Origin of the sequence: Streptomyces sp. NBC_01716, assembly GCF_036248275.1 — a bacterium.
Taxonomy (GTDB): Bacteria; Actinomycetota; Actinomycetes; order Streptomycetales; family Streptomycetaceae; genus Streptomyces.
Window position 1 is genome coordinate 1 of record NZ_CP109181.1, and the last position, 57671, is coordinate 57671.

The following is a 57671-nucleotide window of genomic DNA, read 5'->3' on the forward strand; positions in this document are numbered from 1 at the left end:
CCAACACGCTGCGCGTGTTGAAGTGCAACCGAGCCGCGTTGCGGCTCGGGGCTCGGCAAGCCGAGCCAGTTCTCTCCGCTTCGCTCCAAGAACTTGAGTGAACAGTTCCGCGTTGCGGACTGCCGGCAGTGCAACCGAGCCGCGTTGCGGCTCGGGGCTCGGCAAGCCGAGCCAGTTCTCTCCGCTTCGCTCCAAGAACTTGAGTGAACAGTTCCGCGTTGCGGACTGCCGGCAGTGCAACCGAGCCGCGTTGCGGCTCGGGGCTCGGCAAGCCGAGCCAGTTCTCTCCGCTTCGCTCCAAGAACCAAAAACGGCTGGCTAGAAGCCTCGTTCGGCTGAAGGCGTTACGGCATGCTTCTCTTCATGACTTCATCTGTGAGAACGATCCGCTTACGGTTGGCGGACTTTGCGGTGGACCCGAACGATCCGGATGTCATGCGTCGGGTACTGGAGGTTCAGGCTGATGTGCTGACTTTCGCGGATGGGGAACTGCGGTTGTGGCTTGACGGGACCGAGGTGTACAGCTCTCTTCTGGGTTCGGTGGTGGCGATCGAGTTTCCTCGGGAAACCGTAGCTTCTTCCTCTAAAACCTACTCTGTTGATGAGGTCCGGAGGCGGCACGGGAAGGCATATCAACGATGGACGCCGGAAGATGAGCAGTTGCTGCTGCAGCTTCACGCTGCGGGCGAGGAGGTCGAGGGGCTCGCTCAGCGTTTTGATCGTCAACCTAGCGCCATTCGCGCTCGATTGGTGAGGTTGGGGGCCTTGGCGGAGGGGGGTACGCCGGTGCGACAGGCGGACTCGCCCCCCTTCTAGCAACGGGGCGTGGTGTTCTTGGGGGCGTGGCTATCTGTGCTTCCTTATGAAAAAGTTTTGGTGAATTCGGATCTGGGCGTGTTGCCATCGATCTCTATGTAAGACGCGAATAGTGCCCCGGGAGCTCTCAGCTACACCGGGACAGCCGGTACGGCGTCCTCAGTTGTCCAGTCGCCATCGAAGAGCGTGGCGACCAGGAGAGTGTGGTTGTCCGGGAGTTGGCCCGCGCGATGCTTGGTGCGGGTTTTGGCGAGCCAGGCGCCGATCCTGACCGTGTCGTCGTCGACGCGGATCGTCTCGCGGGCGGCGGGGGCGCGGCCTTCGCGGTGGAGGAAGAGTTCGAGGAGTTGCACGGTCTGTTCGAAGGTGCGGCGGGGGCGGCCAGTAGAGGTGAGGGGGTTGCCGGCCGGGGTGAGGCCGAGGGAGGCCAGCAGGTGTTGCTGGCCGGGGTGGAGGGTGTGCCAGGTGGTGAGCTGGCGGTGCAGCCAGGAGCCGATCTTTACTCCGGCCAGGAGGGTGTCGTGGGTGAGCGTGGCGGGGTCTGTGCCGTTGGTGAGGTGGGTGCGCAGCAGGTGGTATTTGCGGTGCCAGTCCGGGCCGTAGGGCAGGCGCCAGTGGGCATCGAGGGCGGTCAGGTCGTCGGCGCGGGCGGGGTCTAGGGCGTTCTTGGTGGCGAGGTGGCGTTGTTCGGCGAGCCATGCGCCGGTGGGGGTGGTGGCGGGGGCGGCGAGGTGGCCGTGGGTTTGGTGGTAGTCGGCGGCCGCGGTGAGGCGGGCGCGCCAGGCGGCCTGGTGTTTGTCCCAGATCATGCCCAGGGTGTCGAGTTCGGCGGTGAGGTCGGGGTCGAGGCGGCCGGTGTGGTGGGCGTCGCGCATGGTGGTGATGAAGCGGCCGAGTTCGTAGCCGACGGTGTCCACGTGGTCGGTGGGGACGTCGAGATGGCCGTAGTGGTCGTGGAATGCCTGGGCTGCGGTCAGGCCTTCGCGGCGGGAGCGTGAGAGGGGGCCGCGGGGGTTGAAGGAGATGAGGTCCATGGCGCGGGCGATACGTTCGGGGTGGACGGTGAAGTCGAAGTGCCACCGGTGCCCGATGAGCCGGCTGGTTTCCGCAGGCAGGCGGTTGGCTTTGTTCGGGAGGCGTTCGAGGATGCGGTGGTCGTGGCTGGCCAGGGCGGTGGTGATCGCCCATACCGGCTCGTACGCGGTGCCCAGGATGTCTTCGGAGTCCGCGCCTGGGGGGATGTAGACGGGGACGATGAGGCTTGCGGTCTTGCCGGACACGTCCAGGCGTAGTGCCCGGCCCAGGCCCTGGACGCAGCGGATGACGCTGCTGGTGGGGTCGGCGAAGACGACCGCGTCGACGGACGGGATGTCGACGCCTTCGGCGATCACCTTCGCGTTCGTCAGGATCGCGCGGGGTGAGGCGGCGAAGTCGGTGAAGATCTGGGCGCGTTGGTCGGGGGTGTGGTCGCCGTGGACGAAGAACACTGTCGGCTGCAGGCCGGGGAACGCCCGGGGGTCTGCCCGGCGCAGCCGGCGCAGGGTGTGGCCGAGCTCGCGGGTGAACCGTCTCGCGTCTTCGACGAGGTGGAAGAAGACGAGCACGCGGCGCAGTTCGTGGTCGGACATGGCCTTCAGGACGGCCAGGTGCAGGGCGGTCGTCCGCAGCGCGTCGTGGGTATCGGCGATGTCGGTGCTCGTACCGGGGGCGGTGGTGTTGAGGCGGGTGCGCAGCTCGGTGTCGGTGATGGTGGGCACCACGATGCGGTAGTCCGCCGCGACGCCGTCCTCGATCGCCTGGGCGAGGGGGTACTCGAAGATCTTCTTTCCGTAGACGGCCTCGTTGTCCATGGAGTTGAGCGACACGTCCATGCCGGGCTCAAGCGTGCGTCGGCGGGGCCGGGGGCGGCCGGTGTCTGCGGACTCGACAAGGTCCGGTGCGGCGAAACTCCGGGGGGTGGCCGTCATGTAGAGGCGGCGGTCCGCACGGATCCGGGCGGTGTCGTTGACTGCGGCCCATTTCTTGTCCGCCCGGCCGGCGATCCGGTGCGCCTCGTCCATGACCGCGAGGTCGAACGGCGGCACACGGTAGCGGGTGTGCTGGGTGCCCTCGATCTTGTCGAGGGAGTCGTACGTACAGATCACCGTCAACGCGGGCAGTTGGTCCTCCCCCTCCCCCACCACCGACATCAGGGCGGCAAGCGAGCGGGAGTCGCTGGTGGAGCCGACCCGGCGTGCGGCAAGCGCGCCGTGCGCGGAGGCGTCCATCGAGGACACGATCACCATGTGCCCGGTGTGCCCGTCACGCCGCCAGGCGAGCGCGGTCTGCGCGGCCAGATCCAGGGTGGGCACGACGACCAGTACTAGGCGTGCCTGCAGCGCGTCCGCGACGCGGATCGAAACCAGCGTCTTGCCCGTACCCGTCGCGGAAACGAACAGGGCCCGGGTATACGGGCGCCGCAAATGCCGCACTGCCGCTTTCAGTCCACGCTCCTGGCCCGGGCGCAGCTCAGGCTTCCGGAACGGGCGGACAGAGGGGGCGTCGACCGGCGTAACCATGCCGCTCATCATGACGCAGAGGCAGGTGGGATATGTGGGGCTGTGGCGTGGGCTGCGTCTGGTCCCAGGGCGGGTCTGCAGTCCGCTTGCGCTGCCTGGCGTCTTGTTCGGGCGGGTTCGGCAAACCGGCCAGACTGATCACCCTCTGTCGAGCCGTCGAGGCCGTGATCCGTTGGTGGAGGTGGGTCGGCGCCAGCCCGGGCCCGGCGCCGACCGGGCAGGCAGGCAAGGGGCCCGGAAGCAGGTCAAGCCGACACCGGGTGTGGTGTCGGCTTGACGTGTCGGCGGACGCGGTCCAACGCGCCTGCCGGGCATCCTGAAGCGGTGCGGGTTTGCGACCAGTAGCCGTCAGGAGGACACCGGCGGCTCGCCGTCGGTGTCGTGCTGGGACCACCGTCTTCCTGAAGGGGTCCAGGCCGCAAGTCGGCAGGAACAAACGGTGGGCCACCGCGGGCGCGGAAGACGCGGAAGACATCGGTGGCATGCTGGAGTTCGGGGGGTGGCCGGGTGACGGATCCGGTGGCGGGGCGGGGAACACCAACGGGGCCAGAATTTCACATAACAGACAAAAGCCGCACGGGGACGGGGCGGAGGACTGCGGGGCGTGGAAGGGTATGTCGAGCGCAGCCCGCCGTGTGTGGCAGGTCCAACTGCCGTAAGGGCTGCGCGACTTTGCGACCAGTAGCCCTGGGCCCCGGCGCCTCGCCGGCGGCCCCCGTCAGGACGGAGTCCTGCGCACCATGAGCGATCTCTCCTCCCTCCCCGGCCCGGCCGAACCGGCAACGGCCTGCCCCTGTGTCCCCGGCGCCGCCGAACCGGACGGTGACTCAGGGCGGTTCGGGTCCACGCACGCGCTGATCCTGCTGATCGCCGTCCTGGGACTGGGCAGCACCCTGTTCCTCGTCGGCACCCCGTTGGAGACCGTCTTCGCGCTGCTGGGCGGCTGCGGAGCGATCGGCGCCGCCACCCTGGCCGCGGCCCGGGGCGGCCGGCGGCTGGTGACCGTCATCGTCGAGACCGCCGTGCGGTCTTCCACGGCCGCAGGCAAGTAGGCGCCCGCCATGACCCGTTCATCCGCCGTCGGCACCCCGGACCGTTCCTTCGCCGACCTCGCCGAGCACCTGATCGCCCTGCGCCGGGCCGCGCGGTTGCCTCAGCGTGCCCTCGCCGAGGCTGCCAACGTCTCCCGCGGCGCCGTCCAGCGCGCCGAGTCCGGCACCGCGGCGCCCTCCCCGGCCGTCCTCGACGCCTACGTGCGTGCCTGCGCAGGTACCCCGGCCGACCAGGCCCGGGCACGTCTCCTGCGCAACCGTGGCCGCACCGCACAGCGCGGCCGCCTCCGCCACCTCAAGGCGCCGGCCCCCGCCCTCATCCACAACGAGGGCGACCTCGGCGCTGCCCTAGGAGCTGTTCGAAGTTCGGATCTTGCGAGGTTCAATGGTGTGCTGGCCTGGGCTGGTAGAACTCCTGCGTGGCGCGTTTTGATGTGACGGATCCCGAGTGGGAGTTGATCGAGGGACGTCTGCCGGTGGCGGCGACGGGTCCGCTGCCTCGACGGGTGCGGGACCAGTTCAACGGCGTGCTGTGGAGGTTTCGCACCGGCAGCGGCTGGCGTGATGTCCCGGAACGCTACGGGCCCTGGTCCACGGTGTATTCACGGTTCAGAGCCTGGTCGAAGGCCGGGGTGTTCCAAGCGCTGATGGACGGTCTGATCGCCGAGGCTGCTGCACGCGGGCAGGTCGGGCTGGAACTGGTCAGTGTGGATTCCACGGTCGTGCGGGCCCATCACGAATCGGCAGGTCTGGCGATCGCCGGGGAGACCCTGGACGCACTCGAACAGGCACTGACCGAGGAAAAGGGGGTTCCGCTGCCGGAACAGGGACCGGTCCTGCGGGTGATGCGCCACCGCCGGTATCCGGCGCGGGCGACTCGCAGGAGGGCCGGGAGCGGTCCGCGGCACGGCGCCGTCGCCGGGCACGGGCGGAGGCGGCCGGGCTCGGCAGGTCCAGAGGCGGGCTGAGCAGCAAGGTCCACGCCGCGGTCGACGCGGCGGGACTGCCACTGGTGCTCGTGCTGACCCCGGGCCAGGCGGCGGACTGCCCGCAGTTCCAGGTGGTGCTCGGCCGGATCCGCGTCGCAGGCCCCAGGGGCCGCCCGCGCACCCGGCCCGGGGCGGTGGCCGCCGACAAGGCCTACTCGTCCAAGGCCAACCGCGCCTACCTGCGCAGACGCGGGATCACCGCAGTCATCCCGGAAAAGAACGACCAAGCTGCCAACCGCCGGAAGAAGGGCTCGGCCGGCGGCCGGCCCGTCGTCTTCGACGCGCACCGCTACAAGCAGCGCAACACTGTGGAGCGCTGCTTCCAGAAGATCAAGACCTGGCGTGGGCTCGCCACCCGCTATGACAAGTCCCCCGAGAGCTACGAGGCAGGACTTCACCTCCGGGGATCGCTCATGTGGCTGAAGCAGCTCACCTCAACTACATGATCCGAACCCCAAACAGCCCCTAGCAGTCGTGTACGAACGGGCCGGCGCGCCCTCGCCGAGCGACAGCCGCCTCGCCCCCGGTCGGCGGCCGCTGCCGCGCACCACGGCGTGGCGGATCGTGGAGCGCAAGAAACTGCCGCCCACCGCCGAGCAGTTGGTGACGTTCCTGACCCTGTGCGGCATCGGCCCCGACGCACAGCGCCCGTACATCGATGCCTACCACCGCATCACCACCCACCGCACCCGCCCCGAGCCCCCGTCCGCCCGGCGTCCCCCCGACCACCTCGCCCGTCTCGTCCGCCTCGGCCTCGACGAACTAGCGTCGGCCCGGCCCGTCCCCGACCACCTCGTCCGTGACGAACTGCCGCTCGACATCGACACGTTCAACCTTCCCCACCCCTATCCCCGGTTCCTCCAGAAGCTGCCGCGGGACGAGATCACGACCGCCGTCGCCGTCGCTACCGCCTTCCTGGCCTCGAGAGAAGCCCGGCGTAACGGGTCCACCTTCGATCGAGCGCTCCGTGTCGAAAACCCCTCCTCCGGCCCCTCCGAAATCAGCATCATGCCCCTCGCAGGCGGCCGTTCCGCAGGAGAGCTCTACGCAATCAAGTACTCGCCCCTGCCTGACACCTTCCGGGACGACAAGACCGACCTCATCACGCGCAACGCCGACGGCAGCACAACGATCTACGAGGCCAAGAGCCACCACCGTCCCACTCCGCCCCCGCCTCCGGCTCGGGATGCCGGACACGCCGCCTGACCCCCAGAAAAGGTACTGACTCTCGCCCCAAGTGGCCTGCTCAATCTCGACAGCAGAAGCCAACGCTTCTCACACCAGACCCTGACGATGCACGTCAGGGCCTGGGTTCGGCCAGTGTCGTATATACCCACCCGGCCGCTGATGACGGCGCCGTGAGCGCTCCATGGCCTCCCGCACGACGGACGCTCTATGGTCCCGGGCCGCAGTGGCGGTGCCCGCACCTGTCTGGTACCCCAGCAGTGGAACAACCTCGTGTGTCAGTCCGGCCCTCTACGCTGGAACCTGATGCGGGCGGTGTGGGCCAGCAGAACGGTCAGAGGACGGCAGTGACGGAAAACGACAGCAGGGCACACAACTGGCAGAGCATCCGGGAATGGGACGGAAGCCAGCATCGCGCCTTTGAAGAACTGTGCTTCCAGCTCCGCACGCCAGCGCCTCCGGGCTGGGAGACGATCAAGACAGCCGCCCCGGACGGCGGTGTCGAATGGTACGACCAGGCCCCCGACGGCAGTGCCGCGCACGGGTACCAGGTCAAGTTCGTCCACCGCATCGAAGACCTGATCCCCCAGGCGAAGAAGAGCGCCAAGACAGTCGGCGAGAACATCGCCCACCGGAAGATCGTCCGGCTTGAGTTCCTCACGCCCTTCGACCTCTCCGATCCCACTCCTTTCACCCCGAGCGGCACGCCGCGTACCGGCGCACGAAAGCGGTGGAACAACAACGTCGTCAAGTGGAACAATGAACTGCCTGGTCTCGCCGGTGTCGACATCCGCTATGTCGGTGGTGGCGAATTGCTGGAACGCCTGACCCGGCCCGGTAATGAGGGACGCCAATGGTTCTTCTTCGAAAAGCGTGCGCTGGGCACGGAGTGGTTACGGGAACAGGTCACGCTCGCTGAGCGTCTGGCTGATTCGCGGTACACCCCGGAACATCATGTGACGTTGCCGCTGGCCCAGGTGGCGGACGCGTGCGCCCTGCCGCAGGAATTCCTCCGGCAGAGTGTTCAGCGGGCCCGGGACCTGCAGTCCACTTTTGAGACAGCCCTCTCCGAGATGACGTGGTGGCATGACCGCTACCCTGCGCCGGACAGCAGCCCGGCGCACGAAGCGCTGTCGCGGTGGGTGCAGTTGTGGACACGTCCGCTGCGGGAGGGCGCGGACAGCTTGGTCCAAGACCTGACTGCGGCATCCGCGAGCTCCGGTTTCCCCGCCGAGCAGACAGCCGCTGTGGCTGAGGACATGCTTGACCGGCTGGGCGAATTCAGGGGCCTGGCCGACCAGTTCGCCGGAGAACCGACCGAAAGTGGTGATGCTTCGGCGCCGCCTCTCTCGCAGCCGGGCATGGGCCACGCACAGACTGCATCCGAGAGTCTGGAATCTTTACGCGAGGGAGCTCTCGCACGTGCCCGCAACGCCTGCGAGCGGGTGCTGAACCTGATGCAGAGCAGCGCTGCCCGGGCAGCGGAAAAGGGAGCGTGGCTGCTCCTGGGGGAAGCCGGGCAGGGCAAGACACATCTGCTGGTCGATGCCGCACAAAGGGCCGTGGACAAAGACCGGCCGGCGCTGGTCGTGTTCGGGCAAGAGCTGAGCGGCCACAGCCCTTTGAGCGAGATCGCGCGGAGACGCGGACTGGGCCCCCTCCCCGAGCGGGATTTCCTCCAGGCGATGGACGCCGCGGGCGCGGCCAGCGGCAGCCGCTTCCTGCTGATCATCGATGCCCTCAATGACTCCGCCGACGCGGGGCGCTGGAAGAGCGAACTGCTCGCTCTCCAGGGGCATCTGGCCGGATACCGGCACATCGCTCTGGTGGTGTCCTGCCGCTCGACCTTCAGATCTCTGGTGGTACCTGACCGTTTCGACGGGCCTACTTCGGTGCACTCTGGCTTCGCAGGCCGGGAGATGGAAGGCCTCGAGAGTTACCTTCGGGGCAATCAGGCTGCTCTTCCCAACACCCCCCTGCTCGCCTCGGTCTTCACCAGCCCGCTCTTCGTGAAGCTGTACGCGGACAGCCTGAACAAGAGCCGGGACAGGGGATCGGGTGGCCGTCCGCGGGACCGCAGCGCGGTGTTCGACGCCTATGTCGATCACCGGGCGGAGACCATCTGTTCCCGGCTCGGGCTGGACCCCATCGAGCGGCCCGTGCACCGTGCGGTGGACGCCCTTGCCACACGCATGGCCGCCGAACGGCTTTCCGTGCTTCCCCGCGGTGAGGCCCGCGATCTTGCGGACGCCTGCGCGCCTGCAGCCACGACGTGGCCGGACACCATGCTCGGGGAACTCCTCGCTCAGGGCATCGTGTCCCACGAGCGGACCTACAGGGCGGAGGAAGAAGTCGGTATCGGTTTCCCCTATCAGGCGTTCGGCGACGACCGCGTCGTGCGGTCGGTCCTCGCTGCCCACCAGGACGAGATCAAGTCGCTCCGTCAGGGCCAAAACCTGGCCGCCGACTCCTCCTTGCGAAACTGGCTGTGTCAGGCCGCACCCAACTATCAAGAAGCCGCGTCGATTCTCCTGCCCGAGCAGACCGGCACGGAACTCATCGACCTCCTTGCCTCCCCTCCTCGGCCCGCGACGGAGACCACCGAGCCCGACGACCGGGCGGACACGCAGCGCTACCTCCTGGCCCGTAGTTTCCTGGAAACGCTTCCCCTCCGCAGCACACGAAGCGTCACCGAACGCACCATCGCACTCCTCAACGAGTCAGCGGCCCGTCACGGGCGTACCTCCGACGTGCTGGAGGCTGTCCTGGCGGTCGCCGCGGAGCCAGGGCATCTGCTGAACGCCGACCGTCTCCACCAGGTACTGGCGAGAAGAACACGGCCCGAACGCGACGCCTGGTGGGGTGTTGAGACCTACACGATGCTGTGGGACGTCACCGCGCTGCACCGGCTGCTGCGCTGGGCCGAGCAGTACCCCACCCCGCAGGATCTCCACCCCTCGTCCCGTCCGGCCCAGCCCCGGCTCGGGGACCGGACACGCCGGCCCGTGACTGCTCCCGCACCCAGCAACGAGGAAGTCGTCCGGCTGGCGGCCACGACACTGATCTGGACCCTCACGTCCTCCAACCGGTTCCTCCGGGACCGTGCAACCAAAGCCCTCGTGCAACTGCTCCTGGGGCACGGGGACGTGCTGGTGTCCCTCCTGGACAGATTCCTGCACGAGGACGCCGGGAAGGTGGACGATTCCTACCTCTTCGAGCGCCTGGTGTGGGTCGCGTACGGGGTCGTGGCCCGCCGTGGCGAGGGCGAGGGGCGGCGAGGCCTCCTGAAGCAGGTCGCGCAGCGGATCATTGAATATGTCTACGGAGACACCGGTTCGCCAGCGCATGCCTCGAGGAACGCGTTGCTGTGCGATGCGGCTACCCGCATCGTGACCATGGCGCACGGCGCGGGTGCCGTCACCGACGACGAAGCAGGGGTGGTCAGGCACCCGCATCCCTGCCCGGACATCGGGCAGGCCCCGGCGGAAGACGATCTCGACAACCTCTTCCCGCGGCGCGAGCGGGACCAGCCCCAGTGGGGCTCGATTCGCTCCTCCCTGTCAACACTGGGAGACTTCGCGGACTACGAAGTGCGGTCGGCCGTCAACCATTTCAGCATGCTGCCTCTGGCGTCCGGCTATCCCCAGCGGCCATCGTGGCAGCGCCGCGACGATCCTGTCGTGGTGGACACCGCCCGCATCCCCGCCTTCGCAGAGAGCCTCCCCGAGTCGGTCCGGTCTGCCCTGAGTTCACCGGCCGCTGTCACGCAGCTCCTCACCGGGTGGAAGGGGCGGCAGGTCCTCGACCGCGATCAGTACGCGCTGCTGCACGACTGCAGGGCGCCACCCGCCGACGACGAACGCCTCGCCGATACCCGGGTGGACGCAGAGTGGGCCGCGCGGTGGGTTCTCGCCCGCGTCGCCGATCTTGGATGGTCACCGGAGCTCTTCGCCGAGTTCGACACCTTCCGTGGACGCATGCCCAGCTCAAGGCAGTCCCACAAAGGCGAACGGATCGGCAAGAAGTACCAGTGGATGGCCCTCCACGAGCTGGTGGAGAGACTGGCGAACCACCGTCACCCCCACCGGGCCTTCGAAGACGACGACACCGAGTACCCCGGCGCGGCACGGCTGTCCCTGCTCGACATCGATCCCTCTCTTCCGCCGGCCCGGCACCCGTTCGACGCCGACGACGACGCAAGCGACCCCAGAGAAGCGGACAACGCAACCTTTCCGCCCTCCGATCCTTCACACCCTCTCGCTCCGCCCGTCCCGGTACTGCCTGACAACGACGGTATCGACGAGTGGATCATCCGTCCGAACAACCTGCCCGACCTCGGAGAACTGGGCATCCGGGCCGACGATCAGGGCAGGGAGTGGATCGTCCTCCACGAACAGGCCATGGATGATCACGACGGTCGCGGCTGGAACATCACCCGCGGACAGGCAGAGCAGTGGCACCGCATCCACAGCTGGATCGTTGCCGACGGCCAGTCCGCCAGCCTGCTCACATGGCTTAAAGGCCGGTCTCTGATGAACCGGCTGATGCCCGAGGACCCCGAACGCCGCAGCCTCCTCTTCGCCGACTTCCCCACTGTGCCCGGCCCCTGGACCGACCCGGAACCCGACACCTGGCACGTGCGTACATTCCTGTACCCGGACCAGGGACCGAGCCACGACGGCCCGGACAGCGTGGATGGTCCAGACGATGACACCGACCCGGCCACGCCGGAGCCGGCACCCGCACCGGCCGTTGCCTCCGGGCCTATCGATGCCTTCACCATCTGGAGGAACAAGAGAGAGAAGACGCAGTCCGAGTCACTCCTCGACCTCGCGGAGCAATGGGCGGACGGCCCCGTCGACGATGGGGACAGCTGGCTGGAGCGCACCCTCGACGCACAGCCGCAGGCCCGGATCGACCGCGCCACGGACGCCGCCGGACAACCCGTCACAGCTGTCCCGACCGCCCAGACCTACAACTGGGGTGCACAGAGCTCCGACTGCTCCCTCGACGCACCCGTATCCGTGACGCTGCTCAATGACCCGCTCCTGAGAGACAGCGGACTCCAACGGGACCCCGACCGCCCCCGCTGGTACGACACCGACGGGCGGCTCCAGGTGCAGTACCTGTCCTGGGAGCGCCCAACCGGTGCGGCCCACAGTCTCCTTGTCTCCCGGCAGTGGCTGGAGCAGCGGCTCCAACGAAGCGGGCGCTGCCTGGTCCAAGGGGTGCTCGGCGAACGGCAGACCATCACACCCGAACACCCGCGTATCTGGAGAGAGTTCAGCCAGACGGCAGGCCACACGGCAGAAGGGCGACGGGCAGCGGGAACAGTTGTCACCGTGCTCAGGAGGAGCTTCAGATAGCGGGACCAGCACTTAAGCGGGATGTCACTTCCGTCTGCGGCAAGCCCTCCTTGGGCGAAGCGTCATGTTCCGATGCTGTGGCGGATCCCAAGCAGGAGGCCGCCGCAGACCTGACCTAAGGGTTCATCCAGCGGCCGAACGCGTCGACCAGACCGGCGTAGAACTCTTCGCCGGGAACGGATCCCGGGTTTCGGCTCGCATCGTAGAAGGCGACGTTGGTGAACGCAGCCGAGGCGGAGGCGTTCAGGTTCTTGTAGAAGGCGAGTTTGCCACGACCAAACCCGACGAACAGCCAGAAGACCCCAAGGGTGGCGGTGTTCTGCAGAAGGGACCGCACCTGAGCCTTGTCCCATGGTTCGTCACCGACCTGAACGACCACGAAGGCGGGGTCGGAGGCTCCGGACTCCTGGTAGTGGCTGACTGTCCGGCGCATGGCATCGGCCACGTTCCCCCATCCCCAGTCGACTTGCGTGTGGAGCTGCCCGATGCGGCCGCGGTAGTTGTCCAGCCGGATCTCTTCAAGGAACGGCTCCTCACCGCTGGAGAAGATCACTGGGACTGTGCCGTCGTCGTCCAGGTTGGCCGACAGCGCGAGCACCCGCTCCGCGAATGCCTGAACGGCGAACGACTCGTACATCTCCTCCATGTGCCAGTCGTGATCAAGGATCAGATAGACCGCCGCCCGCTTTCCCGTCAGGCCCCTGTGGACCAAGGCCTTCCCGGCCTGCCGGGCCGGCTCCATGAGGGCCGGAGCCTGGCTCTGCACCTTGGACAAATCCACTGCGGCATCCGCAGCGGCGGGCCGGGTCTGGGCAGGAACCGATACCGCGCTCGGCGCGGTACCGGGGTCGTCAATGTCGACGCCGTAGTCGGTGGCCAGCCCTGCGAGCCCGGACGCGTAGCCCTGGCCCACCGCGCGGACTTTCCAGGCGTCGCCTCGTCGATAAAGCTCGGCAAGGACCACTACAGTCTCCCCGGCAGTGAAGTCCGGCGCGCTGAAGTCCCTGCCGGGCAAGCCGGACTGCGTGATGGTCAGACGCGGCGCGGTGGTGAACACCGACGCGGGCTGCTGCGGGTCGGCACTGGCAACCACCACGACCGTGGCCACGCTGGTCGGAAGCCGGTCCAGATCCGCAGTGATGCTGCGCCCCGTCAGGGTCACCCCGTCGTGCGCGGGATGGTTGAAAAAGACCAGGTCATCGTCACTGCGGACCTTGCCCCCTGCGCCCAGAAGCAGAGCTGAGACATCAGCAGCAACCCCTGTAGAAACAACGGTGAAAGTGACCGGTCCTGCTGCCAGCGAAGCGTTCTGGCCCTTGAGCAACGTAGTCACAGACGCTCCATTTGGTCGACGAAGTACATTTGACGATTCTTCCCCTACGCCCCATTCCGCCGCAGCCGAACCCGCAGGTACTCGACATCTGAACAGGTGCGACCGACCAAGCCAGGGCCAGATCTTGATGCGCCTGCTACACACCAGCCCCCTCCCGGAGGACGAAGTCGTCAGGGTGCTGGAGGAGACGCGCGAACTTGCAAAGGCTCTCGCTCTCGCCCCTGGCAACGTTCAGGACCAGGCTCGAAGGCAAGCAGCGGGCCTCCCCCTAGGAGCTGTTCGAAGTTCGGATCTTGCGAGGTTCAATGGTGTGCTGGCCTGGGCTGGTAGAACTCCTGCGTGGCGCGTTTTGATGTGACGGATCCCGAGTGGGAGTTGATCGAGGGACGTCTGCCGGTGGCGGCGACGGGTCCGCTGCCTCGACGGGTGCGGGACCAGTTCAACGGCGTGCTGTGGAGGTTTCGCACCGGCAGCGGCTGGCGTGATGTCCCGGAACGCTACGGGCCCTGGTCCACGGTGTATTCACGGTTCAGAGCCTGGTCGAAGGCCGGGGTGTTCCAAGCGCTGATGGACGGTCTGATCGCCGAGGCTGCTGCACGCGGGCAGGTCGGGCTGGAACTGGTCAGTGTGGATTCCACGGTCGTGCGGGCCCATCACGAATCGGCAGGTCTGGCGATCGCCGGGGAGACCCTGGACGCACTCGAACAGGCACTGACCGAGGAAAAGGGGTTCCGCTGCCGGAACAGGGACCGGTCCTGCGGGTGATGCGCCACCGCCGGTATCCGGCGCGGGCGACTCGCAGGAGGGCCGGGAGCGGTCCGCGGCACGGCGCCGTCGCCGGGCACGGGCGGAGGCGGCCGGGCTCGGCAGGTCCAGAGGCGGGCTGAGCAGCAAGGTCCACGCCGCGGTCGACGCGGCGGGACTGCCACTGGTGCTCGTGCTGACCCCGGGCCAGGCGGCGGACTGCCCGCAGTTCCAGGTGGTGCTCGGCCGGATCCGCGTCGCAGGCCCCAGGGGCCGCCCGCGCACCCGGCCCGGGGCGGTGGCCGCCGACAAGGCCTACTCGTCCAAGGCCAACCGCGCCTACCTGCGCAGACGCGGGATCACCGCAGTCATCCCGGAAAAGAACGACCAAGCTGCCAACCGCCGGAAGAAGGGCTCGGCCGGCGGCCGGCCCGTCGTCTTCGACGCGCACCGCTACAAGCAGCGCAACACTGTGGAGCGCTGCTTCCAGAAGATCAAGACCTGGCGTGGGCTCGCCACCCGCTATGACAAGTCCCCCGAGAGCTACGAGGCAGGACTTCACCTCCGGGGATCGCTCATGTGGCTGAAGCAGCTCACCTCAACTACATGATCCGAACCCCAAACAGCTCCTAGACAGCGCACTCGCCCTGCAGCAGACCTTCACTGGCGCGCGCCGCACTTGGCAATCTCACGAATGACACCTTTGCACGCGCGGTCGACGCGACTCTCACCGATCAGGACAAGTACCTTCGCAACGCTGTCTACATCCATGGTTGGGCGCGCGCTCTCACGGGATCGCGACGCAACTCTGACCAAGCCGCGTCTGGGGACCACTCCCGCACCGTCATCCGGGTTTCTTCGCCCCTCTCATTCCTCTCCCTCGCGAAGAGCGCCCAGACTCTATCTGCCTCTCTGCCGGACATCTGCAGGCTTGTCGGCGCCGTGGAGGCAGCACATCTCCAAGTCGCTGCTCTGACGTTGGCAGCATCGGCACAGCACCCCCTGAACCAACCCGCCCTCGCCGCCTTATACCGGACTGTGGGCGCAGGGCTGAACGTCCTACTCGAACGATCAGACGGCAGAGCCACACCGTCCGAAACGATCGTCCTGGTCCGCTCATAACCTCAAGCTCCTCCGCTGCGGCCTCGTGGCGGGAGACTTCTTCGCCATCTTCTTCGCTGAGCTCTTCTCGCGTGTCGGCAAGGCATGCACCGCCGCGTCTTCACCGTGGAACTGGGAGCCGTCCGGACCGCTCGCTCCTGCGTGGGACATCAGTGACTGAACGCGCCAGGGGAGGGTTCCGGCCATTATTCCCGAAAGGAACAAGATCCTATGGTTTGCGCCCTGGCCGCTGTCGTCACGTGCGGGCAGGATCGCTCTCTCACGTTCTGTTCAGGGTCGGACAGAGCGAGATACCGGGGGCATGAAAGTGGAATCCGTCGATCATCGATCAGTCTTTTCAGTACCGGCCGTCCCTGTGGGAGTCTCGCCTGCCGCTTCGGCGGAGCAGACGGCCTACACCGAGGGAATCACCCGAAAGCTGTGCTCGGCCGCCTATGCCCGCCCCGATCGGCTGGCGGGCCTGCACGCCGGCTGGTCGGCGAAGAAGAAGGCGGTCAAAGCCGCAGTGCGAAGCAAGCTTCGCCTGCGAGGGCCGGAGGCTGGTTCTGGGGGCCCGGCGGGCAGTGACCGGCGGCCGCCTTCGGTGGTGACGGGTGAGGAGTTCGCTCTGTGGGTGCGGCGGCGGATCAAGGGGGCTGCGCGGCCTGGTCCAGTTTTCGGTTTCAACCAGCAGCCGGTTGTGCACGCCTGTGGTGAGGCAGTGCGGCAGTCACGGTGGCGCCGGAGCTGCCTGGTTCTTCTGCTGGTCCTTGCCGGCTGGGCAGGTTGGAGTGGCCTGCTGTCGGCGGCCTGGGCGACAGGCGTGGCGGGGATGGGTGTGTGGCTCATCTGTGCGGTTGACCGTTTGGTTGCGCAGCAGCGGATGAATGCGCTGCTGGCCGGGGATCTGTTGCCTGGTCCGTCGGCTGAGCAGGTTCCGGTGCTGCCTTACATCCGTGAGATGCGTAATACGGGCCCGCGGTATCGCTTCGTGGGAGCGGGCCTGCAGTCATGGCCTGCGGCGGTCATCGGTATCGATGTCGAGCCGGCGCCACCCGGGCAGGATGATCGCGACCAGCCGGCTCCTGCCGGGGTGCCGGGGGTCCCGTCGACAGCCGGGGACATGGCCGCCGCTGTGCTCGCTGCTCTGGGCAAGCACAGCGGACAGGGAGATCCCCGTAAGCCGTTGAAGCATTTCGGGGTTGCTGACCTGCACGCGCATGTCGCGGCGAAACTGAAGGATCCGGCGCCCGCTCACTCCCGCAGCCACCCGGTGCCGCGGACGGAGATTCTGGGCATCGCGGGAGTGGCCGCGAACCGCTGGGACACTCTGGACACAGCGGCCTGGGAAGCAATGCACGCTCTGGCGGCGGGGGACCGCGCCACGACCCGGCTTCCGGGCGCCGACATCGCCCGCCGCTACATCTGGGCCAGAATCACCGGCTGGAGCGGCGAGTTGATCGTGTCCGTCCTGGTGCGCTTCGAATATCAAGGCGGCTTCCTGCGGGTCGTGGTTCTGCCGCACATCATGGCGCCGCTGAACCCAGCAGTCGCAGGGCTTACGGCGGCCGATGTCAGGACTCCGGCCTGGATAGGCAGGACGCTGCTCAACTCTCTCGGAGACATCGCCGCAGGAATCAACCGGATCGTCCGTCGCACACCGCGGCAGGTGCCCGAACTGGACACCGGCAGCGGCCCCGTCAGCCTGCGCGAGGTCTACAGCCTGCGCTGGATCGACGACATGCACATGTACGACGATGCCCGCTACTACGTGCAGATGATGCAGCGCCGCGTCTTCGACTCCACCGAGATCTTCCTGCGCGACCACAACGTCGACATCGCCGCCTACCAGCAACAGGCCTCGGCCATCTACAACTTCGGTGTCATGAACGGCGGCACCATGACCGGCCCCGTCCAGGCCGCCCCGTTCTCCCAAGACCCCACCATGAACTAGGAGAGCCTTCATGAGCCGCCGTACCCCCTCCCCCGATCCCACACCCCCCGGCGTCAACTACGGAGTCATCAACTCCGGAACCATGGGCCCCACCCAGGCCGCGGCCTTCTCCCACAACGCCACCCAGCACAACCACATCCACTCCCCCGCCACAGAGAAAGCCCACGAGAGCATCCAGGACCTGCGCACCACACTGGAACAGCTGCGCGGACAGCACCAGGACGCCGAGCTCGCTCTGCGCATCCTCGACGAGATCAGCCCCCGCCTCGACGCACCTGAGAACGACGCCGGATTCCTCCGCATGATGCTCACCAACCTGCTCGACAAATGCGGAGGCATTCCCGGCGTCCTCGCGTCCGCCCAGCTCGTGCAGTCCACCGTCATGGCCCTCCTGCCCGCCGCGTGAAACGCCCCCGCATGGTCCGCCACCAGCTCGTCAAGGGCGGAGCGTCCCCGGACGACCCCACGCTGACCGGCTACCGGCAGAACCCGCCGCGCGATTACGGGCTGGCGCAGTTGGACGCCCCACTCCCAGTTCGAAGACGCGGTGCGGAGACTGATGCGCCGTGGCTGTTGCCCGAACCCTGTCCTTGGCGGGGGCGGCCGGGATCTGGGCGCCGATATGAAAGCTACCGACCCTTGCGGTCGCGCTGGGTGATCCGGCGCAAACACGGGTGTAACGGCCTCAACGCCAGGAAAGGTGCCCTGCCGGAGATCGCAGCTACCATGACGGGCCGGGAAGATCCGTACAACTGCCTTACTTTGCAAGTGGCTTGATGGAGCAGCAGAGAGGTCGCCGCGTGTACCTGAGTGTCCCCTTCGAAGACGGTGAGGTCTTCGTCGTCGAGTTGTCTGACGAGCAGGGTTCCGGGGTGATCCGGGCGAGTCGCGGTGACGGACTCTTCGAGACGTCCGCCGACACGTTCGAGTCGGGTATGGCCCGGGTGCAGCGGGTGGCCGCGACGATGCTGGAGCGGCTGGCGGATCTCCCGCGCAAACCTGATCACGTCCGTGCGGAGTTCGGACTGCGGGTGACGGCGGAGGCGGGCCTGGTCGTGGCGAAGGGATCCGGGGACGCGCACATCAAGCTGGAGCTGGAGTGGGGCCGCTCCGAGGGCGGCGCGTGACACCGGCAGGCGAGCCGGACTTTGCTTGGGAGCGCGGGACGGCCCGAGTGCTTCATGACGGCCGTCCGGTCGGGGTGGCGTTCCTGATCCCCGACCGGCTGCTGCTTACGTGTGCCCACGTCGTCGCCTCCACCGCAGGTCTCCCGGACGACGAACCGCTGCCGGACCTTCTTCCGGTCACGCTCGACTTCCCGTTGCTGCCCGGGCGTCCCAAGGTCACGGCCTCCGTGCGCTTCAGTGTTCCCGTGGCCGGTGACAGCAGCGGTGATGTCGCCGTCCTGCAGTTGGACGGCGAGCCCCCGCCGGGTTCGGTGCCCCTGCGGATCGTGGAGGCGGAGGACCTGGCGGGGCACCGCTGGCGGGCTTTCGGGTTCCCGAAGTACCCGGGACGAGGTGGCAGCAAGGACGCCGGGATCTGGACCCGTGGCACCGTCGAGGGCCGCGAGGGTACCGGCTGGTGGCAGCTGACCTGCGACGAAGAGGCACCGTTCCCGCTGGCAGGCGGCTTCAGCGGGGCGCCGGTGTGGGACGAGGAATACGGCGGTGTCATCGGTATCGTCGTCGCCGTCGAGGGGGACCAGAGGCGCCGGACCGGCTACGCCCTCACCGTGGAGTCCCTCACCCGGGAGTGGCCCGAACTGCGCAGAAGGCTGCTGGCGGACAGCCCGTACCGCGAACTGCTGCCGTTCACCGAGCACGACCGCGCAGTCTTCCACGGCCGCACGAACGAGACGCAGCACCTGGTCGAACTCCTCGATCAGCAGCAGGTACCTGTCCTTCCTGTGTTCGGATCCTCCGGCGTCGGCAAGTCCTCGCTGGTCGGCGCCGGCCTGCTCGGGCACCTCGACAGCGACCGGTACGTGATCGCCCGCTTGCCCCACGGGCTGCGTCTCACCGCCGAGGAGCTGCTGGCCTGGGCTCTTGCCTCGGCGGGAGATGCGGACACCATGCAGGCGGGCTGGCACGACCGCTGGTTGGCGCTGGCCCGGCAGCTCACCGGCGAGCAGGGCATCCGTACCGCGGTGGAGCAGACACTGGCCCGCCACGGCGGACGGTCCCGGCTGGTGCTGGTGGTCGACCAGTTCGAAACGCTGCTCGCGGACGCGCCCGACACCGCCCGCCGGCTGGACGCCATGCTCGGGGTTCTGACGGCTCGCCGCATGGACGGCAGCCGTCCCGCCCAGGCCGTGGTCGTCACCCGGATCGACTTCCTCCGGCAGATCGAGCAGCTCCCCCACCTCTGTACGGCGTGGGACGCCACCCCGGTGGTGGTACAGCCGATGATGCGGACGCAGCTGCGAGAGGCGATCACCTGCCCGCTGGAGGGGCATGCGGGGGTCCGGTTCGCCGACGGCCTGGTCGAGCAGTTGCTGCGGGACACCCCACCCGGCCCGGCCGCGCTGCCGATGCTGGAGTACGCCCTGAGCCAACTGTGGGAGCGACAGGAACGCGGGTGGCTGACCACCACCGCGTACCAGGAACTCGGTGGCGTGGAGGGGGCCCTGGCGGGAGAAGCGGAACACAGTCTGTGGGACTGGGCGGACGAGGCCGAGCAGCAGGCGCTGGAGCGGATCTTCATCCAACTCGTACGTCCCGGCGAGCAGCTGGACGCCGGAGAGCGCGGCCCGGACACCCGCCGGGTAGCCGCACGTACCCAGTTCTCCGCAGGCGACTGGGCATTGATCCACCGGCTTGCCAGCACGCGGCTGGTCGTGGTGACGCGCCGCCCGACGGGGCGGGACACTGCTGAGCTCGCGCATCAGGCACTGGTGGAGAAGTGGGAGCGGCTGCAACGCTGGGTCGAGGAGAACCGGGAGTTCCGCAGCTGGCAGGAAGGGCTGCGCCGTTCCCTGCGGGCCTGGCAGGAGCAGGGCCGTCCGCAGGAACTGACCCTGGGCAAGGAGCAGATCGCAGAGGCGCGGCGGTGGATCGGCGCACGCGTCACCGAAATACCCGACGAGGAGGCCGAGTTCGTCGAGGCCAGTGCCCAGGTCCAGCAGCGTCTCGCCCGTTGGCGCCGCCGGCGCCGCGCGGGCTTCGCCGTACTCACCGCACTTGTCCTCGTTGCGGCGGGCCTGGCCACCCTCAACGCCCACAGCAGCAACGAGCAGCGGGCCCTGGCCGCCTCTCGGAGCCTGACGGAGCAGAGCCGGCAGCAGGCCAACACCGACCCAGCCCTGGCGGCTCGCCTCGCCCTTGCAGCTCAGCGCGTCTCCCCGACTCCGGAGACTCGCGCCCAGCTCCTGTCCACGGTTTCCTCACCCTTACGGGCCACGCTCATGGGACACACGGCAGAGGTAAGGTCGGTCGCCTTCAGCCCGGACGGCAAGACCCTCGCGACCAGCGGAAACGACGGCACGGCACGACTGTGGGACATGGCAGGGCGCCGGCAGCTGGCTTCACTCGACGGCCACAGCAGCCAGGTGCACACGGCGGCGTTCAGCCCCGACGGCAGGACTCTCGTCACCAGCCACGGCGGGAAGGTGCGGCTGTGGGACGCCCACACGCGAAAGCAGACCGCTGCCTTGACCGGCGTCCGGAGCCCGGCGGTCTTCAGCCCGGACGGAGACACAATCGCCACCAGCGGCCAGAAGGGCAAAGTCCTGCTCTGGGACGCCCGTACCCATCAGAAAATCGACGAACTCCAGGCCCACCGCAACGACGACGGCTGGCCCTCCCTCCTCGCATTCAGCCCCGACGGCAGGACCCTTGCCGTCACCGTTACCGGCTACGGCACCAGCGACAGCGACAAGTCTGCGGTGCAGCTCTGGGACGTACGGGAGAAGCGCCGCACCGCCACGCTGAAGGGCCACACGGGTTTTGTCCAGTCGCTGGCGTTCAGCCAGGACGGCAAAACGCTGGCCACGGGGGCGAGCGACGCCACGACGCGCCTGTGGGACGTGCGCAGCCACCGCCCGCTGGCCACGCTCACCGGACACAGCGGCACCGTGTTCGCCCTGGCCTTCAGCCCGGACGGCCGGACCCTGGCAAGCGGAGGCCAGGACCGCTCCATACGGCTGTGGGACGTGCGGGAGCGCACGGCCGTGACCGTACTGAGCAGCCATACCGGGTCTGTGGACGCACTCGCGTTCAGCCCGGACGGCGCAATGCTGGCCAGCGGGGCCGGGGATGCCACGGTCCGGCTGTGGGACATGGAGGTCGGGCAGCCGCGCGCTACCTTCGCAGGGCCAGGCGGTTCGGGAAGCCCGGCGGCCTACAGCTCGAACGGGAAAGTCCTCGCGACCGGTGACGGCGACGGGAGCGTGGACCTGCACGACGCCCGTACGCGGCGCACGCTGGGCCGCCTGACCGGGCACGTAGGCAAGGTGAGCTCGGTACGGTTCAGCCCGGATGGGCGGTTCGTCGCCGCGAGCAGCCATGACAGTCCGGCGGTCCTGCTGTGGGACGTACGCACCCGCCGCCTGCTCGTTTCTCTAGACGGCCACCGCAGCCCTGTGCAGTCCGTGCGCTTCAGCCCTGATGGCCATACCCTCGCCACCAGCAGTTACATCGACGGGACGACCCGCCTGTGGAGTGTACGGACCCATAGGCAGTTGGCGGCCTTCGCCGGCGGGGCCGGCTGGATGACCTTCAGCCCGGACGGCAGGATCTTCGTGACCGGCGGCTTCCAGTCCTCTTCCGTACAGCTGTGGGACGCACGGACCCACCGTCGCCTCGGCACCCTCGACACGGTCACCAAAATGGTCAGCTCCGTAGCCTTCAGCCCGGACGGCAGCACCCTGGCAACAGCGGGCTGGGACGGCAAACTGCGGCTGTGGGACGTGCAGCACCGCCGCCTCACGGCAACGCTCACGGGCCACACCGACTCCGCGCAGTCGGTGGCCTTCACCCCGGACGGGAAAACCCTCGCCAGCAGCGGCCGGGACGCCACGGCGAGACTGTGGGATGTACGCACCCACCGCCGCCTCGCCACCCTCAGCGGCCACACCGGCACCATCTGGTCGGCCGTCGTCAGCCCGGACGGCAAGACCCTGGCAACTACCGGCGACGACCGGGCAGTACGCCTGTGGGACCTTCGGACCTACAGGCAACTGGCCCTGCTCACCGGCCACACCGGCGTCCTGCGCTCGGCCCTCTTCGCTCCGGACGGGAACACCCTCACCACCAGCAGCGACGACGGGACCGTACGGCTGTGGGACACCGACGCCTTCAATGACCTCGCCACCCTCACCGACAAGGCCTGCGCGATCGCGGGCCGGTCCCTGACCGAACGGGAATGGCACCGCTACATCCCCGACAAGATCGCATACCACCGGATCTGCCCCTGACCCGTGACCGGAGCCATGACAAGGTTCCGCACGATGCCCCGCCCCTGGCCAGAAACGAGTCACTGAACCCGCTCCGGGATCCTCGCCCCCTGGCCCGTCGACGACTACCTCGCCCTGCTCAACGCCTGCCGCCACGATCTCACCGAGCTGCGCCAGGTGTTCGCCGAACTGCACCGGCTGCCGCGGCCGGCCGACGCCCGGTACCGCAGAGAAGATCGTGTACTCCACGACACTTGACTCGGTGTCCACCGCGAGGACCAGGATCGAGCGGACCTTCGACCCCGACGCGATACGCACACTCAACGCCGAGTCCGCGCACGACCTCACCATCGACGGCCCGAACCTCGCCAGGCGATCGCGGCTGGCCTGGTGGACGACTACCACCTGTTCATCGAGCGTGGTCGGCGGCGGCAAGCGGTCCTTCCCCGACGGCGTACGCCTCGATCTCGGACCGGTTAGCGTTATCCAGCCGGTGCTCGGCTCACGCGCGCCGTTCGAACTGGGCAACTTGATCATCGCCGAGGACCCTGTTGTCCATACCGCAATTTGATCTCGCCAACACGCGCCGATGCACCCGTGAGCGAGGCGGCGCCCAGGCGCGGGCGTCAAAGCGCCCTGAGTGGCCGGTAAGGGAGTTGGGGCCACGGCCGACTGCTGATCATGACAGGATGGTGCTCATGGGGGACGTAAATCTCGCTTTTGATGACGGCTCGGTGGTGCGCCTGCACCTCACTCCTGCGCTCGAGGACATCTCTGCAATGCCCGAGCGGGGCACAAGCCAGCGCGAAACCGAAGCGAGCGAACCTCTCGACCTTCCAGCGGACTTCGGATCAGCCCTGCCCGTGAGCGTCAACGAACGTGCGGCGCAGGCCCTCACCCGAGGCGGCGAAGCGCTCGCCGAGGCTCTGCGTCCTTTGGGCGGCGTGCTTGACGGAATCCACCAGTCGTTCACCGAATCGACCCGGCGGCCGAACGAGGTCACCGTCGAGTTCGGCGTGACCTTGGGGAGCGATTTCAGCCTCGGGGTCTTCTCGGGGAAGGGTGAGGCGAGTTTCACCGTATCCGCCACCTGGAACTTCACCGACTCACCGGACGTGCCCGTCCCGGAAGAGCTGCCTTCCCTGAACAGGGCGGCTGCGAACGGGGCGGCTTCTCCCTCCGCGTCGTGACGGAAGGCTGTACCGGGTGATCCCTTCCACTCACAGTGACGCGGCACTTCGCCGGTCGTTCGTGTCCGTCCAAGGGCAGAAAGAGTTCGTCGGCGCTGGCGTTCTGATCTCTAACTCCCTGGTCCTCACCTGTGCCCATGTCATCAACAGCGCATTGGGACGACACCGTTTCGAAGACTCTGTACCGGGACAGGGGAACGTCGTCCGGTTACGGATGCCCCATGTGGCCGCAGACCGGGAGTTTTTCGGACGTGTCGAACAGGCGATGTGGCGTCCGCCGCGGGCACATCCTTCGCCCCAGAGAGGTCACGCGGAGACCGCAGGCAAGTTTCCGTTTCCGTATTTCGGCGACCTGGCTGTGCTCAGACTCGCCGAGCCCCCTCCCGACGGTGCGGAGCCGGCGCCCTTTCTTCCAGAGCGGGACGGGCACTCCGTCATAGCGCTATGGGCCAGCGGCCATCCCGCAACGACCATTACCGCAACGCCGCGTGCGGTAGCTGAGCCCTGGATCGTGCTGGACGTCGACGCAGGCGAGGCCCGGGAAGGACACAGCGGTGGGCCGCTCTGGGATCGAGACCGCGAGGCCGTCGTCGGGATCGTGGTCGCCACACACGTGGACGCGCCCGGCAAGAGCCCGGTGGCACGGTGCCCGCTGTACGCGATCGGCCTGCCCGCCATCGAGGCCGAGCTGCCGGACCTTCCACCGGTCGAGGTGCCCACAGCAGGACAGGGCCGGCAGCAGACGCTGGCCGCCCTGGAAAGGCTTTTGCCGGGCACTCAGGCCGTCCTGAAGTGTGAGGTCAGGCTGTCCGCCAAGCTTGGCAGGGAGTCCATCCATCAGGCAGCGGATCATCACCGGTTGCTTACCCTCGCCGTCGGCGTGCGACGCGGCGTGCCGGAACTGCTGGAAGTGGTCCGGGAGTACCTGATGGACACCGGCGCCCTCGGTTCCTCGGACGAAAAGGCCGCCTGGGACCGACTCCTGCGCGCGGCACGTGTGGTCAGCCCGAGGGAGACGCTCACGGCGCAACAGCGGCGTGAACTGGTCGGCCTTCTCACCCAGTGCCGTGAGACCGACCCCGAGGATCTGCTGCGTGCCGTACTCCCGTACGCCGACGAGTTGCCGTTGGTCTCTGGACTGATGGACGTCACTGACCTCCTCGAGGGGTACCCGTCCGACAACCGGTTGATGCCGCCGCTCCTCCAGGCAGTTGTCCGAATCAGCCTTGCAGAGCACTCCGTTGGGAATCCTCTGTCGGAGGAACTGGACGCCTGGGTCGACAGGGTGGCACCGCGGCTGGGAATACCTGAGGCCGCCGTCTACCAGTTCCGCGACGACATCCGTCCGACTCCCTGCGGCGGTCCCGCTGAGACCGCCGCAGCGTCTCCCCGCATCCAGGTCGAGTTGCTGCCCATCGCCCCCGGGCATCGCTTCACCTATCAGATATGGGTCTATAGCGGTGCCGACCGCCACGAGCTCGTCCTAGTGCAGGACTCGGAGGTATCCAGCGAGCAGGTAGTCGAAGGCGTCAGAGCAGTGCTGCGCACCAAGGTGCACGAGCACACGGATCAGGCTCTGGTGGAGTTCTTCCTGGCACCTCCTTGGCTGCGGCTCGACGTGGACACCTGGCATCTGAGGGGAAACGAAGAAGACGGCGACTTCTACCTGGGTATCAACCGTCGGGTCGTCCTGCGAAGTTCCGGACGGACGCGGGACACCTACGCCGGGTGGAAGCGGCGCACCAAAGCACTCCCGTTGTCCCGGCCTATCGTCCTCGACCAGCGCTCGGCACGCCCGGGCGTTGCCCAGGCGCAGCTCGAGGCGGTTCCGAACGCCGGCGTCGTCATCATGTGCTGCGAGCAGCAGCACCAGAACCAGGTGCTCCGGCAATGCCTCCAGGCGGGTGTGCACACCGTCCTGTGGCACCGGCAGGACCACGACACCGAGACAGCCAAACGGCTGCTCGAACTGGTGGAAGGCATCAGCCACACGAAGCTGCCGGAGACGGTACGGCTGGAACGGGCCAAAGCCCTGGCCGACCCCGACTGCCCGACCCACCACGGGCGTCGGCTTTCACTCCTGTACGACGGGCCGGACCACAGACCGCCACCGTTTGCTCCTGATGCCTGGGCCCTCACCCAGCCCTGAACACACATGCCAAGGAGAGCGACCGTGTCGCACAGCTCAGTGCCCGAGCACGACCCCAGCGCGGCAACCGAGGACTGGTGGGTGTTCCGTGGACCGGCCGAACTGCCCGCTCCGCCACCGTGGCGAAGCCTCTCCGGATCGCCGCGGACTCCGACGGCCCAGCAGTACCTACTGGGCCCGGAACACGTCGCAGTCGTCAACGCCGCACTCCACCTGCGCCGCCCTCTGCTGGTAACTGGGCGTCCCGGTACCGGCAAAAGTTCCCTCGCCCATGCCATCGCCGAAGATCTGGAACTGGGTGACGTACTGCGCTGGCCGGTCAACAGCCGCTCGACGCTGACGGACGCCCTCTACCGCTACGACGCCGTGGGCCGACTGCGCGAGACTACGCTGGAGCGCGAGACACGAGCCACGCGTGACGCTTCCAGGAAATTGAGGCATCGCACCAAAGGCCGCCGATCGGGCATCGGCGACTTCCTGCGACTCGGCCCGCTGGGCACGGCACTCGCTGCCACAGATCGCCCCCGAGTACTGCTCATCGACGAGTTGGACAAGGCCGACATCGATCTGCCGAACGACCTCCTCGTAGTACTGGAGGAGGGAGCGTTCGAGATCCCCGAACTCACGCGGCTTCCCGAGGACCAGCAGAGCGTCGACGTGCTGGTCACCGGCAGCAGGGAACGTGCCAAGGTGCACCGCGGAACCATGTCGTGCAGCCACTTTCCGATCGTGGTTATGACCAGCAACGGAGAACGAGACTTCCCCCCGGCCTTCCTCCGTCGCTGTGTGCGCCTCGATCTGCCGGACCCGGACGAGGAGAAGCTCCGCGACATCGTCCGCCTCCACCTTGGAGCCGAGGCGCTCGCCGACGCCGAGGACCTCATCCAGAACTTCCTGCAGAGAGCGGCCGTGCAGACCCTTGCCACCGATCAGCTCCTGGCCGCAGTTCACCTGCGCGTCACGGGAGCCGATCTGAGCCGCGAGCAGCTGATCAACGCCGTCATGCACCGTCTCGACGAGGCTTTCCCGGCGTGATCGACCGACTGCGAGGGGTCCTGGACGGTCTCGGCTACCCGCTCGGCGGCGAGGAGCTCCTGGACGTCCTCCTCCTGGCCCGTGTCATAGGAGGAGCCCGGACAGGAGCGGGCGACGCGACGGCGCCGGATCCGGCGGAGGCCGAAGAGGCCGGACCCCAGGCCGACGATGTCGGGCAGATAGACGATGAGCAGGGCTTCGACCCGACAGGTTCCGGACCTGCCCCCACGAGCCCGACGGAACAACCAGCAACGGGGCGACGCCGGTTCCTCCTCCCCGACAGCAGGACAGCCCAACCCGCCACCGGAACGGCCGCTCGTGCCGTGCGTGTCCCGGGTCCTCGGGCCTTGCCCGGAGCACACAACCTGGCCCGTTCGCTCCGACCCCTGCGCCAGCACCGGGATCACCTGCATCGGAAGGTCGTCGATGTGGAGGCCACCGTCAGGCTCACCGCGGAATCGGGCACCCTCGACGTGGTGCTGCGCCCCGAGCGAGAGCTGTGGCACGCAGCCGTACTCCTGGTCGACGACTCTGCGTCCATGCGCGTGTGGCGGTCACTGGTGCCAGAACTCGGCGGCCTGCTGGTACGCAGCGGCGATTTCCGCACCGTCCACGTCAGCAGATTCACCCCGCAGAAGCTAAGCCCCCGGCACCACAGGAACGGTGCCGGGGTATCGGTCACCTTCCTGCTGACGGACGGCGTTCATCCGGCCTGGACTAGCCCTGCGACAGCCGCCGCCGTCGCAGCCTGGGGAGCACGTGGGCCCGTCGCGGTTCTCAACCCGTTGCCGCAGCGCCTGTGGCGCGCCACGAGGTTTCAGCCGCAGCCGCACCTGCTCAGGGCAACCAAACGCTTCCCGACTACAGATCAGGTTCTGATGCTGGACCCCTTGACAGGTGAACGGGCGGAAGTCGTTTCGGACCGACTATCTCTGCCGGTGCTCGCCCTGTCGCCGTCCTCGCTGGCGTCGTGGGCGCAGCTGCTGACCGGGCCCGCCGTCCCCCACCTCGTCGAGGCAACAGCACTGGGGGCTCCGAGCGCCGGGGCGGCGGAAGCGGGACCTGCCCCGGCGACCGTACCGCCGGACCGGCTGATCGCCGTGTTCCGGGGGTCCTTTTCCCCGCAGGCCTACCGTCTGGCAGTTCGGCTTTCCGCGATCAGGCCCCTCAGCCCGCTCCTGATGCAACTCGTCCGCAGTGCCACCCTTCCCGAGGCCACCTCGGCACACGTCGCCGAGGTGCTGCTCGGGGGACTGCTGGAGCGTCTCGACGACGAGCAAACGCTCGAAGGGTTCCCGGAATCGCTGCGTAGAGACGGCCTCTACGACTTCCGGCCCGGTGTACGGGAACTCCTGTCCAGTGCGCTCAGCAGGACACAGACCCAAGAGATCACCGAGGCCGTGGGCCGAGCCCTCGAGCCGTACCTCGGCCGGCTGCCGGACTTCTCCGCGCTCATGGCCGATGCCTCGGGAACAATCAGACTGTCGGACGAGGCTTCGCCCTTCGCGGTGGTGGCCGGCCCCACCACCCAGGACAGAACCCACGGCAGGCCGCCGTCCAACGCTGCAAGCACACCGGCCAGTGTCCGGGAGATGTCCGCGGCATCCGGCGCGGCCCTGCTGCGGGCGTCCGCAGGAGCGGTCGCCGCCGACGCACGGGACGGTTCGCTGTTCCTACTCCTCAGCGACCGCTACGTCCGTGCATTCGGACACAGGCCAGCTTCTTCGCAGATCCGAGCCTGGGAAAGAGGTCTTCCCGCATTGGCGGGATGCCTGATCGACGCCGGACTCTCCGAGGTCGAGATGCTCGTTGAGTTCACCCTGCCGATGAACAGCAGACGAATAGACGTGATCCTGTCCGGTCTGGACCCCGTCCGCTCGGCTCCGTCCTATGTGCTCGTCGAGTTGAAACAGTGGACTGTGGCCAGACCGGACACGAACGATCCGGCTCTGTGCTCTGCCGGCACCGACACGTTCCTCGTCCTCAACCCCATCGACCAGGTACAGCGCTACCGCGAGTACCTGGTCAAGTTCAACAGCCTGCTGGCAAGGCACCCGGAAAGCGTCAGCGGGGCCGTCTACCTGCCCAACGCCACCGAGGCCGGAGTGGACGGGCTGCGGGACATCGAACACGAGGACGGAAGCCAGTTGTTCACCGGTGAACACCGGGCGGAGTTCCTCACGTACCTGCGTGGGCGGTTCAACAGCGGACGTTCGGAAGCAGAAGCGGCCGACCAACTCCTCCTGGCCAAGCTCCTCCCCCCGAGCAAGCTGACGGCTGTCGCGGCCCAGGAAATGGAGGAAGGGCAGTTCACCCTCCTGGACGAACAACAGATCGCCTATCGCACGGTTCTCAACGCAGTACGGAAGGCACAGCACTCCGCTCACAAAGAAGTCGTCGTCATCACCGGGGGCCCCGGGACCGGCAAGAGCGTGATCGCACTCCACCTGCTGGGCGAGCTGTACCGGCAGGGCGTACCGGCCCTGCATGCCACCGGCTCGCAGTCGCTCACCAAAACCCTGCGCAAGGCCGCAGGCAGCCGCAAGCGTGAAGTGCAGGACCTCTTCAAGTACTTCAACAGTTTCATGGCGGCCCAGGAGAACTCCCTCGACGTTCTGATCTGCGACGAGGCCCACCGAATCCGCGAGACCTCCGCCAACCGCTACACCCGGGCCTCTTTGCACACCGGACGCCCACAGATCGATGAACTCATCGACGTGGCACGTGTCCCCGTCTTTCTCCTCGACGAGCACCAAGTGGTGCGCCCCGGCGAGATAGGCACCGTGGCGGAGATCGTGGGGGCGGCCGGGAGGAAGGGGCTACCGTTCCGGGTCGTAGCGCTGGACAGCCAGTTCCGCTACGGCGGCAGCGACGTCTACCTGAACTGGGTGGTGCGTCTCCTCGGGCTGGAGGCGAGCGGGCCCACGCTCTGGAAACCGGACGGCCGGATGCAACTCCTCGTTGCCGACAGCCCGGAGGAGATGGAGGCGTTCCTGGAAGACCGCCGAAGCGAAGGGTACGGTGCCCGCATGACCGCGGGCTATTGCTGGCCCTGGTCGCCGGAGCCCAGGCCGGGCGACCCCCTTCCTCTGGACGTGATGATCGGTGGCTGGGCCCGCCCATGGAATCTGCGCGGTGACCGTTCGGTGTCCGGGGCGCCTCCTGCCGCGCTGTGGGCCACCGATCCGGCCGGATCCGGTCAGGTGGGCAGCATCTACACGGCGCAGGGCTTCGAGTTCGACTGGAGCGGAGTCGTCATCGGGCCCGACATGGTTTGGCGAGGCGATCGATTCGTCACTGACCGGAAGTCTTCCAAGGATCCTGTGCTCGGGCGCACAGTGGCGGACGAGGAGGCGGACCGGCTAATCCGCAACACCTACAAGGTTCTGCTGACACGGGGCATGGCGGGGACTGTCGTCTACTCGACGGATGCGGAGACGCGTGCGAAGTTGCTCGAGCTGGGTGGTCGGGCACTGGGCGCGCACAGTCCCCGGACCGAGAAATTCGAGCAGCTCAAGACCGTGCGGCCGGACCAGGGCGAGTGGCGGACCACCCGTACGGGCAGTACCGCTCCCTTCACCCCGGCCCCGCGTTCCGACTGGGATGCGTACCCCGCACTCAGCGATCTCTTCCCCTGGGGGAGCCTAGGCGTGGCCACGCACCGGGGATGGGTCGTGTCGCCGGGCAAGCAGATCCTGGAGCAGCGCTGGAACCAGCTCATCGGCGAAGAGGATCCCGCGGTCAAAGCCGAGCTGTTCAAGGAGACGAGGGACCGATCCACGGACAGAATCCGGGGCGGGCTGCCCGGTCGTTCCTCGCACGGCGTGCCGATCAGCCAAGAGACCTCCACGCTCGCGGAAGTCGTGCGCATCGGCATGCGCAGCTTCGACCGGCAATGGCTGGTCGCCGACGATCGTGTCATCGACCGGCCGCGCCCAGCGCTCTGGGCGGCATTGCAGTCAGGTCAGGTCTTCCTCAACCAGCCATCGGGGCATCCGATCGAATCCGGGCCTGCTGTCGTCGCCACCAGCCTCCTCCCGGACATGCACCATTTCAACGGGCGAGGTGGCCGGGTGCACCCCGTCCTGCACCCGGACGGCACCAGTAACGTCCCACCGCGGCTGCTGCCGGTCCTCTCGGCCCACCTGAATCACAGCCGGGTGAGCGCCCAGGATGTGGCCGCGTACGTCGTGGCGGTAGCCGGGCACTCCGGTTTCACCGAGCACTTCCAGGAAGAGCTCCTCACTTCGGGCGTGCGGGTGCCTCTGACCCGCAACCCCAGGCTCTGGGAAGCGGCCGTGCGCCTCGGCGAGGAGGTGCTGTGGGCATCCACCTACGGCGAGGTGTGCTTCGACTCAACTTCCGGACGTCACCAGGCCTCCGTCGCCTACGAGCCCGGTGACGCCCGGAGGGTCAGGTGTCTGGCACCCGTCGGTGACAACGTCCCGGGCGATATGCGCTATGACGCGGACACCCAGACCCTTCACGTCGGTCACGGTGCCTTCGGGCCGGTGCCTGCCGAGGTGTGGTCCTATGACGTGGGCGGAATGAACGTCCTCAAGAAGTGGTTCGGTTACCGCAAGGCGCGGCCGGACAACAGGAAGACGAGCCCACTGGACGACATCCACGTGAGGCGGTGGCCCGACGAGTGGGGCGTCGAACTCATCGACCTGCTCACAGTGCTCCGCCGACTAATGGAGATCGCCTACACGCAGAGGGCGCTGCTCCACCGCATCCTTGCGGAAGCCATGGTGACGGACGCGGACCTCACCCAGGCAGGAGTCCTCCCTGTGGACGACAAGGCCCGCACACCGCGTCAGCCAGTCTCCCCGAAGGTGTTCGAGCCGAACGGTGAGTAGTCGGCGGCCCCGCCGGACGAGTCCCTCGGCAACGTCCGAGCCTGGGACCGTTCTACGACATCCCCTGAGCGTCCTTCGGCCAGCTCGAAGGTCACGTGGGTGAGGAAGAAGCACGGCGCGGTACAGACGTCCAGGAAGACACCAAGGACCATCACCCCGCTGTCGCTACGTCTGTTTAGGGTGTGCGGGCCACATGATCTTGGTGGTGCTCTAGGTTGTGCGGGTGTCCCGGTGGTGTGTGCTGCCGGGGCCTCGTACGTCCTGGGTGGAGTTGGATCATGTGCAAGGTGTCGCCGCGTTCGGGTTCTTCGTCGGCGCCGGTGCCGCGTGTGGGATGGTCCGCTCGGCTGCGAGCTGCCGGTGCGCCGCTCTCGGTCCGTTCGTACCGGCTGCATTTCGCGGCGCGGATGCTGTCGTGGACAGGGTCGGCGGTCAGTTCGATCGGGCTGGCGTTCGCTGTGCTCTACATTGGCGGCGGCGCGACCGGGCTCGGTCTGGTGCTCGCGGCGGGGATCGCTCCGCAGATTCTGCTTCTGCTGGTGGGCGGGGTGGTCGCGGACCGCTGGTCCCGCGCTCGGGTGATGGTGTGGACGAACGCCGTCTCGGCGCTCGCGGAGGCCACTGCGGCGGTCCTGCTGTTCACCGGGTCCGCGCAGGTGTGGCACCTGGTGGCGATGGCGACTGTTTGCGGCGCCGCGAGCGCGTTCTTCACCCCGGCGGCCGGCGGGGTCGTCGTGGATGTCGTTCCGGCGGAGATGCGGCACGCCGCGAACGCGCTGCTGAAGCTGGGGCAGAACACGGTGAAGGTCGCGGGTCCGGCTCTGGGTGGCGTACTGGTGGCGGTCGTCGGGCCGGGCTGGGTGATCGGCTGGGATGCGCTCACATTCGCCGCTGCCGCCGTGCTGTGCGCGCGGATGGGTCTGGGCCCGGCGCGGGCAAAAGTCCGGAGGGGGTTCGTGGCCGATTTGCGGGAGGGCTGGGCGGATTTCCGCTCGCGTCGCTGGCTGTGGGTGATGGTCCTTCAGGGTTCGGTGGTCGTGCCGGTGTGGCTGGTGGGTTACCAGATGCTCGGCCCTGTCTACGGCGAACGGATCCTGGGCGGCCCTGAGTTGTGGGGGGTGGTTGTCTCCGGCTTCGCGGCTGGGCTCTTGGCGGGGGCGGCTGTCGCGCTGGTGTGGAAGCCGCGTCTGGTCGGCGTCGTGGTGTGTCTGGGTACTGGCTGCATGGGCCTGCCGCTGGCCTCAATGGGCGCGCGGGCGCCGTTGGCGGTGCTGGTGGCCGCCGTGGTGGTGGCCGGCGCGGGGCTCGCGGTGAGCATGACCGCGTGGTCGGGTCTGGTTCAGGAGCGGATTCCGGCGGACCGTTTGTCGCGTGTCCTGTCCTGGTCGACGCTGGGGCAGTTGGTGCCGGTGCCGGTCGGCTACCTGGCGGCCGGGCCGCTCGCAGGCACGTTCGGGATGCGGAAAGTTCTCGCGGCCGGCGCCGTGATGGTCGCGGTGGCGGTCGTCGTTCCGCTGCTGATGCGTCAGGTGCGGACGCTGACGCTCGCCCCGCCACCAGCTTTGCCTGCCGAGGAGTTGGCGACGGCGCCGAGGTAGAACGTCCGGGCTGCTTCCACGGCTCCGGCGAAGTCGCGGAATGCACGGTCGCGAGCGGCGGCGTCGCGGACCGGCCGGTCGGCGTCCCGCGCGAGATGCCAGCGGTCGAGCAGATGGGCAGCGATCCGGTCTGGTGCCAGGTGGGCGGTGCTGTGCAGGGGGTTCGCCGCCTCGGTGGCCGCGTTGAGGCGAAACGCCTCCTCGACCGCCGTGGCCGTGGGCAGTTCCGGGTTGATCAGGTCCCCGGCGTCTCGAAGTGACGTGGGCCAGATCGTCCACGCTCCGTCGAGCCGTGCGGAGCGGACCATCACGCGCATCAGCATCTCCCGCTCGTCGAGCGTGTGGCGCTCATGCTCGGTCAGCCAATGGGCGAGTTGAACAGGAGACAGGGCATTCGGGATGAGGCCCGCCTCGGCCGCCGCCCCCAACGCCGCTTCGGCAGTTCCTGAGCTCTCCCGTGTGGTGCTGGTTTCCGCGATGCGGGCCAGGACCCTCCTGTGCCACCGGGCCCCGAACTCCAAGTCGTAGAGCTGCTGGTGCGTCAGGTGCGCGAGGAAGGGCGCACCCGTACCGGGGGTTGTCCGGTGGGCTGCTTCCCAGTACCGCACGAAGCTGGTCCGCCACGGCTCATGGCACCACCCGCTCGTATCCGCCGATCCCGGTGTGCGCAGGGCCAGCGTGCGCAGGGCCTCTTCGGCGTCCTCTCGTTTCTGATCCCACGGGTGCGCGAGGCGCCAGGCGTTGGCGCGGCCGTATGCCTCACGCAGCCCGGCACCGTCGGCGGCGCGGGCCAGCGCGTTCCAGGAGCGGCGTGGGTAGGGCAGGGCCCGGGCGAGGTCGGCGAGTGCATGAGCCTCGGCGGTGGTGACCCGGCCGGCCCCGGCGGCGCGGTGCAGGGCCGTGCGCAGGTTCACCAGGGCGTGTGAGAGTGCCTGTCCGTCAGGGCCCTGGACGACGGCTACCTCGTCGTCCGCGTCCAGGACACCGTCGCGGTAGGCGCGGAAGACGGCGCCGATCCCGAGCATGCCGAACGGTTCGAGTTCGGCGGCGCGCAGGGCTCCCATGCTCGCGGCGCCTACGACGGCGATTCCTTCGGCCAGGAGCATCAGGATTTCCTTGTGCCGGACAGGGGCGCTCTGGTGCCACAGGCCATCGATGATCAACACTGTCTCGCCCGGGGCGAGTTGCTGACGTAAGAGGTCGCCGTGCCGGACCGGCGGATGGAGGCAGGCGGAGGGGAGAAGTTCGCTTACCCGGGCGGCGGGGATGGTGGGTCCGGCGAACACGTGCACGCTCATCGGTCGGCCGCCGTGCGTCGGGGGACGGTGTGCCGGGCGTCGTAGCGCAGGCGGGGCGCGATCACTTTGACCACGGCGAACTCCTCACGCGTGTATGGGCCCCAGGTCAGATCGACGGCGAGGGGCGGGATGCCGGTGGCGGCCGTGACGCACGCGGCCAGGTGCGCGGCCGTGCCGGTGTCGGTGGTGTGCGTCGTGGTGTAGCGGGCTGCTGTGTCCGGCCACGCCACCAGGGGTGCGGGTGAGGTGGCGGGCGGGCGGGAGCCGTACGCTGGCGCCGGCTCGGTGAACGGCGGGGTGGGTGTCCTCGCGGCTGCCGGTGATCAGGGTGAGCCGGGACTGGGCGGCCTCGGTGATCGCCCGCGTCAGTGCGACCGCGGGATCAGGGTGGGCGCCCGAGCCGGCGACGAGGACGGCCGCCTGGTCCTCGCGCCACAGGTGGCAGCACATCACCGGCACGCCGAACCGGTTGGGCCGGCAGGTCAGTTCCACCCATACCCGGGCCCGCCGCAGCCGGTCGACCAGGACCGCGGGCTCGCCGTCGACGGTTGCAGGGTCGATCAGCTCTACCCGGCCGCCAGCGCGGGGGACGGTGCTGAGGACGTCGCGCTCGATGACCTCGGCCAGGCCGTGCGCCAGCGCTTCGGCGCGGGTGTTGCCGGACGCGAGGCCGTTGGTCGACGCACTGGGCAGATGCAGGCGCCAGTCGTCGTGCTCCTGCCGGCCGAGCCGCACCGCCGCGGCGGGCACCGGCACCACGGCGCCGTCGACGGTGGAGCGGGCCGTGATCCAGTCCAGTCGTGTCCGGTCCGTCGCCAGAGCGCCCGCGTGCTGTTCCAACTCGCCCACCGAGTAAGGCAGACCAAGGTCGGCAGCCGGGACGCGCCGGATGTCGGCGGGTGGCACGGCTTGTTCCGCGTGCCAGACCTCCAGGGCCTCCATGGCGCCGGAGACGCGTGCCGCGTCCAGGCTCATGCCTTTGCCCTGCGCGACGGACAGGGTCCGGGACAGCGGGCGTACGACCATCGTGACGGGGATTCCGAGATCGTCGAGGCCGGTTACGTCGGCGACGCGGGTGATGCCGTAGGCGGGGAGCAGTGGCTTGATGGCCTGCCATGTCCGGGCCGGGGGGAGGGTGCGGTGGGTGCCGTCGAAGAGAGCCGTACGCATGGGCTTGCCTCCCTGGAGGATTCCACGGGCCCGGCCGCCAGCCCACCTTCCGCGGTGGCGGCGGCCGGGCGGGGCTGTCGGTCAGACGCCGGGCTGCTGGTAGACGTGGGTGTCGGGGAACGCGGAGTCCGGGACGGCCGGGTCGCCGCCGGAGTTCTGCGGCAGGATGCCGTCCGCGTGGAGTTCGGTGATGAAGTCCGCCGGGTCACTCGGGGCGGTCAGCGGGGTGGTCATGGGCTCGGGCATGAGCGTGTCCTCCTGGTGGTGTCGGCTACTACGGCGTCAGGTCGGCGTAGCAGATGGTGAGAAGCACCTCGCGCGACCGGGTGTCGAGCGGGGTACGCCAGTGGGGGATCCGGCCGCCGTCGAACGCGGTGAGCTCGCGGTAGCGGATCGGGAAGAGCTCACCCTCGGGGTAGGGGGTGTCCGCGAGCCGATCGGTGACCTCGCGGGTGCTCAGGTGCCGCAGACGGGGCAGCCAGCCCATCGGTCCCAGTCCCGGGGTCAGGCCGGTGGAGAGGGTGATCTCGCACTTGCCGTCGTCTCGGTGGACGTGCATGTAGTCGCCGGGGGCGTAGTACTTGAGGCCGAAGCGGATCGCCGTCAGATTTCTGCGGCCGGTGACCTCTCCGGCGAAGTCGGCGAGCGTCCTGGACCGGGCCAGGGCGTTGAGGGCTTTGCCGCCGGGGTGGACCCGGCAGCGCTGCGGCGAGGTGATCGACCCGTCGCGCATCGCCAGCAGGCCGGGCCGCTGGTTGTGGCGCACGACCGCGTGCGGTTCGCACCGCTCGGCCTCCTCGGCGATCTCCTCCCACAGTCCGGGCTCGACCGTCTCGGGCGGCACCTCCACGCGGCCCTCGGCCAGCCACGTGGAGCGCAGCATCCCCGGCGCTTTCACAGGTCAAGGAACGACATCGTCACGAGCAGGCCCTCTACCGTCTGGCGCGGGCGCCAGTGCGGCACGCTGTAGCCGGCGAACGCGCGGACGCTGCCGTCCCCGTAGGGGTGGGGCAGCGTGGTGAAAGCCTCCCCTTCGGGGAAGATGCCGTGATCGGCGACGACCTGGCTCAGGTCGTCCGGGTGCGCGTTGTACAGGTGCGGTGCCCAGCCCATCGGCGGGAGGTCCGGTGTCAGCGCGAACGCCACGGTGACCGTGGACTTCACCGAGTCGGTGTGCAGGCCCTGGAAATCGCCCTCCTGGTAGCGGACGACTGCCCCGCCGCGGGGGATCAGCCGGGTGATACCGGTCGCCTCCCGCAGGGTGGTAAGAAACGTGCGGTCGTAGGCCAGGGCTTGAAGGGTGGGGCCGGGCGGGACGAAGGCGCAGTGGACCGGTGAGGCGAAACTGCCGTCGCGGTGCGCGGCGGTGTGCTCGTGAATGTGCGGGGTCGCCTGGGAAAGCAGGTCGTGTGCTTCGGTGACCAGGGTATTGAAGCGTGCGGGTGTGAGGACGCCGGGGATCAGTGCCGTTCCTGTCTTCTCCCACGCCGCTCTCGCCGGGCTGCGGCCGGTTGGTGTTGTGGTGTCCATCGCGAAACCTCCTGGGTCCGGCGCGGGTTGCCGTATCCATGGGACCGCGCCCGCACCGGGGCGGACAGAGACGCAACTGGGGACTTGCTGGGAGGAGGGGTGGAACAGGGCTGGTACGGATCTGGGATGTCAGGCGGGGCGCAGCAGGTCGAGGACCGTTTGGTGATAGACGGTGTAGACCTGGGGGAGTTCGGCGAGATGGGCGCGTTCGTCGAGGCCGTGGAGTCCTTCGTAGGGGACGCCGAAGCCGGCGGTCGCGGGGATGTTGCCGTGGCTGGCCAGCAGGTTGCCGATGTTCGAGGGGCCGGCGGTTTTGGCGCGGGGGTTGAGTCCGGCTTCCTTGGCCGCGCGGAACAGTGCGGCGGCCGGTTCCTGGCCGGGCTGGAGCTGGAACGGCGGCCATTCCGCGACGACTTCGACACTGGTGGGCCTCGGGCCGGGCATGTCCCGGTCGAGGGCGGTGATCATGTCGTGGACGAGCTTTCGGGCGTCATCGGCGCCGAAGGCCGGTGTGAGACGCACGTCGATGTTCAGGACGCACAGGTCGGGCACCACGGAGAATCCTTCGCCGCTGTGGCAGGCGGTGACTGAGACCTTGGGCGACAGGGGGAAGGGGTCATCCGGAGCCCGGGGTGGGAGGACGATGTTGTCCAGGGCTTGGATCAGGCGGGCGGCGCGGGAGATCGCGCCGGTCGTGGGGCGTCTGGCGCCGGAGTGGCCGGACCAGCCAGAGACCGAGGCCCGTGCGCGCCACAGGCCGCGGCCGCCGACGACGATTTCGTCGATGCCCGGGTAGCCGATCATCACGCCGGCCGGGACAGGAATGTCCGGGTCCGCGAGGTAGGACAGGGCGCCGCCGAAACCTCCGGTGTGCTCGTCGACGTCCAGAAGCACCGCCAGTCCCCCGGCCAGGTCACTGGCCTGGGCGTGGATGTCGGCGGCGATGTGGCAGAACATGGCGGCCGCGAGCTTGGAGTCGGCCGCTCCCCGGCCTTGCAGCCAGCCGTCCTTGACGTCGCCGGATGTCGGCGGGAACGTCCAGGCGCTCTCGTCGCCGAAGGGCGCGGTGTCCACGCAGGCGTCCAGCGCCCACCACGCCCCGGGTGCGGGGCCGGCGATCTCCACCACGAGGCCCACCAGGTCGCCTGTCGGGCTCATCAGGCGCCGGTGCGGCAGGCCGTGGCCGGACAGCCATTCCTCCAGGACCTCCAGGACCGGACCGTACGGGTCCAGGCCGCCGCGGGAAGGCACCCGCACCAGTCGCTGCGCCAAGTCGACCACCGACGCCGCCCGGCCGCGGGCCTGATCCACCACGCTGTTCTTGCTCACGTTTCTCCTCGCCTGCCCGTCGTCTTCCCGCGCGCGGTGAGTGCGAGGACCGCTTCGGTGGTCTCCACCGGCCGGGCCGACGCACACGCCTCGCGGCCGTGCTGGACCAGCCCGACCGCAGCCTCGCGTCCCAGAAGGATGCCGCAGTCGAAGCCCTCCGCGCCGTGGAACGACGGCAGCGGAACCACCGCCGCGCACTCGGAGGCCACGAAGAAGCGTTCCATCGCCGACGGCTGCTCCACGACGCCGATGCGCAGCGTCTGAACGCCGTTGCGGCGTTCACCCGGATCGCGCAGCTCCAGCAGCCGCAGCAGATGGCCGGTCAGCTCCTGGTACCGGGGCGGGCCGTACAGGACGCGGTAGTGCACCAGGTCGGGAACCTGGGCCACCGTAGTCTCTATCGCCGACAGGTACGCCTTCTCCCGGGAGCGGCTGCCGGTCACGATCAGCCACTCCCTCGCGGTCACCACGACCTCGATCATGGCCTCCATCAGATCGGCCCAGCGGGTGAGGACCCGCACGACCACATCCGTCCCGGACTCCTCCAACACGCTGATGGACGCGCCGTCCTGATGCCCGAACAGCACCTCCGACCGTTCCCGGTACAACTGGCATAACGCCACCCGGTTGCGAGCACCAGTACGACGCCTACCGGACTCCCATCCGCTTATCAGGCTGGCATCGGTCGCACCCCCAGTGATCACATTCAACCGCTCGGCCGCGTCCTCCAACGTCCAGTTCCGCGACGTCCGAGCACGCTTCAAGGCCGACTCGAAGCCACCTGCCGATGCCATACCGGCCCCCTGCCCCCGTCCCCGTCCTGCTGAACTCGTCCCCCTCACAAGAGACAGCGGAACCTCCCAGAGAAGACGGCAGTACGGCGATCGCGCCGCCACGGACCAGGGTGCGGATCGCGAAGCTGTTGAGGGCTCCGATGTGAAAGAGGGGGCGGCGGCGTAAGTCATGTCCCCGCGGCGGGTGTCGAGGCGCATCTCGACGTTCACCGCGTTCCACCAGACGTTGCCGTGGGTGAGGACCACGCCCTTGGGCGTCCCGGTGGTGCCCGAGGCAAACATCAGGATCGCAGGGGCGTCGGTGAGCTGAGGGCACCTGCCGAGTCGGAGCTGCTGCCGAGATCAGTGGGGACCAGGACTCCCGGCCCGATGCTCCCTCGGTCGGCGCCTCGGGATCGTCATCGGCCAGGAGGAAGCGGGTGATGCGCGTCCGCGCGCGCAGGGCCTCGACACCGGTGCGGTGCCCTTCTTGGCAGACGATCACCTCGGTGCCGCTGCGCTCCAGGACACTCGCGAGTTCGGACTCCGCAAGTCGGAAGTTGACCGGCACGGAGAGGGCGCTGATCCGGAACGCGGCAAGCATGGTCACCAGGATCGCGCTGCTGTTCAGTCCGAGGGAGGCGACCCGGTCGCCCTGTGTGGTGCCGCTGTCGGCGAGTACCGGTCGCGAACCGGGCAGCCTTGTCGTCCAGTTGGGCGTAGGTGAGGCGCCCGCCGGGGTAGCTGATGGCGATGGTGTCGGCCTGGTACCGGGCGTTGTGCACGACGGCGGTGGCCGGGTTGAGGTCGACATGCACACCGGAGTTGAGTGGGTGAGGGGGCGCGCCTGTGGGTCTGGTCACTGTCGGCTCCTCGTCGAGCTCACATGTGTTGCCGTCGGCAGCGTGCGCCGTGGCAGCGGCACAACGCTGCTGCCCACCGGGCCGTCGTAGGTCCGGCCGCTGGGCGAGGCGTTCGCCGCCGCGCAGAGCCGCGGGTCAGTGAACGTCTTTGTCCACCGTCATCGATAGGTGGGGGCAAGGAGACGCCTGAGGAACAGGCCGTCGATGAACTAAAGCGTGTTGCAGAAGGTTGTGTCTGGGCGGGCCGGGGCTGGGTTCTCGGCTGGTTTGGTTATGCGGCGAGGGTGAGATTGTGCATGTGGGCGATGGCCTGGACCGCGTGGTGGAGTCCGGACCCGCGCTGTCGGCAGTCGCGGAGGATCTTGTAGTGCTTCATGCGGGCGAAGGCGTGCTCCACGCGGGCTCTCACCCGTCGGTGCTCGGCGTTGTCGTCCTCCTCGCCCGGCAGGAGGGCCCGTCCGGGGCGTTTGCGGTGCGGGACGACGAGTCCGGTGTTGATGTAGGCACCGTCGCCGAGGACGGTCACGCCCTCGCAGTCCGTGGCCAGGCCGGAGTCCCGCCAGGCCTTCGCGTCGGCGGTGTTGCCCGGTACCGGCATCGCCGCGGCGATCACCAGTCTGGTGTCGGCGTCGATGACGACCTGCACGTTCGCCGAGAACCGGTAGTTGCGCGAGGACGCGCCGACTTTCCGGTCACGGACGGGGATGAGCGTGCCGTCCGCGATCCACAGCCGCTCGACCGCGTCAGCGGGCCGGGACGCGGGCTCGATCGCGAGAAGCGGCCGCAACCGCTGGATCACCCGGCACAACGTCGCAGGCGAGACGCCGAACAGCGGGGCGAGCTGTCGCATGGTGAGGTTCGTCCGGTAGTAGACGGCCACCAGCAGCACACGGTCCGAAAGCGGCAGGCACCACGGCCGACCACCACCGGGACCGTTCCCGCCCCGTTCCCGGACCACCTTCAGCAGCCGATCGAACTGCCGCATCCGCAACCCGGTGAACGTCTCCACCCACAACGGCTCAACCCTCAACACCCCACCCATACAAAGGAAATGCCCGATTCACAGCCTTCTGCAACACGCTTTAGCCCGATGAGGCGCCTGCTGCGGCGCCGGCTTCGCTGGCCACGTCTTCTCGTGGGTCGAGCACACCCGTCAATCGGCTCTTATCCCGGTACATGTTCCGGGAGGGTGCTACGCGCCGGGAGGGTGCGGACGGCCGAGAAGAAGAGGGGGATGGTGCTGGCCAGAAGGACGAGTACACCGCTGAGCAGGAGTGTTTCGGCTATGCCGATATGGGCGGCCACCGGGCCTGCCACGGCGAGGCCCAGAGGTGTGCAGATAAAGGAGACCAGCGAGTCATATGAGCTGATCCGGGACATGGCATGCTCGGGGACATGGGTGTGGACCGTGGTTCTCCACAGGACCTCGAACACATCAATGCAGATGCCCGCCGCCAGCATGCTGGTGGCGATGAGCCAGGTTGGGGAGCCCGCCGCGAGGAACACGTAGGCCGGGAAGAAGCCGAAGGTGACGAAAACGCCTGTACGCAGGGGGTAGCGGGGCCGGATGCGGATCGCGATCAGACTGCCGAGGACGAACCCGGCCGAGTGGGCGGCGAGGACGACCGACCAGGCGACCGCGCCGCCCAACTCCTGCTCGGCCACCACCGGGCCGAGCACCATGATGGCTCCTCCGAAGGAGGCGTTGACGACTGCGAACTGGCTTACGACCGGCCACATCCAGCGCAGGGACGAGAACTCTGTCCAGCCGCTGCGCAGTTCGCTGAGGAAACTGGTCGGCGGCGCTTCTGTCGCCGTGAGTGCCCGCGGTAGCGTACGAGGGCGGCTGAACATCAGCAGCACGGCGGAAAAAAAGTAGGTGGCGGCGTCGGCGGCCAGGGCCCAGCCCGGCGCGACGGCCGCGATGAGTACTCCGCCGGTGAATACGCCTCCGATACGCGAGAGGTTGGCTGCCAGGCGCAGCAACGCGTTCGCGGGCTGGATGCGTTCGGCGTCGACGAGCTGGGGAATGATCGCGGTGGCTGCTGGTTGGCTGACGGCGGAGGACGCGCCGTTGACGGCGGCGAGGACGATCAGAAGGTTCATCGGCACGCTGCCGTGCAGGAACACGGCGGCGGTCAGGGCCTGGGAGCACCCGGCGACGGTCTCCCCCACGATGATCAGACGCCGGCGGGGGAACCGGTCCGCGAGGACGCCGCCCAGCAGGATCAGACCGAGCTGCGCGACTGTGCGGGTCCCCAGCAATAGTCCGAGCTGGGACGGAGAGCCGTCAGGCAAGGCCAGCACGGCGAAGGCGAGCCCCAGCGGTGCGATGACATTGCCCGTCAGGGACGAGGTGCGGGCGAGGAAGAACAGAAGGAAATCCCGCTCCCGCAGCAGGCTGAGATCACCTTTCACGAGGTGCCATGGGCGCTGGGAGGTTCAGCTCGCATGGCACGTTCGAGGATGTCCGCGATGACTGCGCTCTTCGCGTCGGCGTAGTGCTGCATGTACGTCCACGTCCGCTGCGAGAGGTCCCGCTTGGTCTGGGCGTAGAGGTCGCGGTCGCCAGTGTGGGCGCGCAGCCAGTCGCGGAAAAGGATCATGCGCTGAATCTCGGGGCAGCCAGTGGAGAGCACGTGCAGGTTGGCCGACTCGGCGCTGGGGGCGAGGTCGGGCTTGCGCAGAACGCGGTGCTCGTACCAGTCGGGCTCCCGGACCGCGAGCGTGTAGCCGATGGACTCCAGAGCGGGCACATAGGCGGACTCGTCGGCCGAATCGGGAACGATCAGCAGGATGTCGATGACTGGTTTGGCGGGTAACCCGGGTACCGAGGTGGATCCGGTGTGTTCGATCCGGTGCGGCAGTGTGCCCAGTTCGTCGCCGATCCGGCGGGCTTCCTCCGCGAACGCGGTGGCCCATTCCGGCGTGTACTCCGTCAGCTTGATCTTGCTGTTGAGTACCGGGGGCGTCTTCAGGTTCGCCGCTTCGATCTCCTCGTCGGTCATCGAGACGCGGGGGATCTCCTGCTCTTGACGTTCCTGTGGCATCATGACATTTCATCCTTGTTCCGTCGCTGTTCAACTCCAGTAGACTAGAGGGTAGTTCGCCCCCCTGCTGCCGATGAACGCCGCCATTCCGACTCGCGGCTCGGACGGGCTGGGCGAAACGGCGTGCAGCATGGAAGAGCTGAACATGATCAGATCACCCGCGCGGGGATGGATCGTGAGGGCTGGTGGTTCGATGCTGCCCGGATCGAGCCCTTCCACTGCCAGTATGCGTTCGGTCTCCGCTTGGTCGGGCTCCCGCAGCCACAGGTGAAGATCGCCGCCGGTCTCAGGTACTTGGAGATATACGTTGGCGGTGATCTGCTCAGTCAGGCCCCGCGCCTCCGGAGCGTCCGTCTCCTGGTGCAGCCGGTCATTGTGCGGCAAGAGCTGTGACGCACCCGGTGTGAAGACGCGCAGCGCGCCGACAAAGCAGGTGCGGCCGTTCAGCCGCAGAAGGTTGGCGCCCGCAGGCCAGAATTCCTGGAGCACCAGCCGGAGATGGTCGATGGGTGACAGATGCGGGTAGAACATGGAGCGCACGTCGTGGACGGCGTGCACGGCCTGCCGGTGGTAGGCGTCGGTGAGTTTGGGATCCCATGCCGTGTCCACGTGTGGTGTGTGTATGCGGCCGACGCTGCTGGCGAGTTCTTTCCGGTAGGTACCGAGCGCTTCGTGTGTCATCGCGCTCTTGACTACCCGCCGGGCCATGTCCTTGGGGTAGAAGTCCTCGACATGAATCGCGGCGATGTCTCGCGTCGACAGATCGAGCAGACTGTCCGGGGTCAGTTCCGTACTCACACGCGGGCCGGCAGTTGCTGGGGTCGAAGAGGTCATGGCAGGTCAGGTCCTTCCAGTTGATCGGTGATGTCATGTCCAACGCACGGCGCCGGTCCACCAGTTGTCCACCTCCCGCAGGACGGACAGCAGGTCCTCGTCCTCGGCGATGTCGAAGTGGAGTTGTGCGACGGCGTCAACGGCGGAGCGTGGGCCGGGGTAACGGCGCCCCACTTCCCCGCTGGTGGTGTACTCGACCGCACGGGGCAGCGGGCAGTGGGACGGCAACTGCCGCAGTACACCCGCCTGGGGTGGAAACCAGCCGTACCCGCCGCGAGTGTTGAGGCCGGTCCATAGGATGTCGTCAGCTCGGTCCGCCTGCCCCTTGAGGCCGGCGTGGTAGAGGTTGAGGCCAAAGGCGCGCTCGTGCATCTCGATGATTCCCGCGCCGCCGGCCCGGCAGGCAATCTCGCACAGGATGATCGTATCGTCGGTGCTGTGAAAGAACTCGGCGTGGAACGGTAGGACTTCTGATGCCGTGGGTAGTGCGGCCGTCACGGCGGCCGTGGCGTTCTGCAGACGGGCGAACAGCGGTTCGTCCGGGTGCAGCATCCCGCTGATGCAGGGTGCCGCTGAGTGATAGCTGCTCCATTGCGTGTGCAGGTAGCGGCATGGCCAGCTCTGGAGGACGGAGCCCCTGGCCACCAGGCCATTCACGTGGTAAACGTCGCCGTCGATCCACGACTCAGCGAGCATGACACCTCCGGGACCCCCCTGCCCCCACCGCCTGGCGGCCCTGGCGAGGTCGGTGTCGTTCTTGAGCACGGACATACCGATGGCCGCCGCCCCGTTGAGTTCCTTTAGGACCACGGGCAGTCCGTACGCGTCGGCGAACGCCGTCAGTTCGGCGGCGTCGTGGACAGTACGCATTGGGGCGGTGGGAAGTCCCGCCATGGCAGCCGCAGTCTTCATCACGTGCTTGTCGGTGTACGCGACGGCACTGGCCCTGTTCTGGCCGCGCAGGCCCAGACGTCCCCGCAGCTCCGCAGAGCGAACCAGATCGACCTCGGCGGTGGTGAGAATACGCTCAACGCCGTGTTCCTGGCACAACGATTCGACTAGGCGTTCCGTCGCCTTGCCGCCGTAGTCGTCAGTCACCTCGAAGGCCCGGAAGGAGTTGGCCATCCGATCGGTGTCGATGCCCCGCAGCGCGCTACGGTCGGTGACCACCACCAAGCCTTCCTTGGACCGGGGGAACCACTCGGCGAGATTCTCGATGATCGGCCGTCGGTTCATCACCAGGTACGTCAACGCGCACCTCGCGTCCTGGCAGTGCGTATCCCGTCCGTGGCCCTATCGGCGGACGTGAGGGTGGAGCGGACCGAGTCATCGCTGAAGCTGACCAGACCCGGATGGCCGAGGAGGCCGACGAACTCCGCGATCACCGACCCCACGGTGCCATCGGCGGATGAGGGTGCCACGTCGATCACACGGACGGTCTGCCCGCCCACCCGATACCGGACGGTCGCGCCACTCGGCTTGGTGGTGTACGCCCGTGTGTCCGTCCCTGGCCGAACCACGTCCGCCGCAACCGGGCCGGTGCCCAGGGGGATGGTGCCCGAGAAGGACGGATGGCGGGCGATGACGTCGCGGAACGTGGCCTGGACCGACTCGGGAGGGAGGTCGACAATCCCGGGCACGTTCTCCTGGACGGCGCGGTGAAAAAGATAGGTGGGGAACTCGGGCCAGCCAGGGCGGAATCCCAGACCGCCAGCGCCTCGCGGATTCAGCTCAGTGGCGAGGAAGCCCCGGTCGGTGAGTAGCCCGTCGACGGTGAAGATCCCGCGATAGCCGGTCAGTTCATCCAGTCGGCGGCCCGCGTCACGCGCGTAGGTCTCGATGGCGGCCTTCACCTGATCGGGAGGCCGCCACGAGGTGGACGTACCGCAGTAGCGGAACTCGCCGAAGCGCGGATCGCGGAGCATCGCTTCCTCGGCCGGCTCAAACACGGCGATGCCGGTGTCGAGCGCGAGGGCCTGGGTGCTGCATGGAACGCCCTCGACAAACTCGGCGATCCGTACCTGCCGAGTCCTGCCTGTGAACAACTTCAGTGCGGCATCAAATTCGGCGGAACTTCTCACCCAGCGGAGTCCCCTGCCGCCACCGCCGGGGACCCCCTGGCTGGAGTCGATGGCCATCACCACACCTCGACCGCCGTCGAGCGCTGTCGCTTGTTCGCGCAGCCCCGGATCGTCCACAGACATCACCACGTGGCGTGGTGAGGGGATACCAAGGTCCGCCCAGAGTCGCTCGATACGGACTTTGTCCTCCCACGCGACCCACTCGGGCCTGCGCCACCCGTGCACGGGTCGGCCGCAGAGGTGGGACATAGTGGTCCAGATGCTGCCGAGGACAACGCAGGACCGGGCCGGGTCGATGTCGTCCAACCATTCCCTCAGCATGTCTGGGGGGCTGCCCAGGAAGGGTTCGAACTCGTGCGGGGCGAGGTCGATACCGCGCTCGGCGCAACTCCAGGTGGGCACGCGTGGCTCCGGTGCCCGCCGCGGTCGGGTGACGACACCGACCAGGGTGGCGCCACACGCGGTGACCTCGTCGATGAGTAGTTGAGTGCTGTGAGTGAAATGGTTGGCCAGCAGGATCACCTGTCTGCCGCCCCAGTACCGGCGCAGTATGTCGACCGCCCCGGCCAGCATCCGGTAGTCGTCGATGAGTTCAGACATGGATCCCCTTCCGGGGCGTCAACGCGTCGAAGGCTTCTGCCAGTTGGTCGAGCGTCAGGGTGATGTGTGGTGTGGACAGCGGAGCTTCGGCGGTCAGCGCCCGCTCGCGCTGTGCGCTGTCGTCCCCGTACAGCAGACTGGTGGCGATCCGGAAGCGGAGGGCGCCGGGGTCGTCACCGAAGTGATGACCGCCGAGGACGGCCACGCCCAGGTTGTCGAGCAGGTGCCGCTGCAGTGACACCGAGTCCGTCACACCGTGCTCGTCCAAACTCTCGCGTACGGGTTCGAAGTCCGGATACAGGTAGAAGCCGCCCTGAGGGGCCCGGCAGCTCGCGCCCGCTGTGGTGACCAGAGTGTGTACGGCGCGGGTGACGGCGCCGTGCAGCCGCGCCCCGGCCAGGAAGTGTTCGGTGATCACCTTGGGCTCGTCGAAGGCGCGGGTGGCAACCTCCTGCATGGGGCCGGCCAGCGTGGACCAGACTTCACTGGCCACGGCGACCGTACGGGTGCGTAGGAGGTCGCCTCGCCTGCCAACGGGGAAGCGGGCGGCGCCGATCCGCCAGCCGCCGAGCCCCAGGCTCTTGCTCAGTCCGGTGCAGATGACGGTGCGTTCCGGGGCCTCCTCCGCCGGGCTGAGGAAGGGAAGGCCGGGGTCGTGGAGGATGTCGCGGTAGATCTCGTCCGAGACGATCAGCAGGTCTTCCTCCTCAGCCACGGCGCTCACCTGGCGGATCGCCTCGGGGGGCGGAAGGGTGCCGGTGGGGTTGTCGGGAAGGGTGAGCACGAGCAGCCGTGGGTTGCCGCCGCCCCTACGGGCGGTGCGGATACTCTCCCGTAGGGCCGAGGGGTCAGGGGCGCCGCCGTATTCCGCCGGCACCGGCACACGGTGGACATGCCGCCCGAACAGCCGGGCCTGTGGCTCGTATGTGACCCAGGACGGGCTCGGCAGCAGCACATCTCCATCGACGACGGCCATGAGACTCATGAGCAGCGGCTTGCTGCCCGGGGCGACGACGATCTGCTCGGGGCTGGTGGGAAGCCGACGCCGGTCGAAATAGCGGGCGAGGGAGGAGCGGACCCGCTCGTCGCCGGCGACGGGGCCGTATTCGGTTCGGCGGGCACCGGTGCTCAGCCAGTCCAATACCTCCGCCGGGACAGGTAACCGTGCCTCGCCGAAGGCGAGATGTATTAGAGGCTCGCCCGCGGCCCGACGCCGCGCGACGATTTCATTCAGCGCCAGATTCGGCGCAGCCTGAAGACTATCCGTCATGATTCCTCCCCGGCGGGTGCGTGCGAGCCTGACGGCACGGGGTCGGTGACGGCGGCGGCGAGGTCGGCCGGGGTGCCGGGAGCCGGCTGCAGTTCGTCCAGCCAGGCGGCGTCCGCCCGGTAGTGAGCCCGGAACGGCCTGCCTACCAGGGCCGGATCGCGGGCTTGGAGGAAACGGAGCTGAAAGAAACGGCCTTCAGGGCCTCGTTCGACACCGTCGACGACGACCTTGCCCGCCGTGGTGGACATGACGGGCCCACGGACGGTGCGAGCGAGCCCCGGCAGGTTCCGGTACGCCTCACTGAAGATGTCCGCCGCGCGCGCCAGCGACACCTTGAAGTAGTCACGCGGTCCGGTGTCACGCGCGACGAACATGTAGTACGGAGCCGCGCCCACCGCAAGCTCGGTCCGCCACATCCGCTCCCACACCCCGGCGTCGTCATTGACGTGGGCGATCAGCGGCGCCTGGCAGTAGACGACGGCCCCGGTCTCTCGGATCCGTGCGAGCGCCCGCCGGGCGACGTCGGGGGCGAGTTCGCAGCTGTGGCTGAAGTGGGCCATGATCGCCAGTGTGCGACCCGAGCGCACCACCTGCTCGAATAGCTTCAAGGTGCCGTCCGCGTCCACGTCTGTGACGAAGCGGTGCGGCCAGTACGCCACCGACTTGGTCCCGATCCTGATGGTGCGCACCCCAGCCACGTCAAGCAGCGGTTCCAGATGCTCGCGCAGCCTGCTCGCGGACATCACCATCGGATCGCCGCCTGTCACCAGGACGTCGCTCACTTCGGGGTGCTGCCTCAGATAGCTGACGGCTCGGTGTGGGCTGGACGCGGCGAAGCGCAGGTCCGCCTCCCCGACGAACTGCGCCCAGCGGAAACAGTAAGTGCAGTATGCGTGGCAGGTCTGGCCGCTGGAGGGAAAGTACAGAAGGGTTTCGCGGTACTTGTGCTGGGTCCCCGGCAGCGCGCCGCGCTCGTCGTGGGGCACGTTCAGCTCGGCCTGGTGCCCGGGGTGCGGGTTGAGCTGGGCCCGGATGCCGGCGACCAGCATGGCCAGCGACCGTCGGTCGGCCCGTCGGCGTTCCTCGGTGAGCCGGGCCTCATCGGCCGGCGAGAGCATTCCCGGCTGAGGGAAGACCAGTTGGAAAACCGGGTCGTCCGGAACATTGTCCCAGTCGATGAGGTTGCGCAGGACGTACTCGTTGACCCGGAAGGGCAGCACCAGCGAAACCAGCCGTACGGCTTCCAACGTGTCCCCGGTCAGTCCGAACCGCTTGGCGATCTGGTCGAGCTGATGGGTGCCGTAGGCCTGGAATCGTCCTGCGCTGTCGGTATCCGGTCGGGTGGCGGTGGGGACTGTGTGGTTCACGCGTGCTCCAGAGGCTATTGGACTGGTCGTGCGGGCGGTCACCGCCAGTAGTGGACGAGGACGCTTCGGCGCAGGCCTGACCGGGGGGCCCGCACGGGGAGAACTTGATGCCAGGAGCCTTCAGAACGGACAAGGAGAGCAGCGGTGTTGAGGCGTGGCTCGATCCGGGCGGCCTCGTCGTGTGGGTCATCCGTGCGCAGGATGCTCAGTTCTCCGCCGTCTTCTGGTGACCAGTCCGGTTCCAGGTAGAGAATGACGGACAGCATCTTGTCCGACCGGTCGGTGTGCGGGCCGAGGAAGCAGCCGGTGCTGTAGGCGGAGGCCCGGACCTCCAGGGAGGTCTCCGTCAGGGGCAGTTCGGTCGCTGTAACCAACGCTCCGGTGAAGGAGGGGGAAAGCAGCTCGCCGACCAGATCCTGCCACCTGGCGTCCAATCGGTGCACGGCGTCCAAGCGCTCTCCGCCCTCGACCAGCGGGCAGGAGAGCATTCGGTATGCCTTGTTCGCCGCCGGCTTCGACTCGCGCATCCGGGCCTGTCCGATCGGGAAGGACGCGGCCACTTCGCGTGCAGCCTCCTCGGTGGCGAAGACTTGCCCGACGTTGCCCCAGCTGTAGGGCAGCGTGCGCAATGTGGCCGATTCGAATGCGGCGAGATTCAGCATGTGGCGTCCCTCCCCGGGGAGTTGCCGAGTTCGGCGAGGAGCATTTTCATGTCGGCCCTGGTACGCAGCTCGACGACGGCGATGTCCGGGTGAGCCTTGAAAGCCGCTGCCATGCCGGGCAAGGAGCGGTGCCGGAAGGAGAGGATGAAGCGGGAGAAGGCCAGTGGCCGGTCGGCCAAAGCGCGTCCGCCATCGTCGCGGCGCATGTAGTGCGGCAGCGCCTCGGGCGGGGTCCGGGCGTATCTCAGCAGCCGCCGCATGTAGGACGCCAGGCACAGGATGGGCGCTCTGTTCAGGACGATGACGGCATCGGCGTGCGGCAGCCTTCTTTCCAGGGTGTCGGCGTGATTACCGTCGATGATCCATTCGACGGCCGCGCACAGGGTGTCCACCGTCCGGTGCCATTCGGGTGTGGGGCGCGGGCGCCAGGCGACGGTGAAGTAGAGGTTGTCGAGATGGTGGACCGGAAGCGTCAGGACGGCAGACAGACACGTGGCGAATGTCGTCTTGCCCGAGCCGGGAGAGCCGATGACCAGGACGCGGCGGGCGTCGGCCAGGACACTGTAGGCCGTCGGCCCGGCGCTGGTTTCACGAGGAGTCAGCACGCCTGGTGCCTCCCCCGCACGTCGTGGACGGTCTCCCGCAAGGACCTCAGCAGACGCTCGGTGGTGGCCAGGTCGGCGGTGGAGATCCGGATGTGCTCGGGTAGTCCGAACCGTTCGAGGTGGCGGATCGCGAATCCTCGCCTGGCCAGTCCTTCGACTGTGTGGGCGGCGCTCCGCCGGTCCGGGCAGCGCACCGGCACGAAGTTTCCCCATGATGTCTCGGCCCTGCCTCCGACGAGGTCGGGCACCTCCTCGCGCAACCGAGTCCGGGAGGAATCCAGTTCGGCATGAATGGCGCGGAATTCCTCTCGCCGAAGAGCGAGTTCGGCTGCCACTTGGAGGGAAGGGCCGCTGACCGGGTTGGAGACGTTCCACCGCTGAATGTGGTCGGCGACCTCGGCGCTGCCGCACACGCATACGGCCAAGCGCGCGCCAGCGAGTCCGTGCCCCTTGCTGAAGGACTGCACGACCAAGACATGGGACCAGTCCACCGCGCGGCGCAGCACGGTCTCTGGTGCGAAGGCGCCGTATGCCTCGTCAATCAGGAGCAGACAGCGCCGCTCGGCGCACGCATCGACGAGGGTGGTCAGTTCGTCGGTCGACCACCAAGCGCCGGTGGGACCATTGGGGTTCGACACGGTCACGAGGCTGCCGGGGGGAGTACGCGCAACCGCGCCGAGGAGAGTGTCGAGAGGGAAGCCGGTTCCCGGCCGGTAATCGACACCTCGCACAGTGAGCCCCGCCAGTTCCGCGTACGGGAAGATCTGCTGATAGTTGGGAAGCTGGGTAAGCAGGTGGGTGCCGCGGCGAGCGAGCGCACGGAAAACGGCCAGGTAGGTCTGGTCGGAGCCCGCGGTGAACAGCAGCCGTTCGGCAGGCACGCCCACGATCTCGGCGAACCGCGACCGTTCGTACGCGTAGTCGGGGTAGGAGTTCCAGTGGGCGGAACCCAGTTTGCGGACCGCTTTGACGATCAGTTCCTCGACCCGTGGGTGGTGCATCTCGTTGTTCGCGAGATTGACGGTACCGCCGGCCCGGTGCCGCCACTGCGCGCGTACGCCGGTGGTGGTGCCGAGGAACAGCTCATCGATCCAGTCCGGCGCCCGGCCCTCGTGGTGTCGGGACAGCCCGGCGGTGGGAGGCGGGGCAGTCATTTCGGCGTCCTCCGAGGGATCTTCTCGGAGACGGGGGTGATCGGCGCGAGCGGGTCGAACAGGACGCGGTAGTAGTGTTCGGCGTCCGGTGGGCACTGGTCGGGCTGAAAGAGCTGGCGGTTGAAGGAAGCGATCGACGCCTCATCCATGGCCGCGCTCATCCGCCCGAAGTCGGTGTAGATCGTGGGCCTGACCCGCCCGTTGACCTCGCGTACGGCCTTGATGGTGTTCTCCACCCCTTCGGTGGACGTGCCGGGGAGGCCGAGAATGACAAAACAGTTCAGCTCGACGCCGGCCTTCTCGCATGCCTCCGCCGTGGTCCGGAAGCGCTCCTGCTCGATGTGTTTGGCGCGCGGCAGGGCGGCATGTCCTGAGGATTCCAGTGTTTCGAGACCTACGCTGATGCGTACGCAGCCCGTCTCGCCCATCCTGCCCACCAGCTCATCGCTGAGGTGATGCAGGGTCGTGGTGCACTTCCACGGCAGACCGATCGCGGACTTTTCGTACGCGTCGCAGAAGTCGAAGGACCAGGCTCGACGCAGGGTGAACGTCGGGGCGTACATCGACACGTACTCAAAGTCGAGTTCCCGAGTCGCACTCTCAATGAACTCGATGAGCCGGTCGATCGGCTGGCGCCGCTCGGTCCTGCCCTCGCGGCCGGGGATGTCGCAGAAGTCGCAGCCGACCGGGCAGCCGCGTGCGACGGGGACGACAAGCTCCCGCCGCTGGGGAATTCCACAGAAGCGGGCTGTGTCGTCGGCGTACATCTGCTCGTAGGCCCCGTAAGGGATCTCTGTCACGTCGGGAAGCGGCAGTTCGTCGGCGGAGAGCAGCCGGGGAGGAGCGACAGGGGCCCGCCATTGGCCCGCCACACGAGACCAGACGGATGCGGCGGTGTGCGCCTCGTCAGCCGCTGCCCGGACGAAGTCCTCGACACCCGTCTCCGGATCGCCCGCCCCGACGACTGCGTCGAGGTCGAACCGCTGGAAGAACTCGGGTAGTTGCGAACTCAGCCGGCCAAAGGTGACTATGTTCGCCCTCGGCGCCAGTTCCCTGGTGTACCGCACAGTGCGGTGCAGGGAGTCGATGGAGTCGAAGTCGTTGGCCAGAGCCACGACGTCATGCTGCTCCATCAGTAAGTCACCGAGTGCTTTCCAGGTGACGTTGAGGGCAGCCGCGTCGACGGCGCGGACGCTCGCGGACGGGAAGACGGTACGTAGATGACTGGCAACGTTGAAGACGGTCAGATGATGACCGGCGTTGAAGTAACTGGGCACCTGGGGCGGCCACAGTACGAGGATCTTCATGAGGGATGCCTCATCTCACAAGGCCACGTCTTCGACGTCGCCGACGCGGTGGGTGGGTTGCGCCCCGGATCGGTCTTCCGTACGGGCTGGACACTGCTGGCAGGCTGCCCGGACGCCGATGCCCAACTGGCCCCCAGACGCTGGTCCGTGGATCTGCGCAGCAGCCCCGAGCGGGAGCTGTTGACGGAGGGCGCCAGGCGGCGACTGGCTCATGTGCCCGTCGACATGCCGGGCGTCGCGGCCCGGCTGAGGGGCCGTCCCACGTCCGACAACTACGTGTCGCTGTACCAGGACATGGCCCGGAGCTGCGGCACGGAGATCGCCGCGGTCATCAGAGTCACGGCGGACCGACTGTCTCAGGGCGTCGTCTTGGGCTGCTCGCTGGGCAAGGACCGAACGGGGGTGGTAGTCGCGCTTCTCCTGAAGCTGCTCGGCCTGCCGGTACGCGACATCCTCACCGCCGACACCGCAGCACTGGAGACGGCAAGCGGTTGCACCCCCGCCGTTGACGCGTACGCGCGGCAGCGAGGCATCAACGGGGCCGAGTTGATCCGCCGTATGAGGCTGGGAACTCCCGCCCTTGAGCCGCTGTTGGTGATGGTGGACGAGCGTTACGGCGGTGTTGAGCCGTACCTGCGGGAGCACGGTGTCTCCGGTACGGATACGACGACTCTTCGGCGGGGCCTGCTCGTATGACTGCTGAACCGCGGTCCGGCCCTCGGTGCCACCGGTCCCGGTCACGCGATGCATTTCGCATCTTCCGGAACGAGCTCGATACGGGCTCCGACGGCGGCCAACCGGGGCAGCAAAGCTTCGTACCCGCGTATGAGGTGGTCGAGACCGCCCACCATGCTGGAGCCCTCGGTCGCGAGGGCCGCCGCGAGACAGACGGCGGTGCTGCGGGTGTCCGTGGGGCGCAGCACGACATCCGCCGGGCGCAGCACACTGGGGTCGATGGTGAGCTTACGCCCGGTCACTTCCATTCGCGCGCCCATGAGGCGCAGCGAGTCGGCATACGAGTAACGGCCCGCCCAGACCCGGTCCTCCACCACCGACCGGCTGTCGGCCTGTAACAGCACGACGGCGAGCAGGGGCGCGATGTCGGTCGAGATGCCCGTCGACTCGGCCACCAGTTCCGTGCCCTCGTACCGCTGCTTTGCCGGACCGACGGTGACGGTGTCCTCGTTGAAGACGGGCTCTATTCCCAGGGTGCTGAGGAAGTTCAGCTCGCGATGGATGGAGGTGAAAACGTGAGCCGGATCGCCACAGTCGATGGTGAGCGTGGAGCCGGTCATCGCCGCGAACGACTGCCAGGTCATCATCTCCACCGGATCCGGCAGCAGTCGGTGAGTAGCGGCGGTCAGCGCCGTACCGCCGTGCACCACCCAGCCGCCGTCCTGTTGGTCGATACGGATCCCAAGAGCCCGCAGCATGGTGATCAGTTCATGTGATGCCTCCTTCTCGTGGGGGTGCAGGATGAGGCTCGAACCGGGGGCCGCGGCCGCCATCAACAGGGCGGTCTTCGTCGCTCCCGAGACGTAGGGACCCGCCGGCCTTGTGGGATCTTGCGACCAGCGCAGGATGTCCACGGTCGCGGGGCGCAGTCTCGGTGTCCAGGCATGCAGGAGTCCGTCGCGTCGCTCCCACTGGGCGCCGAAGGCCTCTGAGACTTCCAGCATGTGCTTCACGGGGCGGGTATAGCCCCATTCGAATGAGCCGAGGCTGTCGCCCCCAGATCCGCTGAATGTGACGCTGCCTCTGTTGGCCAGGACGGCGGGCAGCAGGTAGACCGAACCATGGATGACCCCGGTGGCCGCAGCAGGGAGGTTCGATGATGTGATGTCGCCCCTGATACTGACGGTGTCGTTCTCGCACTCGGCGTGTCCGCCGAGCAGCTTGAGCGTGTGCGCCAGTACGTCGCGCTCGGACAACCAGGGAGTGTTGGTCAGGGTCAGCTCGGCGCCGAGTGCCACGCCAGCAGCGAAGCCGAGGACCATGCTGTGTTTGTTGCCCGGTACGGTGACACGGCCTCGCAATGTGTGGCCGCCTTCGACGACTGCTGTCGTCCCGGCCCGGTAGTCGGCGGGAACACTCATAAAGCCTCTCGTCTGTGGGGCGGCCGTGCCGGACCGCGATGGGGGCGTGCAGCGCTTTAGCCCGGCGCCGGCACCTGGGGGCGTATGAGGAGAGTTCTGGTGGCCTGTCGAGCCGGAACCGCCGGACTGCCGCGACACACATTGAATTCCGTGTGGTGCTGTGTAGCTTGCTCGATGCGACAGCCGAGAAGAGAACGGTCGAGCAGCGCGGAATTAGTTGTGCATGGATCGTCCCGGGGGCCACGCCATCAGCTATGCAGACGTGCGCTGTGTCTTCGGGCTGATCACAGGACCTCTCCCAATACTTCGTCCACCGAATGTCCGCGTGTGATCTTGCGGGAGCCTCGATATTCTTCGGCGCGAATTTGTGACTCATTCGATGGCGGCACCCTCGCGGAGTCACGCCGGTATCATCTACCAACTAAACCTGTTCACTCGAAAAGGTGCGTCGATGGAAGGGTGCGCCATGCTTCCTGTTAGCTCCCGCCAGAGCGCCGGCTTGCAGAGACTGAATATCCGGCTTGGGCCTCCGTCTCTGAATGCCAGACGCGGTGCGGAATCTCACTGCCCCCGCACAGGGGATTCTGTTCGCCTTGAGACTGCACTCAGATTTTAATGACACGGCCAGGGCAACGTCGAGAACCAGAAACCAGTTCCCGAGAAATAAGAACGTGCCAGCCGACGGTGACATTAATACGTTCGTCCAGAATCTGTGAAGGGGAGCGAGACGGAGCGCGGCGATGAACCAGGGGCAGCCTCGGCAGACTCGCTGACCGGTGTTGCCGAAATGCTCGCCACGGCAAGCTCCTCGTCGGGCAGGCCACAGCTGGGGGCCGTCAATCGGACCGCTGGCCGCCGCCCTCCAGCCAGAACTCCAGCTGTACGGTGATGCGTTTGACCTCGTCGCCGGCGGTCACCTCGGACACCGAGTGCCAGGACTTCTCGCTGGGCGGGAAGGCGAGAAATTGACCAGCACGTGGAGAGATACGACGCGCGGGCTCTTCCACAGGGTCCGGAGAATTCCGCACCTCGTACTGGCCGCCGCCATCCTCGGGCCAGTACGGCGTGAGGTAGAGGATGGCTGTCAGCGCCTTGTCGGTCTTGTCCTTGTGGACCGATATGAAGTCACCAGGGTCGTGAATGTAAATCCCGATCTCGGCTGCGAGATGCCGCAGCTTGATACCCGTCCCGCGTTCGAGCCAACCAACGAACTTGTCCCCACGCAACTCCTCAAGCAGTTGCTCCCACTGCGGGGAAAGCGAGTCGGTAACTGCCGGAATCTTTTCTCCACCCTTCTGTAACGAAAGCAGATTCATTGCGTACTGCTTGTCATGGTTCGGATCTGTTACCACCACCCGCTTGTATCCGTCCCTCGGCGCGTTCTCGTAGAGGGACTGCACACTTTCCACCGCGAGAGCATTCTGCGCGAGATGGATAGCGAAAGGATCAGTGATGTGCTCGAACTCCGCCTGCGTATTGAGCATCCGTACACCCTCCTAGGGGTAGTCACTTGAAGGTCATAAACACCCTTACATGCGTGACGGAACGACGTCAACGGTGCGTGTACGGATTGCCGAATCGTTGGGGCATGCGTACCTTGACTGCCAGTGGAGCGAGCATCTCAAGATCCATTCTGATCCACTTATCGATGGCTTGAAATGTGACTGGACTTGGCCCGAGGCATCTGATCTTCGTTACTTTCTTATCCGTTGCCCGGTCACCCGGATGAAGAGAAGTCCGCCCTGCTTCTATGCCCTATGAGGAAGGATTCGATGAGTCAGTTTTCAGTCAGCGGCAGTGGCGTCCCGCCCGATGTCATCGGCATGGGCATCGGTAGGGGTTTCGGCCCTCCGGGGATCTCTCCGGCTGCCGCGCCACATAGGAAGCCTCCCCAGCTCAGATACCTGCCCCTGGAGACAAGACTGTAGGTCGAGGGGCAAGCAGGCACGCAGATGCCCCAGCACGGACACCGAGAACCACTCGGTGCGGTATCTGGCCACACTGCGTGACCTGCAGAACCGGTTTGCCGCTATCGGCCCTCCACCCGAGCACGGCCAACTGCCGGCCTACTTGAATCTCCCCGTCCACGTCGCACCGCGCGGGGCTTCACGCCGTGCGTCCGTCCACCGAGGGGCTGAAAGAACTCGGTGGCACGGCGCAATTCTGGCACGCGACGGTGGACGCGTCCGGTACGGCCAGGCCGACGCTCCACTACGTGGTCACCGCTGCTGGGCGGCATCTCTGACTGGCTCAGGTGACCGTGCGCCTCATTGCCGACGGCGGAGCGTTCGAGCGCTCCGCGAGCACGAGGGCTGCTACTGAACCATGACGGCTGACGATCACCGAGAAGCCGGCCAA

General features: G+C 67.7%; 39 protein-coding genes and 5 pseudogenes. 19 read left to right on the forward strand and 25 right to left on the reverse strand.

Annotation, left to right across the window (positions count from 1 at the left end; genetic code table 11):
- Positions 1-351 precede the first annotated feature (351 nt).
- Positions 352-816, forward strand: coding sequence for a hypothetical protein (locus tag OIE74_RS00005; RefSeq protein WP_329377011.1), 465 nt, complete (start codon positions 352-354; stop codon positions 814-816).
- Positions 817-947: 131 nt separating this feature from the next.
- Here OIE74_RS00005 and OIE74_RS00010 read toward each other — a convergent pair whose 3' ends face one another.
- A complete protein-coding gene (locus OIE74_RS00010; RefSeq protein WP_329377012.1) occupies positions 948-3386 on the reverse strand; it encodes a DEAD/DEAH box helicase in 2439 nt (812 codons plus the stop codon).
- Positions 3387-4114: 728 nt separating this feature from the next.
- On the opposite strand from OIE74_RS00010, the gene OIE74_RS00015 reads away from it, so the two are divergent.
- The 5 genes and pseudogenes from OIE74_RS00015 (at position 4115) to OIE74_RS00035 (ending at position 11966) form a co-directional block, all read left to right on the forward strand.
- Positions 4115-4426, forward strand: coding sequence for a hypothetical protein (locus OIE74_RS00015; protein WP_329377014.1), 312 nt, complete (start codon positions 4115-4117; stop codon positions 4424-4426).
- Between the two features lie 9 nt (positions 4427-4435).
- Positions 4436-4864 (forward strand): helix-turn-helix domain-containing protein, encoded by a 429-nt coding sequence (locus OIE74_RS00020; protein WP_329377016.1) that lies wholly within the window; start codon positions 4436-4438, stop codon positions 4862-4864.
- Positions 4846-5861, forward strand: a pseudogene (locus tag OIE74_RS00025) (IS5 family transposase). The gene OIE74_RS00020 and the pseudogene OIE74_RS00025 overlap by 19 nt, the downstream one beginning before the upstream one ends.
- Positions 5862-5889: 28 nt before the next feature.
- Positions 5890-6621: a hypothetical protein gene (locus OIE74_RS00030; protein ID WP_329377018.1), complete on the forward strand. Its 732-nt coding sequence runs from the start codon at positions 5890-5892 to the stop codon at positions 6619-6621.
- Positions 6622-6947: 326 nt separating this feature from the next.
- The gene (locus OIE74_RS00035; protein ID WP_329377020.1) at positions 6948-11966 is read left to right on the forward strand and encodes a hypothetical protein; all 5019 of its coding nucleotides are present in this window, start codon (positions 6948-6950) and stop codon (positions 11964-11966) included.
- 115 nt (positions 11967-12081) lie between these two features.
- Here OIE74_RS00035 and OIE74_RS00040 read toward each other — a convergent pair whose 3' ends face one another.
- Entirely contained in the window at positions 12082-13299 is a 1218-nt protein-coding gene (locus OIE74_RS00040) for a VWA domain-containing protein (RefSeq protein ID WP_329377022.1), read from the reverse strand.
- 339 nt (positions 13300-13638) lie between these two features.
- Between OIE74_RS00040 and OIE74_RS00045 the strand changes: the two are divergent.
- The 11 genes and pseudogenes from OIE74_RS00045 to OIE74_RS00105 all read left to right on the forward strand — a co-directional run bounded on the left by OIE74_RS00045 (position 13639) and on the right by OIE74_RS00105 (position 33324).
- Positions 13639-14653 (forward strand): annotated as a pseudogene (locus OIE74_RS00045) (IS5 family transposase).
- Positions 14654-15466: 813 nt separating this feature from the next.
- Positions 15467-17098 carry a hypothetical protein gene (locus OIE74_RS00050; RefSeq protein WP_329377023.1) on the forward strand — a complete coding sequence of 544 codons (1632 nt, stop codon included), beginning with the start codon at positions 15467-15469 and terminating at the stop codon, positions 17096-17098.
- A 10-nt stretch (positions 17099-17108) separates the two neighbouring features.
- Positions 17109-17504 (forward strand): hypothetical protein, encoded by a 396-nt coding sequence (locus OIE74_RS00055; RefSeq protein WP_329377024.1) that lies wholly within the window; start codon positions 17109-17111, stop codon positions 17502-17504.
- Between the two features lie 394 nt (positions 17505-17898).
- Positions 17899-18225, forward strand: coding sequence for a CU044_2847 family protein (locus OIE74_RS00060; RefSeq protein ID WP_329377025.1), 327 nt, complete (start codon positions 17899-17901; stop codon positions 18223-18225).
- 47 nt (positions 18226-18272) lie between these two features.
- The gene (locus OIE74_RS00065) at positions 18273-22514 is read left to right on the forward strand and encodes an nSTAND1 domain-containing NTPase (RefSeq protein WP_329377026.1); all 4242 of its coding nucleotides are present in this window, start codon (positions 18273-18275) and stop codon (positions 22512-22514) included.
- A gap of 205 nt (positions 22515-22719) precedes the next feature.
- Positions 22720-23064: pseudogene (locus OIE74_RS00070) on the forward strand (hypothetical protein); the annotation flags it as partial.
- Between the two features lie 118 nt (positions 23065-23182).
- On the forward strand, positions 23183-23683 hold the full coding sequence (locus OIE74_RS00075) for a CU044_2847 family protein (protein WP_329377028.1): 501 nt from the start codon (positions 23183-23185) through the stop codon (positions 23681-23683).
- Between the two features lie 16 nt (positions 23684-23699).
- Positions 23700-25832 carry a VMAP-C domain-containing protein gene (locus OIE74_RS00080; protein ID WP_329377029.1) on the forward strand — a complete coding sequence of 711 codons (2133 nt, stop codon included), beginning with the start codon at positions 23700-23702 and terminating at the stop codon, positions 25830-25832.
- A 6-nt stretch (positions 25833-25838) separates the two neighbouring features.
- Complete coding sequence (locus OIE74_RS00085; protein WP_443075984.1) at positions 25839-26867, forward strand: AAA family ATPase; 1029 nt, start codon at positions 25839-25841, stop codon at positions 26865-26867.
- The gene (locus OIE74_RS38515) at positions 26864-31726 is read left to right on the forward strand and encodes an SAV_2336 N-terminal domain-related protein (RefSeq protein ID WP_443075985.1); all 4863 of its coding nucleotides are present in this window, start codon (positions 26864-26866) and stop codon (positions 31724-31726) included. Before OIE74_RS00085 ends, OIE74_RS38515 begins: the two co-directional genes overlap by 4 nt.
- A 278-nt stretch (positions 31727-32004) precedes the next feature.
- Positions 32005-33324: an MFS transporter gene (locus OIE74_RS00105; protein ID WP_329377032.1), complete on the forward strand. Its 1320-nt coding sequence runs from the start codon at positions 32005-32007 to the stop codon at positions 33322-33324.
- On the opposite strand, the gene OIE74_RS00110 is transcribed toward OIE74_RS00105, so the two are convergent.
- The 21 genes and pseudogenes from OIE74_RS00110 to OIE74_RS00210 form a co-directional block, all read right to left on the reverse strand.
- Positions 33252-34622, reverse strand: coding sequence for a TfuA-like protein (locus OIE74_RS00110; RefSeq protein ID WP_329377034.1), 1371 nt, complete (start codon positions 34620-34622; stop codon positions 33252-33254). The two genes, OIE74_RS00105 and OIE74_RS00110, sit on opposite strands and share 73 nt — an antisense overlap.
- Positions 34623-34706: 84 nt before the next feature.
- Complete coding sequence (locus OIE74_RS00115) at positions 34707-35792, reverse strand: YcaO-like family protein (RefSeq protein ID WP_329377036.1); 1086 nt, start codon at positions 35790-35792, stop codon at positions 34707-34709.
- Between the two features lie 81 nt (positions 35793-35873).
- Entirely contained in the window at positions 35874-36038 is a 165-nt protein-coding gene (locus tag OIE74_RS00120) for a hypothetical protein (protein WP_329377038.1), read from the reverse strand.
- A gap of 28 nt (positions 36039-36066) precedes the next feature.
- Positions 36067-36675 carry a hypothetical protein gene (locus OIE74_RS00125; RefSeq protein WP_329377040.1) on the reverse strand — a complete coding sequence of 203 codons (609 nt, stop codon included), beginning with the start codon at positions 36673-36675 and terminating at the stop codon, positions 36067-36069.
- Positions 36676-36686: 11 nt separating this feature from the next.
- Positions 36687-37322 (reverse strand): hypothetical protein, encoded by a 636-nt coding sequence (locus OIE74_RS00130; protein ID WP_329377042.1) that lies wholly within the window; start codon positions 37320-37322, stop codon positions 36687-36689.
- Positions 37323-37451: 129 nt separating this feature from the next.
- Positions 37452-38651 (reverse strand): M20 family metallopeptidase, encoded by a 1200-nt coding sequence (locus OIE74_RS00135; protein WP_329377043.1) that lies wholly within the window; start codon positions 38649-38651, stop codon positions 37452-37454.
- Entirely contained in the window at positions 38648-39238 is a 591-nt protein-coding gene (locus OIE74_RS00140) for an XRE family transcriptional regulator (RefSeq protein ID WP_329392583.1), read from the reverse strand. The genes OIE74_RS00135 and OIE74_RS00140 overlap by 4 nt, the downstream gene beginning before the upstream one ends.
- 417 nt (positions 39239-39655) lie before the next feature.
- Positions 39656-39727: pseudogene (locus tag OIE74_RS00145) on the reverse strand (AMP-binding protein); the annotation flags it as partial.
- A 127-nt stretch (positions 39728-39854) separates the two neighbouring features.
- Positions 39855-40238 (reverse strand): annotated as a pseudogene (locus tag OIE74_RS00150) (AMP-binding protein); the annotation flags it as partial.
- A gap of 320 nt (positions 40239-40558) precedes the next feature.
- Positions 40559-41329: a transposase family protein gene (locus OIE74_RS00155; protein ID WP_329377044.1), complete on the reverse strand. Its 771-nt coding sequence runs from the start codon at positions 41327-41329 to the stop codon at positions 40559-40561.
- 122 nt (positions 41330-41451) lie between these two features.
- Entirely contained in the window at positions 41452-42705 is a 1254-nt protein-coding gene (locus OIE74_RS00160; protein ID WP_329377045.1) for an MFS transporter, read from the reverse strand.
- Positions 42702-43340 (reverse strand): GrpB family protein, encoded by a 639-nt coding sequence (locus OIE74_RS00165; protein WP_329377047.1) that lies wholly within the window; start codon positions 43338-43340, stop codon positions 42702-42704. Before OIE74_RS00165 ends, OIE74_RS00160 begins: the two co-directional genes overlap by 4 nt.
- A gap of 27 nt (positions 43341-43367) precedes the next feature.
- Positions 43368-44171 (reverse strand): 2OG-Fe(II)-dependent halogenase WelO5 family protein, encoded by an 804-nt coding sequence (locus tag OIE74_RS00170; RefSeq protein ID WP_329377048.1) that lies wholly within the window; start codon positions 44169-44171, stop codon positions 43368-43370.
- A gap of 33 nt (positions 44172-44204) precedes the next feature.
- Positions 44205-45422: an ATP-grasp domain-containing protein gene (locus tag OIE74_RS00175; protein WP_329377049.1), complete on the reverse strand. Its 1218-nt coding sequence runs from the start codon at positions 45420-45422 to the stop codon at positions 44205-44207.
- Positions 45419-46852 carry an ATP-grasp domain-containing protein gene (locus tag OIE74_RS00180; protein WP_329377051.1) on the reverse strand — a complete coding sequence of 478 codons (1434 nt, stop codon included), beginning with the start codon at positions 46850-46852 and terminating at the stop codon, positions 45419-45421. The genes OIE74_RS00175 and OIE74_RS00180 overlap by 4 nt, the downstream gene beginning before the upstream one ends.
- Positions 46845-48122 (reverse strand): pyridoxal phosphate-dependent aminotransferase, encoded by a 1278-nt coding sequence (locus OIE74_RS00185; RefSeq protein ID WP_329377053.1) that lies wholly within the window; start codon positions 48120-48122, stop codon positions 46845-46847. Before OIE74_RS00185 ends, OIE74_RS00180 begins: the two co-directional genes overlap by 8 nt.
- Complete coding sequence (locus OIE74_RS00190) at positions 48119-49489, reverse strand: KamA family radical SAM protein (RefSeq protein WP_329377055.1); 1371 nt, start codon at positions 49487-49489, stop codon at positions 48119-48121. Before OIE74_RS00190 ends, OIE74_RS00185 begins: the two co-directional genes overlap by 4 nt.
- Before the next feature lie 38 nt (positions 49490-49527).
- On the reverse strand, positions 49528-50151 hold the full coding sequence (locus OIE74_RS00195) for a 2OG-Fe(II) oxygenase (RefSeq protein WP_329377057.1): 624 nt from the start codon (positions 50149-50151) through the stop codon (positions 49528-49530).
- Positions 50145-50756, reverse strand: coding sequence for a hypothetical protein (locus OIE74_RS00200; RefSeq protein ID WP_329377058.1), 612 nt, complete (start codon positions 50754-50756; stop codon positions 50145-50147). Before OIE74_RS00200 ends, OIE74_RS00195 begins: the two co-directional genes overlap by 7 nt.
- Complete coding sequence (locus tag OIE74_RS00205) at positions 50750-51910, reverse strand: pyridoxal phosphate-dependent aminotransferase (protein ID WP_329377060.1); 1161 nt, start codon at positions 51908-51910, stop codon at positions 50750-50752. The genes OIE74_RS00200 and OIE74_RS00205 overlap by 7 nt, the downstream gene beginning before the upstream one ends.
- Positions 51907-53217: a B12-binding domain-containing radical SAM protein gene (locus tag OIE74_RS00210; protein WP_329377062.1), complete on the reverse strand. Its 1311-nt coding sequence runs from the start codon at positions 53215-53217 to the stop codon at positions 51907-51909. The genes OIE74_RS00205 and OIE74_RS00210 overlap by 4 nt, the downstream gene beginning before the upstream one ends.
- 57 nt (positions 53218-53274) lie before the next feature.
- Between OIE74_RS00210 and OIE74_RS00215 the strand changes: the two genes are divergently transcribed.
- Positions 53275-53913, forward strand: coding sequence for a tyrosine-protein phosphatase (locus OIE74_RS00215; protein ID WP_329377064.1), 639 nt, complete (start codon positions 53275-53277; stop codon positions 53911-53913).
- Between the two features lie 41 nt (positions 53914-53954).
- Here OIE74_RS00215 and OIE74_RS00220 read toward each other — a convergent pair whose 3' ends face one another.
- Positions 53955-55313 (reverse strand): hypothetical protein, encoded by a 1359-nt coding sequence (locus OIE74_RS00220; RefSeq protein WP_329377066.1) that lies wholly within the window; start codon positions 55311-55313, stop codon positions 53955-53957.
- 836 nt (positions 55314-56149) lie between these two features.
- Positions 56150-56797: a 2OG-Fe(II) oxygenase gene (locus OIE74_RS00225; RefSeq protein WP_329377068.1), complete on the reverse strand. Its 648-nt coding sequence runs from the start codon at positions 56795-56797 to the stop codon at positions 56150-56152.
- Between the two features lie 629 nt (positions 56798-57426).
- Here OIE74_RS00225 and OIE74_RS00230 point away from each other — a divergent pair.
- Positions 57427-57558: a hypothetical protein gene (locus OIE74_RS00230; RefSeq protein ID WP_329377070.1), complete on the forward strand. Its 132-nt coding sequence runs from the start codon at positions 57427-57429 to the stop codon at positions 57556-57558.
- Positions 57559-57671 lie beyond the last annotated feature (113 nt).

Coding starts and splice junctions, on each gene's coding strand:
- OIE74_RS00180 (WP_329377051.1), bottom strand. CDS start 46,852: ATGTCTGAACTCATCGACGACTACCGGATGCTGGCCGGGGCGGTCGAC.
- OIE74_RS00015 (WP_329377014.1), top strand. CDS start 4,115: ATGAGCGATCTCTCCTCCCTCCCCGGCCCGGCCGAACCGGCAACGGCC.
- OIE74_RS00220 (WP_329377066.1), bottom strand. CDS start 55,313: ATGAGTGTTCCCGCCGACTACCGGGCCGGGACGACAGCAGTCGTCGAA.
- OIE74_RS00130 (WP_329377042.1), bottom strand. CDS start 37,322: ATGGACACCACAACACCAACCGGCCGCAGCCCGGCGAGAGCGGCGTGG.
- OIE74_RS00085 (WP_443075984.1), top strand. CDS start 25,839: ATGCCAAGGAGAGCGACCGTGTCGCACAGCTCAGTGCCCGAGCACGAC.
- OIE74_RS00115 (WP_329377036.1), bottom strand. CDS start 35,792: ATGCGTACGGCTCTCTTCGACGGCACCCACCGCACCCTCCCCCCGGCC.
- OIE74_RS00120 (WP_329377038.1), bottom strand. CDS start 36,038: ATGCCCGAGCCCATGACCACCCCGCTGACCGCCCCGAGTGACCCGGCG.
- OIE74_RS00195 (WP_329377057.1), bottom strand. CDS start 50,151: ATGCTGAATCTCGCCGCATTCGAATCGGCCACATTGCGCACGCTGCCC.
- OIE74_RS00110 (WP_329377034.1), bottom strand. CDS start 34,622: ATGAGCGTGCACGTGTTCGCCGGACCCACCATCCCCGCCGCCCGGGTA.
- OIE74_RS00225 (WP_329377068.1), bottom strand. CDS start 56,797: ATGCTCAATACGCAGGCGGAGTTCGAGCACATCACTGATCCTTTCGCT.
- OIE74_RS00210 (WP_329377062.1), bottom strand. CDS start 53,217: ATGAAGATCCTCGTACTGTGGCCGCCCCAGGTGCCCAGTTACTTCAAC.
- OIE74_RS00125 (WP_329377040.1), bottom strand. CDS start 36,675: ATGCTGCGCTCCACGTGGCTGGCCGAGGGCCGCGTGGAGGTGCCGCCC.
- OIE74_RS00185 (WP_329377053.1), bottom strand. CDS start 48,122: ATGACGGATAGTCTTCAGGCTGCGCCGAATCTGGCGCTGAATGAAATC.
- OIE74_RS00005 (WP_329377011.1), top strand. CDS start 352: ATGCTTCTCTTCATGACTTCATCTGTGAGAACGATCCGCTTACGGTTG.
- OIE74_RS00020 (WP_329377016.1), top strand. CDS start 4,436: ATGACCCGTTCATCCGCCGTCGGCACCCCGGACCGTTCCTTCGCCGAC.
- OIE74_RS00105 (WP_329377032.1), top strand. CDS start 32,005: ATGTGCAAGGTGTCGCCGCGTTCGGGTTCTTCGTCGGCGCCGGTGCCG.
- OIE74_RS00075 (WP_329377028.1), top strand. CDS start 23,183: ATGGTGCTCATGGGGGACGTAAATCTCGCTTTTGATGACGGCTCGGTG.
- OIE74_RS00205 (WP_329377060.1), bottom strand. CDS start 51,910: ATGACTGCCCCGCCTCCCACCGCCGGGCTGTCCCGACACCACGAGGGC.
- OIE74_RS00155 (WP_329377044.1), bottom strand. CDS start 41,329: ATGGGTGGGGTGTTGAGGGTTGAGCCGTTGTGGGTGGAGACGTTCACC.
- OIE74_RS00170 (WP_329377048.1), bottom strand. CDS start 44,171: ATGACCTCTTCGACCCCAGCAACTGCCGGCCCGCGTGTGAGTACGGAA.
- OIE74_RS00050 (WP_329377023.1), top strand. CDS start 15,467: ATGAAAGTGGAATCCGTCGATCATCGATCAGTCTTTTCAGTACCGGCC.
- OIE74_RS00165 (WP_329377047.1), bottom strand. CDS start 43,340: ATGATGCCACAGGAACGTCAAGAGCAGGAGATCCCCCGCGTCTCGATG.
- OIE74_RS00055 (WP_329377024.1), top strand. CDS start 17,109: ATGAGCCGCCGTACCCCCTCCCCCGATCCCACACCCCCCGGCGTCAAC.
- OIE74_RS00010 (WP_329377012.1), bottom strand. CDS start 3,386: ATGATGAGCGGCATGGTTACGCCGGTCGACGCCCCCTCTGTCCGCCCG.